Origin of the sequence: Streptomyces sp. MUSC 14, from assembly GCF_001866675.1 — a bacterium.
Taxonomy (GTDB): domain Bacteria; phylum Actinomycetota; class Actinomycetes; order Streptomycetales; family Streptomycetaceae; genus Streptomyces.
The window spans coordinates 1-57,671 of sequence record NZ_MLYN01000043.1; the positions used below are offsets into that span (position 1 = coordinate 1).

The window sequence follows — 57,671 nt, forward strand, 5'->3', positions numbered from 1 at the left end:
GCCCCCGCCGCCTCCGGCCCCGGTCCCGGTCCCGCCGGAGCCTGCACCGTCCCCGATCCCGCCGGGCCCGGAACCGGTCCCGAATCCCGAGCCCGGTCCGCCGCTCACGTGAGAACCCCGGGCGGGACGACCAAGGGGAGCTCCGCCGCGTGGGCGCGAGCGGTCACGACCCGACCGCGGCCGCGAACGCGCCACTTCCTCCCGCCCCCTCGGGCGCGCGACAACCTACGCCGGGACCTCGCTCCGGTCCCCGCCCCACAGCGTGTGGAACGCCCCCTCCCGGTCCACCCGCCGGTACGTGTGCGCCCCGAAGAAGTCCCGCTGCCCCTGCGTGAGCGCCGCGGGCAGCCGCTCCGCCCGCAACGCGTCGTAGTACGCCAGCGCCGCCGAGAAGCCGGGCGTCGGCACGCCCTCGCGCACCGCCGCGATCACCACGTCGCGCCAGTCGTCCTGCGCGCCGGCGATCTCGCGGGCGAACGTCTCGTCCGACAGCAGGCTCGGCAGGTCGGCGCGGGTGTCGTACGCCGCGCGGATGCGGTCCAGGAACGCCGCCCGGATGATGCAGCCGCCCCGCCAGATCGACGCGACCTTGCCGAGGTCGATGTCCCAGCCGTACTCCTCGCTGCCCGCGGTGATCTCGTGAAAGCCCTGCGTGTACGACACGATCTTGGACGCGTACAGCGCCTGCTCGACCTGGTCGGCGAAGGCGGCCGCCTCCGCCTTGCCCAGCGGCGCCGCCTTCGGGCCGGTCAGCCCCTGCGAGGCCGCGCGCAGCTTCGCGTGCCCGGACAGCGAGCGGGCGAAGACCGCCTCCGCGATGCCGGACACCGGCACGCCCAGGTCCAGCGCGATCTGCACCGTCCAGCGGCCGGTGCCCTTCTGCTCGGCCTGGTCGACCACGACGTCCACGAACGGCCTGCCGGTCGCCGCGTCCACGTGGGACAGCACCTCGGCCGTGATCTCGATCAGGTAGGAGTCGAGACGGCCCTGGTTCCAGGTGCGGAAGATGTCCGCGATCTCGGCGGGGGAGTACCCGGCGACATCGCGCAGCAGCTGGTACGCCTCGCCGATCAGCTGCATGTCGGCGTACTCGATGCCGTTGTGGACCATCTTCACGAAGTGCCCGGCGCCGTCGGGGCCCACATGCGTCACACAGGGCGCGCCGTCCTTCGCCGCCTTCGCGGAGATCTTCTCCAGCATCGGGCCGAGCGAGTCGTACGACTCCTTCGGGCCGCCCGGCATGATGCTCGGTCCGTGCAGCGCGCCCTCCTCGCCGCCGGAGACGCCCATGCCGACGAAGTGGATGCCCTGCTCGCGCAGCGCCTTCTCGCGGCGCCGGGTGTCCGCGAAGTGCGCGTTGCCACCGTCGATGATCATGTCGCCGGGCTCCAGCAGCGGCGCGAACTCCTCGATCACCGCGTCCGTCGGGCCGCCCGCCTTGACCATGATGACCAGGCGGCGCGGACGCTCCAGCGCCGCGACGAACTCCTCGGCGGTCTCGGCCGCGATGAAGTCGCCCTCGCCGCCGAACTCCTCCACCAGCGCCTTGGTCCGCGCCACCGTACGGTTGTGCACGGCGACGGTGTAGCCGTTGCGGGCGAAGTTCCGGGCGAGGTTGCGGCCCATGACCGCGAGGCCCGTGACACCGATCTGCGCTGAAGTGCTCATGCCGCCTGCTTCCTGGTTGCCTCGTGACTACGGCTCCGTCAGTACGGGTCCTCGCCCATCTTGACCTGCCGACCTGGCGAGCGCACATGAGACCCGCCAGGCGTGAGTACGCGGCGACGGGGCCGGAAGCCTCAGTCCTTCGCGGAACAGGCCAAGTGGGGCCGGTTCCCGGCCACTTGAGGGGCGGGAAAGGCCGGTTTTCCGTCTTGTCATGGCCTGTTCGCCGCGCTTAGTTTTGCCCCTCCTGACGCATGCCGAGGGGAATTCGGACATGGCCGTACGCGGCCGGCATCGCCGGTACCAGCCGAACAGGATCAACCGCGCCTCACTCACCGTCACGGCGGGCGGCGCCGGACTCGCGATCCCGCTGGTCGCCGCCGGCACCGCGGCCGCGGCCGACGCCTCCACCTGGAACAAGGTCGCCGCCTGCGAGTCCAGCGGCGACTGGAGCATCAACACCGGCAACGGCTTCTACGGCGGGCTCCAGTTCACCCGCTCCACCTGGGAGGCGTACGGCGGCACGCGGTACGCGCCGCGCGCCGACCTCGTGAGCCGCGAGCAGCAGATGGCCGTCGCCGAGCGGGTCCTCGACGCCCAGGGGCCCGGCGCCTGGCCGGTCTGCTCGGTGCGGGCCGGACTGGACCGCGCGGACGCCGAGCCCGGTGCCCACACGGACGGCGCCGCGACACGCCCGGTTCCCGCCGAGCAGAGGAGCACGGGGAAGAGCAGCGGGGAGGGCGCCGGGAGGAAGGCGTCCGTACGGGACGTGACGCCCCAGACCACCCCGCAGTCGCGGGCCGGCCGCGCCGAGATGTACACGGTGGTGCACGGCGACACGCTCTCCGGCATCGCGCGGGACCACCAGGTGCGCGGCGGCTGGCGCGGGCTCTACGCCGGCAACCGCCGGACCATCGGCGCCGACCCCGACCTGATCCTGCCGGGCCAGCGGCTCAGCCTGCACGGCACGGCCGCCCCCGGGACCAAGTCCCCGAAGCGGAAAGCCCCTTCGGAGCACACGAGCGCCCCGCACCGGACCACGCGCACGGGCCGTACGCTCGTCGCCCCGGTCGACGCCCCGATCGGCACCGGCTACCGGGTGGCCGGCGTGCACTGGTCGAAGGGCTACCACACCGGCGTCGACTTCCTCGTGCCGACCGGCACCTCCGTGAAGGCCGTGGAGGCCGGACAGGTGGTGGCCGCGGGCTGGGGCGGCTCCTACGGCTACCAGGTGGTGATCCGGCACGCCGACGGCCGCTACAGCCAGTACGGCCATCTGTCGGCGATCGCCGTGCGGATCGGGCAGAGCGTCACCGCCGGCCTGCGCATCGGCCGGTCGGGAGCGACCGGGAACGTCACCGGTCCGCACCTGCACTTCGAGATGCGGACCGGACCCGAATTCGGCACGGACATCGACCCGCTCGCCTATCTGCGGGCGGGCGGCGTCAGCATCTGAGCCCCGAACCGGTTCGGGTGGAGGACCGGCAGCGACACGTCGGTGGCGGCCGCGGCCGCCACCGACGCCGTGTACGTCACGGGGAACACGCGGCCAGCGGGCGGGCCGGGCGGCTCGCCGCTCTCGCTGTCCGCCCCGCCGCCCGCGGCCGGCTCCGCCCCGGGAGCCGGGTCGACGGGGCGGACCCGGGCCGGCACCAGCAGGTCGGGCCCGGCCGGCGCGTCGGGCCCGGCGCCGTCCTCGGCGGGCACGGGCGGCTCCGCCTCGCCCGGCACCGGCACGCGCTGCGGGGGCAGGCCCGCCGGCGCTTCCGCCGCCGCCTCCGGGCCCGCACCCGGCGTCGGGGTGTCCCCCGCCGCGGGCGGGCCCGTGCGCGCGATCCGCTCGGTCGTCAGCATGACCAGACCGCCCGCCGCGACCACGCCGCAGCTGATGGCGAGTCCGCTGCCCACACCGCCGTAGCGAAACGTCTCGCCGAACATCAGGATGCCGACGGCGGCCGCCAGCACCGGGTTGACCACGGTCAGCGTGGCCAGCGGGGCGGCGAGCCCGGCGCCCCGGTAGGAGGCCTGGGAGAGCACCACGCCCGCGCCGGCGAACACGACGATCACGGCGAGCGAGGGCAGGTCGTGGAGGTCGATGCCGCGGGTCCAGTCCTCGGCGACCGCCTTGGTGAACACCGACGACATGCCGAAGGCGATGCCGGACGCCGTGGCGAGCAGCACACTGCGCACCGCCGGGTGCCGATGGGCGGCGAGCCCCGCGAGCGTCAGCCCCGCGGTCGCGCCGCCGGTGACCAGCACCACCGTGATCCGCTGGGCCGTGTCGAGGGAGTGGGTGTCGGTGGAGCCGACGAGGGACAGCAGACCGGCGAGGCCCACCGTGGCCATGACGGCGCCGCGCCAGGCGGTCGCCCCGGCCCCGCGGCCGACGAACAGCGCCGCCATCGGCAGCGCGAAGACGATGGTCAGCGCGCCGAGCGGCTGGACGAGACTGAGCGGACCGTAGGCCAGCGCCACCACGTGCAGGACGCCGCCGAGACCGTTGAGTGCCAGCGCCCCCCACCAACTCGGGCGGCGCAGCGGCATGTACGCACTGTCCGGGCAGGAGACCGCCACCTGCTCCTGCACGATCGCGCCGCCCGCGTAGGCGAGGGCGGACACCACCGACAGCAGCACGGACAGCGCGAGGGCACTCATCGGCGTCTCCACTGCGGCAGGCGGGGGCCCGGAGCCCGGTGCGGCGTACGGTCGGCTTCCATGGCGAACACTCTGCCCGTCCGGGCCGTTCCCGTCGTCGTACCTGAGCACTCAATGCGTCCTACTGCCGATGGAGTACGGCCGTGACCTGATCATCCTTGGGACGGGTGTCCCTGGTACCACTGTCTGTCGTGGACCTCGACCCCGAACTCGCCGCCCTCCGCCCGCTCGGCGGCTTCTTCGTCCTGCGCACCGCCGCAGCGGCGCCGCCGACGACGCTCGCCGACGCGTACGCGACGCCACCCCCGGACGGTCACCGCGACCCCCTCGCCGCACGGATCGCCCTGGTCGCGGGGCGGTTGCGGGCCCCCGAACCGCGGGTCGCCGTGTCCGTCGCGCAGCAGGGCCTGGCCGCCCGGCTGTGGTCGACGGCCCTCGGCTGCGCCGCCCGGTACGGCAGGCTGCCCGACCTCGCCCCCCGCCTGCTGCACTGGGACCCCCTGGGATCCGCTCCCGACGACATGTGGCTGGCCGGGGTCCGTCCGCTGCCCGGGGACCCCGACCTCGTCACCGCCGTGCTGCACGGGCATCTGGAGCCCCTGGCGCGGACCCTGACCGCCCGCTACGGCATCGCGGCCGGGCTGCTGTGGGGCAACGCGGGCTCCGCGCTCGCGGGGGCGGCCCGGGAACTGGACCGCTGGGCCCGGGCGCACGGCCGCGCCGACGTGGCCGGGCGGACCCGCGCCCTGACCGACGAGCTCTTCGCCCACCCCCTGCTGCGCCCCACCGGCACCCGCACCGGTACCGCGTTCCGCCGCCGCAGCTGCTGCCTGTACTACCGCGTGCCCGGCGGCGGGGTCTGCGGCGACTGCTGCTTCACGCGGCCTCCGCGCTCTTCCCCGGGGGCCGCATCCGGGCGACCATGAGGGGAAGCTGCTGCCGGGACGAGGGGGTTGTCGGGTGCGAGTGGGACTGCTGACCCGGGAGTACCCCCCGGACGTGTACGGCGGCGCCGGTGTCCATGTGGAGTTCCTGGCACGGGAGTTGGCCTCCCTGGTGGACCTGGAGGTGCACTGCTGGGGCGAAGGCCGCGGGGTCGGTGTCGTACGCCACCGGTCCTGGTCCGCGCTCGACGGCGCCAACGACGCGCTGCGCACCCTCTCCGTGGACCTGTCGATGGCCGCCGCGCTTCAGGGCCGCGAACTGCTCCACTCCCACACCTGGTACGCGGGCCTCGCCGGCCATGTCGCGGGGCTGCTGCACGGCGTCCCGCACGTGGTCACCGCGCACTCCCTGGAGCCGCTGCGCCCCTGGAAAGCGGAGCAACTGGGCGGCGGTTACGCGCTGTCCGGCTGGGCCGAGCGCACCGCCGTCGAGGCCGCCGACGCGGTGATCGCCGTGTCCGGCGCCATGCGCGAGGACATCCTCGGCTGCTATCCGGCGCTGGACCCGGCGCGGGTCCACGTCGTGCACAACGGGATCGACACCCGCCTGTACCGCCCGGACCCCGGCACCGACGCCCTGCTGCGGCACGGCATCGACCCCACCCGGCCCTACGTCCTGTTCGTCGGCCGGATCACCCGCCAGAAGGGCGTGCCCCATCTGCTGCGCGCCGTACGGGACATCGATCCGGGTGCCCAGGTCGTGCTGTGCGCGGGAGCCCCCGACACCCCCGGGATCGACCGCGAGTTCCGGGAGCTGTTCGAGGCGGTGAGCCGGACCCGTGCGGGCGTGTTCTGGATCCCGCGAATGCTGCCGCGCACGGAAATCGTCCAACTCCTCAGCCACGCCGCCGTGTTCGTGTGCCCGTCGGTGTACGAGCCGCTCGGCATCGTCAACCTGGAGGCGATGGCGTGCGGCACGCCGGTCGTGGCCTCCCGGGTCGGGGGGATCCCCGAGGTGGTGGCGGACGGCGGTACCGGCCTGCTGGTGGACGTGGACGAGGGCTTCGAGGAGGGTCTGGCCCGCGCGCTGGACAGTGTGCTCGGCGATCCGGCGGCGGCCCGGCGGATGGGGGAGGCCGGACGGGTGCGCGCGGTGGGGGAGTTCGGCTGGGACGCGGTGGCCCGGCGCACCGCCGCGCTGTACGAGGAGATCCTCAAGGGGGCTTGAGCCCGCCGGGCTGCGGGCATCCATGGTTCTACCAGGGTGAGGGGAGCGGCGATGCGTCGTGGAGGGCCTTCCGTGCTCGGGATCGTGCTGGCGGGCGGGGAGGGCAAGCGACTGATGCCGCTCACCGCCGACCGCGCCAAACCCGCGGTCACCTTCGGCGGCACCTACCGCCTCGTCGACTTCGTGCTGTCCAACCTCGTCAACGCCGACGTGCTGCGCATCTGCGTGCTGACCCAGTACAAGTCGCACTCGCTGGACCGGCACATCACCACCACCTGGCGGATGTCCAGCCTGCTCGGCAACTACGTCACCCCGGTCCCGGCCCAGCAGCGCCTCGGCCCGCGCTGGTACCTGGGCAGCGCCGACGCGATCCTGCAGTCCCTGAACCTCGTGCACGACGAACAGCCCGAGTACGTCGCGGTGTTCGGCGCCGACCACGTGTACCGGATGGATCCGCGGCAGATGCTCGCGCAGCACATCGAGGGCGGCGCCGGGGTGACCGTGGCCGGCATCCGGGTGCCGCGCGCGCAGTCCCCGGCGTTCGGCGTCATCACGCCCGGCTCGGACGGCCGTACGATCCGCCGCTTCCTGGAGAAGCCGGCCGACCCTCCCGGCCTCCCGGACGCCCCGGACACGGTCTTCGCCTCGATGGGCAACTACGTCTTCACCACCAAGGTCCTCGTCGAGGCGCTGCACCGGGACGCCGAGGACGGGCAGTCCGTGCACGACATGGGCGGCTCGATCCTTCCCCGGCTCACCACGCGCGGCGAGGCACAGCTGTACGACTTCGGCGACAACCACGTGCCCGGCGAGACCACCCGCGACCAGGGCTACTGGCGGGACGTGGGCACCCTGGACGCCTACTACGAGGCGCACATGGACCTCATCGCCGAGCGCCCCGCCTTCAACCTCTACAACCGGCAGTGGCCGATCTACACCCACTCCGGCCAGCTCTCCCCGGCCCGCTTCAGCGCGGGCGGCATCGCGAGCGAGTCCATCATCAGCGCGGGCTGCCTGATCCGGGGCCAGGTCACCCGGTCCGTGCTGTCCCCGGGCGTCCGGGTCGATCCCGGGGCGGTGGTGCAGGGCTCGGTCCTGCACGACAACGTGCGCATCGGGCGGGGCGCGGTGGTGCGCGGCGCGGTCCTGGACAAGAACGTGGAGGTCCCGCCCGGCGCGACGATCGGCGTCAACCCGGACCGGGACGCGGAGCTGTACACGGTCTCGTCGGGCGGCGTGATCGCGCTGGGGAAGGGACAGCGGGTGTCCTGAGACCCCGTCGGGCTACGCCGCGCGCCATGCGATGCGCGATATGCGGTTCCGAGCGGCTGAGCCCGGTCGGGGAACTCGTCCTGGGCTCGGAACGGCCTGTGGACCGCCTGCGGTTGAGGTTCCGCCGCCCCGGCTTCCTCAAGCGCCGGCCCGCGTTCCAGGCCGACCTCGCGCGGGCCTGCCGTGACCGCGGCGCCCTGTTTCCCTTCCTGCGGGAGCTCGACCGGCGGGAACTGGACGCGACGGCCGCCGGTCTGCTGGAGATCGAGGACGCCGGACCGGATCCCGACGGGGCGAACGCGAACTGACCTTCCGTCACCACTCGTGCGTGTGACCCCGATCGCGACGCGACGGGCGTGACGTCCATGGAATGCCCGGGTTTGAGTCGTTCGCCCTTCAGGATGCAGGGAACGACGTCGAACCTGCGGAGGTCATGCGACATGAGAGGGACCCGGCGCACACGGCTGTGCCTGGCCGGGGTGATGGCAGCGTCCACGCTGATCGCCACCCCCGCCTCGGGCGCCGCCGGGCGGACCGACGGCCACCTCACCGATCTGGTCAACCCCTTCATCGGGAGCCAGGACGAGGGCAACACGTTCCCCGGTGCGGCCGTGCCCTTCGGCATGGTGCAGCTCTCCCCGGACACCGGGCACTTCTCCGGTTACGACTACACGCAGGCGCGCATCCGCGGCTTCTCGCTGGTTCATCTCTCGGGCGTCGGCTGCGGTATCGGCGGCGACCTGCCCGTGCTGCCGACCACCGGCGACGTGACGCAGACGGACTACACGACGTACGCGACCGGCTTCGCGCACCGCGACGAGACGGCGAGCCCCGGCTACTACCGCGTCGGCCTCTCCTCGGGCATCCGCGCCGAGCTGACCGCGACCCCGCGCACCGGGGTGCAGCGCTACACCTTCCCGGCCACCGACAAGGCCAACGTCCTGCTGAACGCGGCCCAGTCGCTGCACAAGGCGGTCTCCAGCACGGTCGAGATCCTGGACGACCACACCGTGCGCACCGCGATCACCGGCCGGGGCTTCTGCCGGGACACCCGCCCCTACACCGTCTACACCGTCACGCGCTTCAGCCGGCCCTTCACCGCCTACGGCACCTGGGACGGCAAGCAGGTCACCCCGGGCTCCCGCAGCGGCCCCGGCGGCGCCTACGTCCGTTTCGACACGAGAAAGGACCGTACGGTCGAGGCGACCACGGCCCTGTCGTACGTCGACGCGCGCGGCGCGGCCGGCAACCTCGCCGCGGAGGGCGGCCGGTCCTTCGGCGCCGTGCGCGAGGCGGCCCGCGCGGCATGGGAGAGGCGGCTCGCCGCCGTCCACGTCCGGGGCGGCACGGACACGCTGCGCCGCACCTTCTACTCCTCGCTGTACCGCTCGTTCCTCGCGCCCAACACCGGCAACGACACCGACGGCCGCTACACCGGCTGGGACGGCCGCATCCACCACGCCGACGGGTTCACGTACTACCAGAACTGGTCGCTGTGGGACACCTACCGCACCCAGGTGCAGCTGCTCGCCCTGCTCGCGCCGCGCGAGGCACGGGACATGGCCCGCTCGCTGGTCGCGGTCGACGAGGACGGCGGCTGGCTGCCCAAGTGGGGCTACGGACCGGTCGAGACGAACGTGATGAGCGGCGACCCGGTCACCCCGTTCCTGACCACGGCGTACCAGGCGGGGCTGCTCAGGGGCTTCGAGGAGCGGGCCTACCGGGCGCTGCGCAAGAACGCCGACGGCGTGCCGCCCGCCGCGTACCCGGGCATCGGCCGGGAGGCCAACGCCGACTACCTCGCGCACGGCTTCGCCCCCTACATCTGGAACCGCCCGCTGGCCAAGATGGGCGACTCGGACTACCACCACGGGGCCTCCGTCACCCTGGAGTACGCGCTCGCCGACGCCATGCTGGCGCAGATGGCGCGCGGTCTCGGGCACGGCGGGGACGCGGCCCGGTACGCCGCCCGCGGGCAGAACTACCGGAACATCTTCGACCCCTCGACCGGCTTCTTCCGCGCCCGCGACGGCTCCGGCGCCTTCTACGGTTCCGCCGACCCGGCCAAGGGCACCGGTTTCCACGAGGGCACCGCCTGGCAGTACCAGTGGCTCGTCCCGCAGGACGTGCCCGGCATGGTGAAGCTCATCGGCGGCGAGCACGCGGCCAACGACCGCCTCGACTCCTTCTTCGTCTACGACAAGCTGCTGGCCGACCCGGCGACGACCGCACGCGAGGGGTGGGTGCACGGGGACGCGTACGACTACTACAACGCCACCAAGTACAACCCGATGAACGAGCCCGACCTCACCGCGCCGTACATCTACCTCGCCACCGGCCAGCCCTGGAAGACGACCGACGTGGTGCACGCCGCCCTGACCCTGTTCACCGACGAGCCCGGCGGCATCGCCGGCAACGACGACCTGGGCACGATGTCCGCCTGGAACGTGCTGTCGTCCATCGGCCTGTTCCCCATCCAGCCCGGCTACGGCACCTGGGGCCTGTCCACCCCCGTCTTCGACCGCGTCGACCTCACCCTGGACCGGCGCTACTGGCCGAGCGGACACCTGACGATCACCGCGCCCGGCACCTCGGCGGCCGACCGCTACATCCAGTCCGTCCGCACCGACGGCCGCGCGCACGGGCGGACCTATGTGACGAACGACGCACTGCGTGCGATGCGCTCGCTCGCGTTCACGGTCGGCTCGCGCCCGTCTGAGTGGGGTACGTCACCCGGGGCGGCGCAGCCCGTCCTGAGGTGATCCGGCGTTGGCCATGGTCCCGCCCCCGATCGAGGGGCGGGACTTAACCTGTCGTTAACTGAGCGTAGCCCGATCGTACTTGACCGTAATCGGGTGACAGGGATTCACTGCGTTGACTGCGATTGATCGCAGGTCCCCCGTCGTCGATGCGTGAGGCAAGCCCTTGACTCCCGATCTGCTCGCTCCCCTCGACCTGGCGTTCTGGAACATCGAGTCCGACCGGCATCCCATGCACCTCGGCGCGCTCGGCGTCTTCGGCGCCCACTCACCCACCGCCGGCGCCCACGCGGCCGACCTGCTCGCCGCCCGCGCCGCCGCCGTCCCCGGACTCCGCCTGCGCATCCGCGACGTGTGGCAACCGCTCGCCTTCGGCGCCGCCGTCCGCGAGACCGACCCGGACTTCGACCCGCTGAACCACGTACGGCTGCACGCCCCGACCGCCGACTTCCACGCGGCCGCCGGCCGGCTGATGGAACGCCCGCTGGAGCGGGGCAGGCCGCCCTGGGAGGCGCATGTGCTGCCCGGCGAGGACGGCACGTCCTTCGCGGTGCTGTTCACGTTCCACCACGCCCTCGCCGACGGGCTGCGCGCGCTGGGGCTCGCCGCCGGTGTCCTCGACCCGGTGGACCTGCCCGCGCGGGCGCCGCGCGCCATCGAGCCGCCCCGCGGACTGCTGTCGGACGTCCGCCGGCTGCCGGGTCTGCTCCCCGGGCTGGTCCGGGGCGTCCTGTCCGACGCGGGCCGCGCCCTGGACATCGGCGCCTCCCTCGCCCGCTCCACGCTCGGCATGCGGCCCTCCTCGGCGCTGACCTCCACCCCGAGCGGCACGCGCCGCACCGCCGGGGTGGTCCTCGACATCGACGACGTGCACCGGGTGCGCAAGACCGTGGGCGGCACGGTCAACGACGTCCTCATCGCCGTCGTCGCCGGTGCCCTGCGCCGCTGGCTGGAGGAGCGCGGCGAGTCCACCCGGGGCGTGGCGCCCCGGGCCCTCATCCCCGTCTCGCGGCGCCGCCCGCGCACCGCCCACCCCCAGGGCAACCGGCTCTCCGGCTATCTGATACCGCTGCCTGTGGGGGAGTCCGACCCCCTCGGCCGCCTCGACACGGTGCGCACGGCGATGGTCCGCCACAAGGACGCGGGGCCCGACCGGGGCGCCGGCGCGGTCGCGCTGCTCGCCGACCACGTCCCCGCCCTCGGCCACCGCCTCGGCGGCCCGCTGGTCGGCCAGGCCGCCCGCCTCTGGTTCGACATCCTCGTCACCAGCGTGCCGATGCCGTCACTGGGCCTGCGCCTCGGCGGCCACGAACTGGCCGAGGTGTACCCCCTGGCTCCCCTCGCCCCCGGCCAGTCCCTCGCGGTGGCGATCTCGACGTACCGCGGCCGTGTGCACTACGGCCTGGTCGCCGACGCCCGCGCCGTCCCGGACCTGGACCGCTTCGCCCACGCGGTGTCGGCCGAACTGGAGACGCTGCTGATCGCCTGCGCGGCCTGAGGAGCCCCCCGCCCGCTCGCCCCTGCGACAGTCCCCGGTGCGGTGCCCCGGTGTCACTGTCCGTGCCGGGGCGACCGGGTTTGGCGGCGGGCCCTGCGCTCCGTAAAATTCCTCGTTCGACAGTGGGCGCGAGTCGGCGCGCCGTGCGGGTGATCAGGGAAGCGGCAGCGCGATGACGGTGACAGAGGACGGCTCCATGGCCTCCGCGGCCATGGACGAGGTGGTCTACGGGCCGGGTATCGACCCCGAGCGGCTGGCCGTCTGCCTGAGCGTGCTGGAGGAGCTCGACACCCTTGAGGTCGACCACCCCGACGCGATCACGGTGCGCCGGGCCACCTCGGCCATCTACCGCACGGTCAAGCAGCGCCGCCGCCAGGAGCGCCGCGCCGCCAAGACCGCGCACGACCGCGCCGTCACCGAGGCCACCGCGACCGGCTCCGCCGAGCGCATCGACGACGAGACCGAGGGCCTGCTGCCCTCCTCCAAGGTCGGGGAGGGCAGGATCGCGGGCATACTCCAGCGCCCGCGCTCCTGCTACACCTGCAAGAGCCGCTACGTCGAGGTCGACTACTTCTACCACCAGCTCTGTCCCGACTGCGCCCGCACCAACCGGGCCAAGCGCGACGCCCGCGCCGACCTCACCGGCAAGCGCGCCCTGCTCACCGGCGGCCGCGCCAAGATCGGCATGTACATCGCGCTGCGGCTGCTGCGCGACGGCGCCCACACCACCGTCACCACGCGCTTTCCCAAGGACGCCATCCGCCGGTTCAAGGCGATGGAGGACGCGGCGGACTGGATCCACCGCCTGGAGGTCGTCGGTATCGACCTGCGCGACCCGGCGCAGGCCGTCGCGCTGGCCGAGCGGGTCACCGAGGCCGGCCCGCTGGACATCCTGATCAACAACGCGACCCAGACCGTACGCCGGCTGCCCACCGCCTACGCCGCCCTGGTCGACGGCGAGAGCGCTCCGCTGCCCGCCGGCGAACTGCCGGCCCACTCCGTCATCGGCGCCTTCAACTCGGGCGCGGTCGACGGCATCGCCGCGCTGCCGATCGGCACCAGCGGCCTGGACGCACAGCAGGTCGCCGACCTCGCCCTCGTCGCGGGCAACGCCAGCATCGCCCGGCACGTCGAGGGCACCGCCATCGACGCCGGCGGCCTCGTCCCCGACGTCGTCGACAGCAACACCTGGGTGCAGACCATCGACCAGATCTCGCCGGTCGAACTGCTGGAGACCCAGCTGTGCAACTACACCTCGCCCTTCATCCTGATCAGCGCCCTGCGCCCGGCGATGGCCGAGGCCGCGAAGCAGGCCGCCAGCAGGCGCGCCTACGTCGTCAACGTCTCGGCGATGGAAGGCGTCTTCGGCCGCGGCTACAAGGGCGCCGGGCACCCGAACACCAACGCCGCCAAGGCGGCCATGAACATGGTCACGCGGACCAGCGCCCAGGAGATGTTCGACACCGACGGCATCCTCATGACGTCCGTCGACACCGGCTGGATCACCGACGAGCGTCCGCACTACGAGAAGCTGCGCCTCGCCGAGGAGGGCTTCCACGCCCCGCTCGACCTGATCGACGGCGCCGCTCGCGTCTACGACCCGGTCGTGCGCGGCGAGGCGGGCGAGGACGTGTACGGCGTCTTCCTGAAGGACTACGCGCCCGGCAAGTGGTGACCGACCCGTGGACCCGCGGCCCCTCCGGGGCCGGGCCGCGTCGCCGGCCAGAGGGTCGTCCGGCTCGGGCCGGCCGCGGGGGTGTCGGCGATCGGCGGCAACGCCGCTGAGGGTGCTCCTCCTGGGGAGCGCGTGCCGGACCTCGCGACGCCGGCGTGATCCCCACGGCATCCCCTAGGTCTCGGGCGTTCCGCGCAGCCGCCGGTGCACCGCGTACGGCGCTGCCGTGGACGCGGCGCGCACCCGGGTCCCGCCGTCCACCAGCAGGTCCGCGCCCGTGATCCACTCGGCCGCGTCGGACACCAGCCACAGCACCGCCCGTGCCACGTCCGCCGGCTCGCCGATCCGCCCGAGCGGCAGCCCCGCGGCCACGTCTGCCCCGCCCGGCTCCCCCTGCTCCCACACGAACCGCGCCATCTCGGTGCGCACCAGTCCGGGGGAGACGGAGTTGACCCGTACCCGGGGCGCGAGTTCGCCCGCGAGCTGCCCGGTGAGATGGAGCAGGGCCGCCTTGGTCGTGCCGTACGCCCCCACGCTCGGGCCCACGTGACCGGCGCCCTCGGTGCACACGTTGACGACCGACCCGCCGTGCTCGCGCATCCACCCCCGCCACGCGCACCGCACCAGCCGCAGCGGTGCCTCGACGTTCACGGCGAACGCCTGCCGCCAGGCGTCCGGGTCGGTGTCCATCAGCGGGCCGTACGGCCGGTTCGTCGCCGCGTTGTTGACGACGACGTCCAGCCGCCCGAACTCGCGCAGCACCAGCTCCGTCAGCGCCTCCGGGTGCCCCGGGGCGGACACGTCCCCGGCCAGCCCGATCCCGCCCAGCTCGGCGGCCGTGCGCCGCACCCCGGCCGGGTCCCGTGCGGTCACGCACACGTGCGCCCCGGCCGCCGCGAGTCCCTCGGCCACGGCCCGCCCGATGCCCCGCGTCCCGCCGGTGACGACGGCCGCCCTGCCCCTGAGCCCGTACGACGACGTCATCGCCGTACCGTCTCATGACGGGCCGTCAGCGGACAGGGGTGCGGCCGCCCGAGCGTCAGTCCACCGCGCCGAGCCGGGAGTGCCGGGCCGCCACCAGTTCCAGTACGGTGCGCCAGTCCTCCAGGACGCCCGCGTCGAACCCCGCCACGCGGCCCTCCTCGTCCGCGAGGCGCAGCCGCTGGACGTCGTCCTCGGCGACGCGGCCCGCATCCCCGCGCACCAGCCGGAACACCCGCTCCCCGAGCAGGGGGCGCACCGCCTCGGCCGCGCTGCGGGCCCGGCCCGCCTCGTCGGCCGGGGACAGCACCGGCCCGATCCCGTGCACCAGCCCCGCCACCTGGAGCTCCTTGTCGGCGGGGCGGCTGCGGCGCAGCAGCGCCGCGGTCCGCAGCGCGTGCTGGTGCCGGCCGGCGTACAGCAGATCCATCAGCTCCTCGACGCTGCGCAGCTCCATGCGTCAGTCCTTCCGCGAGACAGCCGTTGCCCGCAGGTCAGCAGATCATGGCGAGCTTGCGCCCCGGCCAACGGCACTTGAACCGTGCAGCGTCGTGAAGTAGCCCATGTGGGTGAACGGCGATGCCGGGCCGGTGATGCACGTTCCGATAAATACAGGCATATTGGGGGGTGTTGAAGTGCTGTACGAAGCAGAGCCGTTACAGCTTGTTTGCACTCCCTATCGAGCGGAGGTCCGCTCATTTGGTTAATCTGGAGGGGACGGACAGCAGCACTGGGTTCCACCCACACCCACCCGTCCGTACGCACCGACGCCACCGCGTCCGAACTGGCCTTCCATCCAGACCTGAGCGGGCGTCGAGCGCCGGAGCGCAAGCTGTGCGGCAGGCCCCCGAGGGTGACCCGACACATAAGGAGTGCGCGGTGACACCGGAGAAGACGAATCGCGAACAGCGCCCCGAGGAACGTACGCAGCGCGGGGGCCGGCGCCCCGGCGAACTCGGCAGCCTCGACGTGTGGGCCCGCTCGGCCCCGATCCGCCTCGCGGGCTACGAGGACGACCTCGCCGAGCCGCACATCCTGCCCAGCGTCGACTGAGCCGGACGGTCCGTTCCCGATCGTCGCACGCATGGGCGTGGCCGCCGGTGCCGACCCGGCCGACGCGCGCCCATGCCGCCCGGACTAGAAACCCGCCACTGTCGCCGTACGCCGCCACGGCCGTCGCCGTTCCAGCTCCTCGGCCAGCCCCAGCAGCACGTCCTCCGCGCCCGGCCGTCCCACGAGCTGGACGGCGCAGGGGGCGCCCGAGGGCAGGGTGCCGCACGGGACCGACATCGCGGGCCACCCGGTCAGGTTCCAGGGCGGGGTGAACGGCGTGTACGTGTTCGCGACGATGTTGCGCAGCCAGCCGCGCTCGTGCCACGGGCCCGCCGCGGGAGAGCGCCGGGCGAGGGCCGGGGTGAGCAGCACGTCGTGCGCGGTGAAGAACGGGGTCATCCGGGCGCGCAGCCGCTCGCGGCCGTCGCCGCCGCGCACGGAGGCGACGAACCGCCGGCCCACCGCGGCGTGCACCCGGGTCCGTCGGCTCAGCCGCGCCGGGTCCAGGCCCTCGGCGTCCACGGCCGTGCCCGCCGTCCAGTGCCGGATCGCGGTCACGCCGAGGGACGGCGGATACGGCGGATCGGCCCGCCGCACCTGGTGCCCGCCGCGCGCCAGCACCCCCGCCGCCTCGCGGACCGCGTTCGTGTACGACCGGTGCACGCTCACCCCGGGCAGCGGACTGCGCAGGGACACGGCGACCCGCAGCGACTCCGGCTCCCCGGTCCGGGGCAGGGCGCCGTCCGCGAGGACGTCCAGCATCAGCCGCAGATCCTCGACCGTGGTGGCCAGCGGTCCGTTCTCGGACATGCCGAACCAGTCGCCGTTGCCGATCCCGGCCGGCACCACCCCGTAACCCGGCTTCAGTGTCACCAGACCGCAGTTCGCCGCGGGGATGCGCAGCGAGCCCATGCCGTCGTTGCCGAGCGCGAGCGGCACCAGCCCGGCGGCCACGGCGGCCGCGCTGCCGCCGGAGGAGCCGCCCGCCGTGCGGGAGAGGTCCCACGGATTGCGGCTGGTGCCGAACACGCCCTCCGTCGTGCCGAAGACACACAGCTCGGGCACGTTGGTCAGACCCACGACCACCGCCCCGGCCGCGCGCAGCCGGGCCACCGTGACGTGATCCTCGGCGGCCGGGGTGTCGTGCGTCGCGGCCGAGCCGTCACGGTGCGACTCGCCGCGCACCGCCAGGTTGTCCTTCACGGCCAACGGCACGCCCGCGAGGGGAAGTTCGGACAGCCCGGCCCGTGCGCCGACGGCGTCGGCCTCGGCGAGCGCCGCCTCGGCCCGCACCGTGCGGAACGCCCCGATCCGCCCGTCGAGCCCTTCGATGCGTGCGAGGTGCTCCGCCACCACCTCGCGGGGCGTGACCTCCTTCGCGCGTACGGCGGCGGCGATCTCCGCGGCCGTCCGGCCGACCCATTCGGTCACGGGCACTCCCTGGCTACTCGTCGGTATCGGTCGAGCGTGTAGGGAGAACTGTGCACGGTCGGGCGGGACACGTCGAGAGGCCGATCTGTCATCCGATCAATGGCTCAAAATCTGTGCAGCGCAGGCCCGTTGACAGTCCACTGACGCCCACACAATCATCAGACGTCCGATGAATCGGAAGTGTATGGGAGCCGCTCATGAGCACGTATCCCAGACGAACGATCCTCGCCGCGGCCGCCGCGGGAGCGGCGGCCGCGACCGCCCTCCCGCTCGCCGCCACGGCCGCCGCCGTCACCCCCGCCGGCGCCGCCGACGGCCACGGGCCCTGGGCCGCGGTCCCCGCCCCGGTGCCCGTCCCGCTGGACGCCCGCTACGACAGCGACGGCATCGACACCGCCTCCGCGCGCGGCGGCGACTTCGACGGGTCCGGTTACACCTTCCCCGGCGAGGAACTCCCGGCCGGCCGCGTCGAGGTGGACGGCGTCCCCTTCCTCTTCCCCGCCTCGACCGCGGGCGCCAGGAACAATCTGGTCGCCCTCGGCCAGCGCCTCGACCTCCCCCGGGGCCGCTACCTGTCGGCCTTCTTCCTCACCGCCGCCAGCTACGGCGACGCCTCCGGAACGGCCACCGTCCACTACGCCGACGGCACGACCACCACCGCCGGCCTCGGCGGCGCCGACTGGTACGCGACGGGCGGCCCGCTGTCGGCGCCGTACCGCTACCGGCCGGACGGCGGCAAGGACGAGCACGCCGTCGGCATCGGGGTGTCGGAGGTGTGGCTCGATCCACGCCGCGAGGCGGTCGCCGTCACCCTGCCCGTGACCCACGCCGCGGCGCCGAACCAGACGTCCCTGCACGTCTTCGCCCTCACCCTCCAACCGGTCGCCGACGGGCGGGCGTTGGCCCTGCGCGGGCCGCACTCCACGCCCTCCCTCCTCGAACCCTCCGGCGCGCAGGGCGTCGAGGCGACCGTCGTCAACGCGGGCACCGTCGCCGTCCTCGCCGCCGACGACGTCGCGGTGGCCGTCGACGTCCCCGGCGCCCGCACCGTCCGGCCCGCCCGGGTGCGCCGCCTCGACCCCGGCGAACAGGCCCGGGTCCGTATCGGCATCCGCAACCGCCCGGGCACGGCGCCCGGCACCCGGCAGGACGGCACGGTCACCGTCACCGGCCGGGGCACCCAAGTGGCCGCGGGCAAGGCCTCGTTGACGCTCGGCACCGCCGACTACGCCCCCACCGAGGCCTCCCTCGCCGCCCACCAGGCGCCGTACTGGTTCCAGGGCGCCAAGTTCGGCATCTTCATCCACTGGGGCGTCTACTCCGTGCCCGCCTGGTCGCCGGTCGGCAAGGAGTACGCCGAGTGGTACTGGGACCACATGCAGGACCCGGCCGACGCCGTGTACGCCTACCACCGGGACACCTACGGCGAGGACTTCGCCTACGACGACTTCATCCCCCGCTTCACCGCCGAGAAGTTCGACCCGCGCGCCTGGGTGGAGCTCTTCCGCGACGCCGGCGCCCAGTACCACGTGCTGACCTCCAAGCACCATGAGGGCTTCGCCCTGTGGGACACCAAGGTCTCGGACCGCAACGCCGTGAAGATGGGCCCCGGGCGGGACCTGGTCGGGGAACTCTTCGAGGCGAGCCGCCGCTACGCCCCCGAGCTGCACCGGGGCCTGTACTTCTCGATGCCGGAGTGGTTCAACCCCGACAACCCCTGGATGGGCCACGCCCCGCGCAACCCGTACACGCTCGCCCCGGTGCCGTACACCGGCTACACCGCCGGCAAGGACTACGTCCACGACTACCAGGCCCCGCAGATGCTGGAGCTGATCCACGGCTACGACCCCGAGATCATCTGGTGCGACATCGGCGGAGCCAACGACAGCCTGCACGTCCTCGCCGAGTACTTCAACCACGCCAAGAACCGGGCCCGTCCGGTCGACGTGACCGTCAACAACCGCTCGGGCATCGCCTTCCACGACTTCACGACCCCCGAGTACACCACGTACGCCGACACCGTCGTCGCCAAGTGGGAGGCCAGCAGGGGCCTGGACCCCTTCAGCTACGGCTACAACCGGGCGACGCCCGACTCCGCGTACATGAGCGCCGAGGAGGTCGTGCACAGCCTGGTCGACATCGTCTCCAAGAACGGCAACTTCCTCCTCGACATCGGCCCGCGCGCGGACGGCACGATCCCCGAGATCATGCAGACCCGGCTGCGCGAGACCGGACAGTGGCTGAAGGTGAACGGGGAGGCGGTGTACGACACCACGTACTGGTCGCGCATGGCCCAGCTCGGCGACGACCTGCGCTTCACGGTCCGCCCGGACGACGCCTTCTACATCCACTCCCTCGCCGAGCCCGGCGCGAAGCTGACCGTCGGGGCACCGGTGCCCGTCCGGCCCGGTGACAAGGTGACGATGCTCGGCCACGACCGGCCCCTGACCTGGACCGTCACGGGCGGGTCGCTGGTGGTCGACGTACCGGCGGCGGCCCGCAGGGCGGGGCGGTACGTGTGGGTGTTCAAGGTGGAGTGGCATGGCTGAGCCCCGGCAAAGACCGTAGCGGCTGCCGCTCGTGATCGCCCCCGCCGTGAAGGCGCGCGACAGCGCCGACCACCTCCCGTGGTGGCCCGCCGAGTGCGACGTCTCCATCCGGGACGGCTGGTTCTGCCGTCCTGGCCAACCAACAGCCCAAGTCCGTCGACCAGTTGACCCCCGGCGCCCGGACCACCGCCACGCCGGGACGGCTGACGGCCGGCTTCGGCGCGGAGCGGGAGGTGGACCGGATCCGGCCGGCGGAGGACATCCGGCACGGACGGCCGATCGAGGCCTTCGTGGTCAAGGCCTGGACGGACCGCGGCTGGTCGCGGGTGGCCACCGCCGTAGCAGTGGGGGCGAGCCGGATCCTGCTGCTCGCGGCGCCGGTACGGGCCCGGAGGTGGCGAGTACGGGTCACGGCGGCCCGGGCGGCCGTACGGACCGCGGAGTTCGGGCTGTACCGGTCACGTACCTGACCGGCCCGGACCTTGAGGCCGCCGCCCCGTGCTGCCCCGTCCCGTCAGCCGCGGCACCGGCACCCCCGCCGAGCGGGCCGGGCCGCCGTCCAGGAGGGACAGCAGTTCGCGGGCGGCCGTGCGGCCGAACTCGGCGCTGTCGCGGGACAGGGCGGACAGCCGGGGAGTGACCATGCGGCACAGGGCCGAGTCCTCCCAGGAGACCACCGACACGTCCTGCGGGACGCGGAAGCCGAGGTCGGCCGCCGCCGAGAGGCCTGCGACGGCCATCACGTCGTTGTCGTAGATGAGCGCCGTGGGGGCCGGGGAGGCGGCGAGCACCCGGCGGGTCACGGCCGCGCCCTGGGTGTCGGAGTAGTCGGTGGTCACCGACCGGACCTCGGTCAGGCCCCGGCGCTCCGCCTCGGCGCGCAGCGTGGCGGTACGGCGCTGGGTGTGCGCCAGGTCCGGCAGGCCGGCGATGTGCACGATCCGGCGGTGGCCGAGCGCCGTGAGCTCGTCCACCACGGAGGCCATCGCGCCCGCGTCGTCCGCCCAGACCGTGGACAGTCCAGGGTGGCACCCGTCGGGCTCGCCGCCGATCACCACGGCGGGCAGGCCCAGTTCGTCCAGCAGGGCGGGGCGCGGGTCCGTCGCCCGCGGGTCGGCCACCAGCACGCCGTCCACCCGGTGCTCCGCCCACCAGCGCCGGTAGACCGCGCACTCGTCGGCCACGTCCTCGGCCACCTGGAAGAGGAGGCCCAGGTGGCGTTCGGCGAGCACCTCCTGGATGCCGGAGACGAGCTGGAGGAAGAACGAGTCGACGCCGAGGGTGTGCGCGGGGCGGGCCAGCACGAAGCCGACCGTCGCCGCGCCCTCGCCGGACAGCGCGCGGGCGGCCGTGCTGGGCCGCCAGCCCAGCTGCTCGGCGACCCGGCGGACCCGCGCGCGGGTGGCCTCGGAGACGCCGGGGCGGTCGTTCAGCGCGAAGGAGACGGCGCTCTCGGAGACCCCGGCCCGCCGCGCGATGTCCTTCATCGTGGGCCGGCGTGCGGGTGACCGTCTGGTCGGCGGCACGTTTCCCCTCCCTCCCGGGCGAGTTGGCTAATGCGCTTGAGCGTCAAGACCCTAAAGCGCATTAGCCAACTACGGCAAGCTTTCCGCGGAACTCCTTTGACCTGCACTGATGAAGCGTGGATTTCTTTAGTTCGGATGACTGCATTGACTTTCTCCGAACGGCCCGTGCATGGTCTCTCACGCCGCCAACAGCCCGACACAGCAAGGGAGCCGTGTCACCGTGCCCACACCTCGCAGAGCCCTGTTCGCCGCCGCCGTCGCCCTCGTCCTGCCGCTGAGCGCCTGCGGTTCCGGCGGTGACAGCGGCGGCTCCACCGACGCCTCCGGAAGGGCCGAGGGGAACATCACCTTCGAGACCTGGAACCTGCGCGCCAACTTCACGCCGTACTTCCAGGGCCTGATCGCCGACTTCGAGAAGAAGTACCCGGGCACGCATGTGAAGTGGATCGACCAGCCCGCCGAGGGCTACGCCGACAAGCTGAGCGCCGACGCCGCCGGCGGCACCCTGCCCGACGTCGTCAACGTCTCCCCGGACCTGGTCGCCCCCCTCGCCAAGGCGGGCCTCGCCATGGACCTCGACAAGGCCGCGGCGAAGTACAGGCCCGAGTATCTGCCCGGCGCGTGGGCCAGTCATCAGATCCCGGGCATGAGCGGCACGTACGCCTTCCCCTGGTACCTGAACACCGGCCCGCTCTTCTACAACAAATCCCTGTTCACCAAGGCAGGACTGAACCCCGGCCGGCCGCCGAGGACGTACGACGAACTCTTCGCCGACGCCCTGCGGATGGCGAGGAGGAGCGACGGCAAGGTCGCCACCCTCGCGAACGTCCCCACCATCGAGGACTTCGGCCGCTACGGCGTCCCGCTGATGAACCAGCAGGGCACCGCCTTCGCCTTCAACAACGCGAAGGCCGTCGAACTCCTCACCAAGTACAAGGAGTTGTACGACGCCAAGGCCCTCGATCCGCAGGCACTCACCGCCACCCCCGAGTCCGCCGGCAAGAAGTTCCTCACCGGTGCCGTCGCCATGAACCCCGGCAGCGCCCTCGACCTCGACAACTTCAAGAAGAACGCGCCCGGCCTCTACCGGAACATCGGCATCACCGACCAGATCACCAGCACCGGGCACGTCAACATGTACGTGATGGGGGTGATGGTCAACTCCCGCACCAAGCACACCCCGGCCGCCGTCGCCTTCGCCCACTTCGTCACCGACGCGCAGAACCAGATGTCCTTCGCGAAGAAGGTCGCCATCTTCCCCAGCACCGCCGGTTCCCTGAACGACCCGTACTTCACCAAGGAGGACGGCACCGACGAGACCCGGGTGCGCATCGCCGCGGCCACGTCCCTGAAGGGCGCGGTCAACTACACGCCCGTGCTGTTCAGCGACCAGATGAAGACCGCGCTGGGCAACGAGGTCGCCAAGGCGCTCCAGGGCAGGGAGAGCCCGAAGGAAGCCCTCGACAACGCTGTCAAGGCCGCCGACCGGCTGCTCCGGCAGGGCTGACCCGCCATGGCCGCCACCCCCGTCCGCCTCAAGGGCCCCGCGCCGGCCGGGACCAGGATCCGGCGACAACTGCCGGTCAGTCCCTGGCTGTTCGCCGCCCCCGGGCTGCTCGTCACCGGCGCGTTCGTGCTCTACCCGTTCTTCTCCACCCTGGTGAACTCCTTCACCGACCGCCGCACCCTGCTCCCGGGCCGTTTCGTGGGCCTCGCCAACTTCCGCGAGCTGCTCCACGACGACATGTTCTGGACCGGCCTGCGCAACAGCACGCTCTACGTCCTCGTGGTCGTCCCCGCCCTGGTCGTCCTGCCGCTGCTGCTCGCCCTGCTCGTGCAGAAGAACATCCCCGGCATCACCTTCTTCCGCGCCGCCTTCTACACCCCGGTCGTCGCCTCGATCGTGGTCGTCGGGCTGATCTGGGTGTGGCTGCTGGACGAACGCGGACTGGTCAACTCGCTGCTGGAGACGGTAGGGATCGGCCGGGTCGGCTTCCTCAGCGACCAGTGGCTGCTCCTGCTGAGCGCGATGGCGGTCACAGTGTGGAAGGGCCTCGGCTACTACATGATCATTTATCTGGCGGCGCTCGCGAACGTGCCCCGCGAACTGCACGAGGCCGCCGCCGTCGACGGCGCGGGACCGGTGCGCCGCTTCCTCACGGTCACCGTGCCCGCCGTGCGCTCCACCATGGTGCTGGTCGCCGCGCTCTCCTCGGTCGCCGCCTTCAAGGTGTTCTCCGAGGTGTACCTGATGGCCGGACCCGACGGCGGCCCGGCCGGCGAGGACACCACCCTCGTCATGCTCGTCCAGCGCACCGGCACCGGCCTGACCGGCCGCGTCGGCTACGCCTCCGCCCTCTCCGTCGTCGTCTTCGTCGTCACCGTCGCGCTCATGCTGCTCGTGCTGCGCGCCGACCGCCGGGAGGAGTCGTGAGCGTCCTGGAGAAGGTACGGCCCGAGCAGCCCGTCACCTCGCGCGGCAGGCCGCCGCGCGTCACCGACGAGCACGGCCGCCGGATCCGCGTCGGTGAACTGGCCCTGCGCTACCTGCTGTTGCTCGCCGTCCTCGCCCTGACCGTCGGCCCGTTCGTGTGGCAGCTGTCCACCTCCCTCAAGGGCACCACCGAGGACATCTACAGCTCCCCGCCGCGCTTCCTGCCGGCCCACCCCACCCTGCACAACTACACACGGGTCGCCGACACCATCCCCGTCTGGGACTACGCCCTGAACTCCCTGAAGGTCGCCGCCGCCAACGTCGTGACCAACTGCGTCGGTTCGGCACTCGCCGGATACGCCCTGGCCCGGCTGCGCTTTCGCGGCCGGCGCGTGACCACGCTCGTGTTCGTGCTGGCGATGCTCGTGCCCGTCGAGGGCATCGTCATCGCCCAGTTCACCACCATGCGCGAACTCGGCCTGAACAACACCCTCGTCGGCGTCGTCCTGCCCGGCGCGATCGGCGCCATGAACGTCCTGCTGATGCGCAACGCGTTCCGCGGTCTCCCCTACGAGATCGAGGAGGCGGCCTACGTCGACGGCGCCGACGTCTGGCAGCGGTTCCTGCGCGTCGCGCTGCCCTCGGTCAGGGGGACACTCGCCGTCGTCGCGATCTTCGCCTTCATGGGTGCCTGGGACGACTTCCTGTGGCCGCTCATCGTCCTCAGCGACCCCTCCAAGTTCACCCTCACCATCGGCCTCAACTATCTGCACGGCACCTTCGCCAACGACGAACGGCTCGTCGCCGCGGGCACCGTGATCGCCGTGGCCCCGCTCATCGCCCTCTTCGCCTGCCTCCAGCGGTACTTCTTCCGCGGCGTCGGCGAGGGCGCCGTCAAGGGCTGAACACCCGTATGCCACAAGGACCTCCATGCCTCCTGCCGTCCGCTTCGGCGTCAACTACACCCCGAGCGAGGGGTGGTTCCATCACTGGCTCGACTTCGACCTCGACTCCGTGCGCGCCGACCTCGACGCGATCGCCGCGCTGGGCCTCGACCACATCCGTGTCTTCCCGCTGTGGCCGTACTTCCAGCCCAACCGCACCCTGATCCGCCCCCGCGCCGTCGAACAGCTCGTGGCCCTCGCCGACGCGGCCGCCGAACGCGGCCTGGACGTCAACGTGGACGGCCTGCAAGGGCACCTGAGCAGCTTCGACTTCCTGCCCGCCTGGACCCGCACCTGGCACCGGCGCAACCTCTTCACCGACCCGGACGTGGTGGCCGGCCAGGCCGCCTATCTGCGCACCCTCGCCGCCGCCCTCGCCGACCGCCCGGGCTTCCTCGGCATGACCGTCGGCAACGAGGTCAACCAGTTCGCCGCCGGCCCTCACCCCGACCCCGACCGCATCACGCCGGACGAGGCCGAGCGCTGGCTCGTGCGGATGCTGGCCGCCTGCGCCGAAGGCGCCCCGGACCGGCTCCATCTGCACGCCTCCTACGACGCCGCCTGGTACCAGGACGACCAGCCCTTCACCCCCGGCCACTCGGCCCGCCTCGGCGACGTCACGGCCGTGCACTCCTGGGTGTTCAACGGCACCGCCCAGCGCCACGGCCGTACCTCCGTGCCCAGCGAGCACCACGCCGCCTACCTGGTCGAGCTGAGCAAGGCCTGGGCCGAGGCGCCGCACCGGCCGGTGTGGCTCCAGGAGGTCGGCGCGCCCGCACCGCTCGTGCCCCCCGAACACGCCGCCGCCTTCGCCGAGGCCACGATCACCCACGCCCTCGACTGCCCCGACCTGTGGGGCATCACCTGGTGGTGCTCGTACGACGTCTCGCGCGACCTCGCCGACTTCCCCCGGCTCGAATACGGACTCGGCCTGTTCACCGACGACCGCAGGCCCAAGGACATCGCCCGCGTGCTGGCCGACGCCGCACGCGACACCGGCCGGGCCCCCGCGCCGCGCACCACCGCCCTCGTCGTCCCCGACGATCCGGCCCTGCGTTCCCGCTGCGGCCCCGGCGGCCCCGTCTTCGACGCCTTCTTCCGGCTCGTCGCCGACGGCGCCCGCCCCACCACCGTCCTGGACACCCGCGCGGACGACACCGACCACCTCGCCGCGCGCGGCATCACCGACGTCGTCACTCCCGGCCAGGTACTGCCCACTCCGCACGCGGGCACCGGCTCGTGAACCCCACACGAGGCACGGTTCGGACCGCGCGCGGAGGGGGAGCTGTAGAACGGCCCGAACCCGTGACCGTGCCCCACCCCTGACAACCCACCCGGAACCCGAACCCGGAACCCGCACCGGACCCCCGCAGGGAGCACCCCGTATGCATGACGACCGCACGCTGGTGGAAGCCCGCCTCAGGCGGGTCCTCGACGAGCGCATCCGTCCCGCCGTGTACCCCGAGTCCGTGCCGCTGCAGGTCGCGGTGTGGCACGCCCCCGGCGAACCCGTACCGGTCGAGGAGGGACTCGCCGCCGAGCCCGGGCCGATCGAGGTGGGCGCACGGTGGGGCGCTCCCTGGGGCACGAGCTGGTTCCGGGTGACCGGGACCGTGCCCGAGGCGTGGGCCGGGCGGACCGTCGAGGCCCTGCTCGACCTCGGCTTCGACGAGAACATGCCCGGCTTCCAGTGCGAGGGCCTGGTCTACCGGCCCGACGGCACGCCGGTGAAGGGCCTCAATCCGCGCAACCAGTGGGTGCGGATCGGCGCCCCGGCGACCGGCGGGGAAGAGGTGGTCCTGCACATCGAGGCCGCCTCCAACCCGGTCGTCCTCGACTACCACCCCTTCCTGCCGACCCGGCTCGGCGACAAGGAGACCGCCGGCAGCGAGCCGCAGTACACGCTCGCCCGCATGGACCTCGCCGTCTTCGACGAGACCGTGTGGCAGCTGGTCATGGACCTGGAGGTGCTCGGCGAGCTGATGGCCGAGCTGCCGGGTGACTCCGCGCGCCGCTACGACCTCGTGCGTGCCGTCGAGCGGGCCCTGGACGCCGTCGACCTCCAGGACGTGGGCGGCACGGCGGCCCGGGCCCGGCAGCAGCTCACGGCGGTCCTCGCGGCACCCGCCGTACCGTCCGCGCACCGCATCAGCGCCGTCGGACACGCCCACATCGACTCGGCGTGGCTGTGGCCGCTGCGCGAGACGGTCCGCAAGGTGGCCCGTACGACGTCCAACATGACCGCGCTGATCGAGGACGAGCCCGACTTCGTGTTCGCCATGTCCCAGGCGCAGCAGTGGGCGTGGGTGAAGGAGCACCGGCCCGAGGTGTGGGCGCGGGTGAAGAAGGCCGTGGCCGACGGGCGGTTCGTGCCGGCCGGCGGGATGTGGGTGGAGTCGGACACCAACATGCCGGGCTCGGAGGCGATGGCCCGTCAGTTCGTGCACGGCAAGCGGTTCTTCCTCGACGAGTTCGGCATCGAGAACGAGGAGGCCTGGCTGCCCGACACCTTCGGCTTCGCCGCCGGCCTGCCGCAGATCATCAGGGCGGCGGGCAGCAAGTGGCTGCTCACACAGAAGATCTCGTGGTCACGGACGAACACGTTCCCGCACCACACCTTCCAGTGGGAGGGCATCGACGGCACCCGGATCTTCACCCACTTCCCGCCCGTCGACACCTACAACTGCTCCATGAAGGGCAGCGAAATCGCCCACGCGGCACGGAACTTCAAGGACAAGGGCCGCGCCCGGCACTCCCTCGCGCCCACCGGCTGGGGCGACGGAGGCGGCGGCACGACCCGCGAGATGGTCGCCAAGGCGGCCCGGCTGCGCGACCTGGAGGGCTCGGCGACCGTCGCCTGGGAGGCACCCCGCGCCTTCTTCGAGAAGGCCGAGGCCGAGTACCCCGAGCCGCCCGTCTGGGTCGGCGAGCTGTACCTCGAACTGCACCGCGCGACCCTCACCAGCCAGGCGCAGACCAAGCAGGGCAACCGGCGCAGCGAGCACCTGCTGCGCGAGGCGGAACTGTGGGCGGCGACGGCCGCCGTCCGCACCGGATTCCCCTACCCCCACGAGGACTTGGACCGGATCTGGAAGACGGTCCTGCTGCACCAGTTCCACGACATCCTGCCCGGCTCGTCCATCGCCTGGGTGCACCGGGAGGCCCGGGCGACCTACGCGCGGATCGCCGGGGAGCTGAACGTCGTCATCGACGCGGCCCAGCGGGCCCTGGCGGGGGAGGGAACCCGGGAGCTGCTCTTCAACTCGGCACCGCACGGCCGCGGCGGCGTTCCCGCCGGAGGCGCCGGGGCGGCCCGCCCGTCGCAGGGCACGACGCCGGCGCCGCGCGCCGGGGGCGGGTACGTCCTGGACAACGGTCTGCTCCGCGTCGAGATCGACGCCCGCGGCCTCGTCGTCTCCGCGTACGACGTCGAGGCCGGCCGTGAGACCGTCGCCCCCGGCGGGGCCGCGGGACTCCTCCAGCTCCACCCGGACTTCCCGAACATGTGGGACGCCTGGGACGTGGACGAGTTCTACCGGAACACCGTCACGGACCTCACGGACGCGGAGTCGGTCCAGGCCGACGGGCCCGGCGAGTCCGGCGGGGGCGGTGCATCGGTGCGGGTCACCCGTGCCTTCGGCGCCTCCCGCGTCACCCAGGTGCTGTCCCTGTCGCCCGGCGAGCGGCGGCTGGTGATCGACACCGAGGTCGACTGGCACGAGACCGAGAAGTTCCTCAAACTGGCCTTCCCGCTCGACATGCACGCCGAACGGTACGCGTCGGAGACTCAGTTCGGGCACGTGCACCGGCCGACCCACACCAACACCTCCTGGGAGGCCGCCAAGTTCGAGGCGTGCAACCACCGCTTCGTCCACCTGGCGGAACCCGGCTGGGGCGTCGCCATCGTCAACGACTCGACGTACGGCCACGACGTGACCCGCACGGTGCGCGGCGACGGCGACCGGGGTACGACGACCACGGTGCGTGTGTCTCTCCTGCGCGCCCCGCGCTTCCCCGACCCGGAGACCGACCAGGGCGTTCACCGATTCCGGCACGCGCTCGTGCCCGGCGCGGGGATCGGGGACGCGGTCCGCGAGGGCTGGCGGCTCAACCTGCCGGAGCGCTGGGTCACCGGCGCGCACGAGGTCGCTCCGCTGGTCACGGTCGACGAGGACGCCGTGGTCGTCACGGCGGTGAAGCTGGCCGACGACGGCAGCGGCGACGTGGTCGTCCGCTTCCACGAGGCGCACGGCGGCCGGGCCCGCGCGAGCCTCACGGCGGGCTTCGAGGTCGCGGACGTGACGGTGACGGACCTGCTGGAGAGGCCGCTCGCCGACAGCGAGCCGCCCGCGCGCGAGGGCGGGCGCGTCACCGTACGGCTGCGCCCGTTCGAACTCGTGACGCTCCGGCTCCGCCGGTCGTGATCCGGTACCAGGGGGTGTCGTCCGGATCAGGTCGGCCGTGCGGAACGGCGCCTTCCGGCGGACCCGAGAGGGGGGTGCCCCCTCTGGGGGAGTGCGTGCCGGCGCCCGCGACGCCGGGATGATCCGAACGACACCCCCTACGGCCCGAGCTGGGCCCGCAGCCACTCCTCCACCTCACCGACATGTGAGGCCGCCGCAGCCCTTGCCGCCTCCGGATCCCGGGCGACGAGGGCGCGGTGGATCGCCGCATGTTCGCGCCGCGTGCGCGCGAACGCGCCCTCCTCCTGGTAGCCCCGCCACACCCGGGCCCGGAAGGTGCGCGAGGACAGCCCTTCCAGGATCGCGGCCATCGTCTCGTTGCCCGCCGCCGCGGCGATCTCGCGGTGGAAGGCGAGGTCGTGGGCGAGGATCTCCTCGGGGTCGTCGGTGGCGTTCATCGCCGTCACGTGCTCCTCGACGGCGGCCAGTTGGCTGTCGCTGATGCGCGCGGCCGCGAGTGCCGTCGCCGTCGACTCCAGGATCCGCCGCACCTCCAGCAGTTCCACCAGCCGCGGCCCCCGGGACAGGTCGGCGACCACCCCGAAGGTCTCCAGCAGATCGCCTGCCTCCAGCGCGGTGACGTAGATGCCGGAGCCGTGCCGGGCCTCCAGGACGCCCAGCACCGTCAGCGCGCGGATCGCCTCCCGCATCGAGCTGCGCGAGATCCCCAGCCGGGCCGCGAGGTCCCGCTCGGTGGGCAGCCGCTGGCCCGGTTCCAGCCGGCCCTCGGCGATCATCGCCTTGATCGCCTCGATGGCGCGCTGGGTCACCGTGCCCTTCTGCGGCACCACTTCCTCGTCCACGCCGCTCCTCCTTCCCCCCGGTGCGCCGCAGTCTAACCAGCCGAGTGGTCCGACCACTACGACCAGAATCCTCGAATTCTCCGTGCAGAAGGGTGTTGACTCGGCTCATTGGTCTGATAAGTATGCGGCGTCTGCTCGAACACCCTCAACGAGGAGCCGCGAGATGCCCGCCAGCACAGTGAGGAAGCGCAAGCGGTCACGGATCATCGGCGTGGCGGCCCTGGCCGCCGGCGCCTCGCTCATGCTCGCCGCCTGCGGCAGCACCAAGGACACCGCGAGCGCGGGCGGCGGGGGCACCGGCGAGGTCGGTGTGATCCTGCCGCTGCTGACCTCGCCGTTCTGGCAGTCTTACAACGACTACGTGCCCACGATGGCGAAGTCCGAGGGCGTCCAGGTGCTGAAGACCGTCAACTCCAACAGCGACCCCTCGCAGCAGATCACCGACATCGACAACGAACTCACCCAGGGCGTCAAGGGACTGGTGGTCGCCCCGCTGGACAGCGCCGCCGTCCAGGCCGGGCTCGACCAGGCCGCACGCAAGGGCGTCCCCGTGGTCGCCGTGGACGTCGCGCCCGACAAGGGCAAGGTGGCCATGGTGGTGCGCGCCGACAACGTGGCGTACGGCACCAAGGCCTGTGACTACCTCGGACAGCACATCACCAGCGGCAAGGTCGTCCAGATCATGGGCGACCTCGCCTCGGTCAACGGCCGCGACCGCTCCGAGGCCTTCCGGTCCTGTGTGAAGAAGAAGTACCCGAAGCTCACGGTGCTGGAGATCCCCGCCAAGTGGGAGTCGGACACCGCCGCCGCCAAGCTGGACACCCTGCTCAACGCCAACCCCGACATCAAGGGCATCTACCTCCAGGCCGGCGGCGTCTACCTCGCGCCGACGCTGCAGACCCTGAAGTCCAAGGGCATGCTCAAGACCGCCGGGCAGCAGGGCCACATCACCATCGTCTCCAACGACGGCATCCCGCAGGAGTTCGACGCCATCCGCAAGGGCCAGATCGACGCCACGGTCTCCCAGCCCGCCGACGCCTACGCCCGCTACGGCCTGTACTACATCAAGGCGGCCATGGCCGGGAAGACGTTCAAGCCCGGCCCCACCGACCACGGCTCCACGATCGTCCGGCTGCCCAGCGGCATCCTGGAGGACCAGCTGCCCGCGCCGCTGGTCACCAAGGCGAACGTCGACGACCCCAAGCTGTGGGGCAACACGGTCAAATGAGTACACCGCTCGTGGAAGCCCGGGGCGTCGTCAAACGGTACGGCCCCACCGTCGCCCTCGCCGACGGCCGGCTCACCGTCCTCGCGGGCGAGTCCCACGCCCTGGTCGGCCGCAACGGCGCCGGCAAGTCCACCCTGGTCAACGTGCTCACCGGGCTCCAGGCCCCGGACGAGGGCACCGTCCGCTTCGACGGTGGACCCGCGCCCGCGCTCGCCGACCGGGACGCCTGGCGCCGCAAGGTCGCCTGCGTCTACCAGAAGCCGACGGTCGTCCCGGAACTGACCGTCGCCGAGAACCTGTTCCTCAACCGGCAGCCCACCGGCCGCGGCCTCATCAGCTGGCGCCGGCTGCGCCGCGAGGCCGCCGGGCTGCTCGGTACCTGGGACGTGCACGTCGACCCGGAGGCCCGCACCGCCGACCTCCGGGTCGAGGACCGCCAGATGGTCGAGATCGCACGGGCGCTGAGCCTCGGCGCCCGGTTCATCGTGCTGGACGAGCCCACCGCCCAGCTCGACAACCGGGAGATCGAGCGCCTCTTCACCCGTATGCGCTCCCTCCAGGACTCCGGTGTCACCTTCCTGTTCATCTCGCACCACCTCCAGGAGGTCTACGAGGTCTGCCAGACCGTCACCGTGCTGCGCGACGCCCGCTGGATCACCACCGCCCCGGTCGCCGACCTGCCCAAGGCGGCCCTGGTGGAGGCCATGGCGGGGGAGTCCGTCGCCGAACCGGCCGTATCGCGGCAGCAGGCCGGGGAGAGCGCCCCGGTCCTGCTGGAGGCGCACGGACTCACCTCACCGGCGTACGACGACGTCGACCTCACCGTGCGGCGCGGCGAGGTCGTCGGACTCGCCGGCTCCAGCGCCAGCGGCAAGACCGAACTCGCCGAGTCCTTCGCCGGACTGCACACCCCGACCGGCGGCACCGCCCGACTGGACGGCGAGCGGCTGCCGTTCGGCGACGTACGGGCCGCCCTGCGGGCCGGCGTCGGCTGCGTCCCGCGCGACCGGCACGAGCAGGGACTGGTGTCCGGCATGAGCATCGGCGACAACGCCACGCTCGGCGTGCTGGACCGGCTCGGCCGGGCCGGGTTCGTCGCCACCGACCGGCGGCGCCGCTTCGCCGCCGACCTGATCGACCGCCTCGACATCCACGCCGAAGGCCCCGACCAGCCGGTCTCCGACCTCTCCGGCGGCAACGCGCAGAAGGTCGTCATGGCCCGCGCCCTCGCCTGTGACCCCCGCCTGCTGGTCCTGATCAACCCCACCGCCGGCGTCGACGTGAAGTCCAAGGAGTCGCTGCTCGCGCGCATGGACGACGCCCGCGACGACGGCACCGCCGTCCTCGTCGTCTCCGACGAACTCGACGACCTGCGCCGCTGCGACCGCGTCCTCGTCCTCTTCCACGGCCGCGTCGTCGCCGAGCACCCGGCCGGCTGGCGCGACCACGAGCTGATCGCCTCCATCGAAGGAGTTGACCATGGCTGAGACCCGGGCGGCCCCGCCGCTCGCGCCGACGAAGACCCCGGACGCGCGGTCGGCCCGGACCGTGCTGCTGCGCCGGGCCCGCGAACTCGCCCTCGTCCCCGCGCTGTTGCTGCTCATGGTGCTCGGCGCCGTGGTCAACGACTCCTTCCTGACCGAGCGCAACCTGATCTCGATCCTCGGCGCCTCCGCCGCGCTCGCGATGGTCGTGCTCGCCGAGTCCCTCGTCCTCATCACCGGCAAGTTCGACCTGTCGCTGGAGTCGGTGGTCGGCATCGCCCCGGCCATCGGCGCCCTGCTGGTCCTGCCCGCCGCCCAGTCCGGCTGGGGCACCACCTGGCCGACCGCGCTCGCCCTGCTCGCGATCCCCGTGGTCGGCGCGGCCATCGGAGCCTTCAACGGCGTCCTCGTCGTGAAGTTCCGGCTCAACGCCTTCATCGTCACCCTCGCGATGCTCATCGTGCTGCGCGGCCTGCTCGTCGGCGCCACCAAGGGCAAGACCCTGTTCGGCATGCCCGACAGCTTCTCCTCGCTCGCCACCACCACCTTCCTCAACGTCCCGCTGTCCGTGTGGCTCGCCGCGGCCGCCTTCGCCGTCACCGGGTTCCTGCTCAAGTACCACCGCACCGGCCGCGCCCTCTACGCGATCGGCGGCAACGCGGACGCCGCCCGCGCCGCCGGTGTCCGCGTGGACCGCGTCATGCTCGGCGTGTACGTCGTCGCCGGCGTCCTCGCCTCGATCGGGGGCCTGCTCCAGACCGGCTACGTCGGCGCGATCAGCGCCAACCAGGGCCAGAACATGATCTTCACCGTGTTCGCGGCCGCGGTGATCGGCGGCATCAGCCTGGACGGCGGCAAGGGCACCATGTTCGGCGCCCTGAGCGGCGTCCTGCTGCTGGGCGTCGTACAGAACCTGCTCACGCTCGCCCAGGTCCCCTCGTTCTGGATCCAGGCCATCTACGGCGGCATCATCCTCGTCGCCCTCATGATCGCCCGGGTGACGACGGGCCGCGCCCAGGACTGATCACCCGTCAGACGCCCCCCGACCGAAAGGACTTCAGTGTCCCAGGCCCCCGCTCGCGTCACCGCGGTCGACACCCACGACATCCGCTTCCCCACCTCGCGCGAACTGGACGGTTCCGACGCGATGAACCCCGACCCCGACTACTCGGCGGCCTACGTCGTGCTGCGCACCGACGCCGCCGACGGGATCGAGGGGCACGGATTCGTCTTCACCATCGGGCGGGGCAACGACGTCCAGGTCGCCGCGATCGACGCGCTGCGCGACCATGTGCTCGGCCGCGACGTGGCGGAGCTGTGCGCCGACCCCGGCGCGCTCTTCCGGGACCTGATCGGCGACAGCCAGCTGCGCTGGCTCGGCCCCGAGAAGGGCGTGATGCACATGGCGGTCGGGGCCGTCGTCAACGCCGTCTGGGACCTCGCCGCCCGCCGGGCCGGCAAACCGCTGTGGCAGCTGCTCGCCGACGCCGACCCCGAGTGGCTGGTCGCCCAGGTCGACTTCCGCTACCTCACCGACGCCCTCACCCCCGACCAGGCCCTCGACCTGCTCAGAAGGGGGAGGGAAGGCGCCGAGGAGCGCCGGGCGCGGCTGCTGGAGCGCGGCTTTCCCGCCTACACCACCTCCCCGGGCTGGCTCGGCTACGACGACGACAAGCTCGGCCGGCTCGCCGCGCAGGCCGTCGCCGACGGCTTCACCCAGATCAAGCTGAAGGTCGGCGCCGACCTCGACGACGACATCCGGCGCTGCCGGGTCGCCCGTGCCGTGATCGGCCCCGACATCCGGCTCGCCGTCGACGCCAACCAGCGCTGGAACGTGGACGAGGCGATCCGCTGGACCCAGGCCCTCGCCGAGTTCCGCCCGTACTGGATCGAGGAGCCCACCAGCCCGGACGACGTCCTCGGCCACGCCGCGATCCGCCGCGCGGTGGCGCCGGTGAAGGTCGCCACCGGCGAACACGTCCACAACCGGATCATGTTCAAGCAGCTGCTCCAGGCCGGCGCCCTCGACATCGTCCAGATCGACGCGGCGCGCGTCGCCGGTGTCAACGAGAACCTCGCCGTCCTGCTGCTCGCCGCCCGGTTCGGCGTGCCCGTCTGCCCGCACGCGGGCGGCGTCGGCCTGTGCGAACTCGTCCAGCACCTCTCGATGTTCGACTACCTTGCCCTCTCGGGCACCACCGAGGACCGGGTCGTCGAGTACGTCGACCATCTGCACGAGCACTTCGTCACCCCGGTCGTCATCCGCGACGGCCACTACACGGCCCCCACCGAGCCCGGCTTCTCGGCCGCCCTGCGCCCGGAGTCCGTCGCGCGCTACACGTTCCCCGGCGGCGCGTACTGGGCCGCCGACCCCGACACGCAGGCCACCACACAGACCAACACGCAGAAGGGACGCGCCGCATGAGCGACTTCGCGGGTCTGAAGGCCCTGGTCACCGGCGGCGCCTCCGGCATCGGCCGGGCCACCGCCGACCTCCTCGCCGCCCGCGGCGCCCGGGTCGCCGTCCTCGACCGGGACGTCACCGGCGTCGACAAGCCGCTCCTCGCGTACCGCGCCGACGTCACCGACGACACCTCGGTGCGTACGGCGGTCGAGCGCGCCGCCGAGGACCTCGGCGGGCTGGACATCCTCGTCAACAACGCCGGGATCGGCGCCCAGGGCACCGTCGAGGACAACGACGACACCGAGTGGCACCGCGTCTTCGACGTCAACGTCCTCGGCATGGTGCGCACCGCCCGCGCCGCCCTGCCGCAGCTGCGCCGCTCCTCCCACGCCGCGATCGTCAACACCTGTTCCGTCGCGGCCACCGCCGGACTCCCCAGGCGCGCTCTCTACAGCGCCACCAAGGGCGCCGTGTACTCCCTGACCCTCGCCATGGCCGCCGACCACGTCCGCGAGGGCATCCGCGTCAACTGCGTCAACCCCGGTACGGTGGACACCCCCTGGGTCGGCCGGCTGCTGGACGCCGCCCCGGACCCGGCCGCCGAACGCGCCGCCCTGGCGGCCCGCCAGCCCACCGGGCGTCTCGTGACCGCCGCCGAAGTCGCGGGCGCCGTCGCCTACTTGGCGGGCCCCCTGTCCGGTGCCACCACCGGCACCGCGCTCGCCGTCGACGGCGGCATGCAGGGCCTGCGGCTGCGCCCGGCGGGACAGTGAGCACGCTGGGCCGCAGCGGCGTCGAGGTCACCCGGCTCGGCTTCGGTGCCGCACCGCTCGGCAACCTCTTCGCCCCGCTGGACGACGAGCGGGCGGGCGAGGCCGTGGCGGCCGCCTGGCAGCGGGGCATCCGGTACTTCGACACGGCCCCGCACTACGGCCTCGGCCTGTCGGAACGCCGCCTCGGCGCGGCCCTGCGGGCGTACGACCGCGCCCACTACACCCTCTCCACCAAGGTGGGCCGCCGCCTCGAACCCGCCGACGGCACCGGCGACGACCTGGCGAACGGCTTCGCCGTCCCGGCGAACCACCGCCGTGTGTGGGACTTCAGCGCCGACGGAGTCCGCCGCTCCCTGGAGGCGAGCCTCACCCGCCTCGGCCTGGACCGCGTCGACGTCGTCTACCTGCACGACCCCGACGACCACGCCGAGCAGGCCTTCCGCGAGGGCTATCCGGCCCTGGAGAAGCTGCGCGCCGAGGGCGTGGTGGGCGCGATCGGCGCGGGCATGAACCAGACGGAGATGCTCACCCGGTTCGTCCGCGACACCGACGTGGACGTGCTCCTGTGCGCGGGCCGTTACACCCTGCTCGACCCGAGCGCCGGCACCGGATTCCTCCCGCTGGCCGCCGAGCGCGGGGTCTCGGTCGTCCTCGGCGGTGTCTTCAACTCGGGCCTGCTGGCGGACCCGGAGCCGACCGCCACGTACAACTACGCACAATCTTCGGGAGAGTTGCTGGCGCGCGCCCTGCGCCTCAAGGCGATCGCCGAGCGGCACGGCACCACGCTGCGGGCCGCCGCGCTTGCCTTCTCCGGCGCCCACCCGGCCGTCGCCTCCCTCCTGGTCGGCGTCCGCTCGGCGGCCGAAGTGCACGACTGCGCCGACCAGTTCACGGCCGGCGTGCCCGCCGCGCTCTGGGCGGAGCTGCGCGAGTCCGGCATGCTGCCCCGCGAGGAGGGCCCGTCATGAGAGTCGCCCTGCACACCACGGTCCGCGGCGACCGGATCGCCGAGTACGAGGCCGCCCACCGCGAGGTCCCGGAGGAACTCACCGCCGCCATCCGCGCCGCCGGTGCCACCTCGTGGACCATCTGGCGCAGCGGGACGGACCTGTTCCATCTGCTCGACTGCGAGGACTACGGCCGGCTGCTCGCCGCACTGGAGCAGCTGCCCGTCAACGTGGCCTGGCAGGCCCGCATGGCCGAACTGCTCGACGTCGTGCACGACTACTCCCGGGGCGGCGCCGCCGCCGGGCTGCCCGTCGTCTGGGAGCTGCCGTGACCGTCGACGCCCACCACCACGTCTGGGACCTCTCGGTACGGGACCAGGACTGGATCCCCGAACACAGCCCGCTGCGGCGGGACTTCGCCCTCGCCGACCTCGAACCGCAGGCGCGCGCGGCCGGGGTCACCCGCACCGTGCTCGTCCAGACGGTCACCGTGCCCGAGGAGACCCCCGAGTTCCTGGCCCTGGCCGACGGCCACGAACTGATCGCCGGCGTCGTCGGCTGGACCGACCTGACCCGCCCGGACATCGCCGAGGAACTGGCCCGGCTGCGCCGGCTCCCGGGCGGCGCCCGCCTGAAGGGCATCCGGCACCAGGTCCAGGGCGAACCCGACCCGCGGTGGCTGCTGCGCCCGGACGTACTGCGGGGCCTGACCGCGCTCGCGGACGCCGGACTCGTCTACGACCTCGTCGTCCAGCCCCACCAGCTCCCGGCCTGCGCCGAGGCCGCCCGGTCGGTCCCGGAACTCACCTTCGTCCTCGATCACCTGGGCAAGCCGCCCGTCGCCGCCGGAGTCCTCGAACCCTGGGCCACGCACCTGCGCACGCTGGCCGCACTGCCCAACACGTTCGGCAAACTCTCCGGCCTGGTCACGGAGGCCGACCCCGCCTCCTGGACCGTGGCCGACCTGCGCCCGTACGCCGAGACCGCCCTCGCGGCCTTCGGCCCGGACCGCCTGATGTTCGGTTCGGACTGGCCGGTGTGCACGACGGCCGGGACGTACCGCGACGTCCTCGACGCGACCACCCGGTTGCTCGGCCCCGCCGAGCGCACCCGCGTGCTGGAGACCACCGCGACCCGCGTCTACGACCTCTGAGACCTCTGAGCCACCCCGGCCAGCCGCGTCGGCGGCAGATACGCGCGGACGTAGATCCGCTCCCAGCACGCGCCCGTCTCCCGCATCTCCCGCCACGAGGTGTACCGGTAGCGGAAGAGGCGGGCCCGCACGAAGCGGGGCGGGGTGTCCGGCGGGAACGGGGAGCGGCGCAGCAGGCGCAGGGTGTCGCGGTCGTTCTCCAGCAGCCGCTCCACCAGGCCGCCGAACCAGTCGCCCGCATAGGCGGGGGACAGCGCCGCGAACCACATCAGCCAGTCCAGCCGCAGATGGTACGGCGCGAACTGGCGCGGCCAGTGCCGCACGTCCCCGGGCTTGCCCCGGAACTCGTACTCCCGCCAGTCCGCGTCCTCGCGCGGTACGTCGTCCAGCGTGCCCTCGACCACCACCTCGTAGCGGATCCGGCTGACGCTGCCGAACGCGCCGTAGGTGTTCACCAGGTGCAGCGGGTCGAAGGAGCGGTTCATGACCTGGCGGCGCGAGATCATGTTCGTCACCGGGTGGTAGCTCAGGAAGAGCAGCAGCGCTGCGAGCGCCAGCACCAGGATCTCGTACCAGAGCGGCGCCGACGGCACGGACGGCGGGGAGCCGGGGAGCCGGAGCGCCGACAGGGCCAGCACGATGGTGATCCAGTTCAGCCAGGAGAAGTTGCCGGACAGCACCAGCCACAGCTGGGTGACGATCATCAGCGCGGCGGCGGCCGAGGCGACCGGCTGCGGGGTGAACAGCAGGACCGGGACGACCAGTTGGGTGACGTGGTTCGCGGCGACCTCGGCCCGGTGCAGGGGCCTCGGCAGGTGATGGAAGAACCAGCTCAGCGGGCCCGGCATCGGCTGGGTCTCGTGGTGGTAGTAGAGGCAGGTCAGCTTCCGCCAGCAGGCGTCGCCCCGCATCTTGATCAGCCCGGCGCCGAACTCCACCCGGAACAGGATCCAGCGCAGCAGGAACAGCACCACGGCCGGCGGCGCCACCGCGCCGTTGCCGAGGAACGCGGCCAGGAACCCCGTCTCCAGCAGCAGCGACTCCCAGCCGAACGCGTACCAGGTCTGGCCGACGTTGACGATCGACAGGTACAGCGCCCAGGGCACCAGCCACAGCAGGATCCCGGCCCAGAGCGGCAGCAGGGAGTCCGCCCCGGCCAGCAGGGCCGCGGACACGGCACAGCCCGTCCAGGCGCAGCCCGCGAAGAAGCGGTCGGAGTAGTGCAGTTGGAACAGACTGGGCGCCTGCCGGAAGGGTGCCCGCGCCACGAAACGGGGGACCGGCAGCATGCCGCGCTCGCCCAGCAGGGCGCGGAACTGCCGGGCCGCCGTCAGGAAGGCGACCAGGTACAGCCCGGCCAGGGCCCGCTGGAGGACCAGCCGGCTCAGCCAGTAGTCGGGAGCGGTGAACCAGTTCACGGCTGCGCGCCCTTCGTCGCGGCCACACCGCGGGGGTCGTCTCCATCATGACCGCCCCCGAGTTGCCAGCCAAACGGGTGCAAGGCAGACAATAGAGCGAAGTCACCCACAGTGATGCGGAGTGTACGGTGCGGATACCCACCGGATCCATCGTCACGGCCCTGGCGCTCTCGGCCCTGCTCCTCGTGGCGGGCTGCGTCCGCCCGGGCGACAAGGTGGCCCAGCTGGGCGTGGAGGTCTACCTCCAGCCCGCCGCCGCCCAGGGGCCCGATCCCTTCACCGCCTCCACGGTCACCGAACCGGTCCCGCCGGCCCGCCCGGGCACCACCGGCCCGGCCACGTCCCCCGGCGCGGGCGCTGCCGACCCGGGGGCGAGCGCCGGCTCCGCCACGCCCACCGCCTCGGCCTTCCTCGGCGCGGGCGTCATCGGACCGGACGCCTCCGTGATCCCCCAGCCGGTGCTGCCCGCCGGGCTGGCCGTCCTGCCCCTGCGGGCGGTGCGCTCGCTGTCCGGGGCGACCCCCGGTCTCTACGCCGGCGCCGCACACGTCTCCGGCTGCGACGTCGAACGGCAGATCGCCTATCTGAGGGCCGACCGGGACCGCGCCGGCGCCTTCGCCCACGCGCAGGGGATCTCCGCGGCGGCCCTCCCCGGCTATCTGCGCGGCCTCGCCCCGGTCCTGCTGCGCGCCGACACCCGGGTCACCGGCCACGGCTACCGCGACGGGCAGGACGCCGCCTACCAGGCCGTGCTCCAGGCCGGCACGGCAGTCCTCGTGGACGACCGGGGCATGCCCCGGTCGCGCTGCGCCTGCGGCAACCCGCTGGGGCCGCCCGCCCCGGGCCGCGGCGGTCTCGGCGCCCGTGGCCTCGCCTGGCCCGCATACCGGCCGGACCAGGTCGTCGCGGTGACCGCGGCCCCTCGCGCGGTCGCCAGCCTCACGATCGTCGACGTCCGCACCCGTACCTGGATCGAACGGCGGATCGGCCACGACGTCCGCCACGACCAGGTCGTCCCCGCCCCGGCCTCCTCGGCCACCGCGCTGCCCCCGGCCGACCCCGACCACGCCGGTGCCACCGCGACGGCCGGGGTACCGTCGTACAGCCTGCTGCCCAGTGCCCTGTCGAGCGCCGCGGCGCCCACCGGCCCGGCCGCGCCCGGCCGCCCCAGCGCGCCGGCGGGCCGTACCGCCCCGGCCCCCACGCTGGTCAGCCCGCCGTCGTCGCCGTCCCTCGGGCTCATCCTGGACACGCCCCACGCCCCCGACCCGCGGTACGGCGACGGCCCGCCCGGCGGCCTGGGCGGCCCGGGCGCCTGAGCGGTGGCGCCCGCTGCCCGAACAGGTCCCGGAAAGCTTCCCGATCAGGTCGAAGAATCCGGTAAATGCTGGCAAGGTGGCTCCATGGCTGATCGGGGAGCGCGTGCCCTGTCACTCCCGGAGGACCGGCCCGCCCACCCGGACCCGATTCTCGCGCTCAACCGCATGGGGACGTTCGACTGGGACCTGGACACGGGCCTGTTCCACATGGACGCCCAGGCCCACGAGGTGTTCGACCTGCTGCCCGAGGAGTACGACGGGCGCCCCGAGTCCCTCGCCGTCCGGGTGCCGCCGCCGGAGGCCGCCCGGCTGGACGCGGTGGTCGCCCGGGCCATCAAGGACGGCAGCGAGAACTACGGCGCCTACTTCCGTATCCGCCGCCGGGACGGCACCACGCGCTGGACCCGCACCCAGGGCTACATCCGCCGCGACGCCACCGGCCGCCCGCGCCGGGTCATCGGCATCGTCCGCGACGCCACCGACGAACTCGCCGACAGCGGCGCCCGCAGCCTGCGCGCCGCCCAGGACGAGGCGTTCCGCCAGCAGGCCGGCGTCGTCCAGGCCGTCTCCGCCGCCCTCGCCCACGCCCGCACCGTCCAGGACGTCATCGACGTCCTCAAGGACACCCACGGCATCCGCCGGCTCGGCGCGGCCAGCATGGTGATGGGGCTGGTGGAGGCGGGCCGGATACGGCTCGTCGCCGAGGCTCCCGTCGGCAGTTTCATCCCGGCCGGCCAGGTGAACCGCATCGACGAGCCGTACCCGATGAGCGAGGTCGTGCGCACGCTGCAGCCGCGGTTCATCGAGTCCCCCGAGGAGTTCGCCGAGGGCTACCCGATCCTCTGGCCGCACCTCACCGACCTGCACATCACCTCGGCCGCCTATCTGCCGCTGATCGCCCAGGCCCGCCCCATCGGCGCGATGGGACTGCTCTACGACGACCGGCGCGGCTTCTCCACGGAGGAGCGCGCCGTCCTGGTCGCCCTCGGCAGCAGCATCGCGCAGAGCCTCCAGCGGGCCATGCTCTACGAACAGCAGAAGGACCTCGCCCAGGGCCTCCAGCAGGCCATGCTGCCGCGCACGATCCCCAGCGTGCGCGGCGCCGACATCGCCGTGCGCTACCGTGCCGCCACCGTCGGGGGCACCGTGGGCCGGGACATCGGCGGCGACTGGTACGACCTGATCCCGCTGCCCGGCGGCAGGGTCGGCGCGGTCATCGGCGACGTCCAGGGGCACGACACGCACGCGGCGGCCGTCATGGGCCAGCTGCGGATCGTGCTGCGCGCCTACGCCGCCGAGGGACACACCCCGGCCACCGTGATGGCCCGCGCCTCCGTCTTCCTGCACGAACTCGACACCGACCGCTTCGCCACCTGCCTGTACGCCGAGGCCGACCTCGCCACCGGGGTCGTCCAGGCCGTCCGTGCCGGGCACATCGACCCGCTGATCCGGGACGGCGACGGCAACTGCCGCCGGGCCCCGGTCCAGGGCGGGCTGCCGCTCGGCCTGTCCGCCGAGTTCGGCCGGCTGGAGTATCCCGTCACCACCCTCGAACTCGACCCCGGGCACACCCTGCTGCTGTGCACCGACGGCCTCGTCGAGCGGCCCGGCGCCGACCTCGACGACGGCATGCGCGGCCTCGCCCGGCTCGTCGGCGAGGGCCCGGACGACGTGCGGGACCTCGCCGACCGGCTGATCCAGCTGGCCGAGGAGCGCGGCGGCGACGACGACGTGGCGCTGCTCCTGCTGCGCCGCCGTGTCCCGGAGACGCCCAGGGCCGGCGGGCGGCTCCAGCAGCACGTCGCCCCCGGCGACCCGGAGGCCCTGGCCCAGGCACGGCACATGGTCCGTGCCGCGGTCCGCGCCTGGGGCGCCCGGGACCGGGCCGACGAGATCGAGCTGGCCGCCGACGAGCTGGTCACCAACGCCCTGCTGCACACCGAGGGCTCCGCGATCGTCACCCTGCGGGCACTGGACGGCGGCGACCACCGGCTGCGCGTCGAGGTCGAGGACTCCTCCAGCGCCCTGCCGCGGCGCCGCGACGCGGGCGAGGACAGCGTCTGCGGCCGCGGCCTGCTCCTCGTGGACCGGCTCGCCGACGGCTGGGGCGTGGAGGCCCGCGGCGGCGGCAAGGCGGTGTGGTGCGAGTTCCGGATGCCCGGGCACGCCTAGGGGGTGTCGTTCGGCTCATGCCGGCGTCGCGGAGTCCGGTGCGCACCCCCCGGAGGGGGCACCCCGGCCTCGTTGCCGTCGATCGCCGACTCCCCCATGACCCCGCCCGGGTCAGCCGGCAGGCACCGCTCGTCACGGCCGGCCTCAGCCGAACGGCACCCCCTGACCCCACCGGCCCCGGATGGCACTCTGGACGTATGCCGGAACTTCCCGAAGTGGAAGCGCTCAGGGACCTCCTTTCCGAGCGCCTGGTCGGTCGTGAGGTCGTGCGGGTGCTGCCCGTCGCCGTGAGTGTGCTGAAGACGTACGACCCGCCGGCCGGCGCGTTCGAGGGGAGCCGGATCACCGGCGTGCACCGGCACGGGAAGTTCCTCGACATCGCGGGGGACTCCGGCCTGCACCTCGTCACCCATCTGGCCCGCGCGGGCTGGCTCCAGTGGAAGGACCGGCTGCCGGACGGCCCGCCCAAGCCGGGCAAGGGCCCGCTCGCGCTGCGCGTCGCGCTGGAGACCGGCGAGGGCTTCGACCTCACCGAGGCCGGCACCCAAAAGCGCCTCGCGGTGTACGTCGTGCGCGACCCGCACGAGGTCGAGGGCATCGCCCGGCTCGGCCCGGATCCACTCGCCGACGACTTCGACGAGCAGCGTTTCGCCGCCCTGCTCACGGGTGAACGGCGGCAGCTGAAGGGCGCCCTGCGCGACCAGTCCCTGATCGCCGGCGTCGGCAACGCCTACAGCGACGAGATCCTGCACGCCGCGAAGATGTCCCCGTTCAAGCTCGCCTCCTCCCTCACCCCGGCGGAGACCCGGCACCTCTACGAGGCGCTGCGCACCACGCTGACCGAGGCGGTCGAGCGGTCCCGGGGTCTTGCCGCCGGGCGGCTGAAGGCCGAGAAGAAGAGCGGGCTGCGCGTCCACGGCCGCACCGGCGAGCCCTGCCCGGTGTGCGGGGACATCATCCGCGAGGTGTCCTTCAGCGACTCCTCGCTCCAGTACTGCCCGACCTGCCAGACGGGCGGCAAGCCGCTGGCGGACCGCAGGCTGTCCCGGTTGCTGAAGTGAGCCCCGCGGCGCCCCGGTCCCGAAGTGCCTCAGTCCTGCGGTGCCTTGAGGCTCACCAGGGGCCGGCCGTCGGTGGTGCGGACGTCGTAGCGGGCGATCTGGTCCGGGTGCAGCGGTGAGGCCCCGAGCGCCGTGAAGGTGCCGGCGGCCCGGCCGGACTGGGTCCAGGTGCCGGCGACCTGTTCGGAGCCGTCCCGGCCGACGATCACGAACCGGCAGGTGTGCGGGCCGGTGCGGTCCTTGACCTTCAGCAGCAGCCGGCTGCCGGAGTCCCCGTCGTCGGCCGTGACCTCGGCCCACACCCCGGTGTGCGGATCGGTCGCCTCGGTGACGTGGGCGGCCGGCTCGTCCTGGCCGGTGAAGGCCACGAGCCCGGAACCGGCCGCGGCCAGCACCACCGAGGCGGCCAGGCCGTACAGGAAACGGCGGCGGCGTGCCTGCCGCCGGCGTACGACCTCGCCGAGCAGCCGCTCCAGCAGCCGGGGTCCGGGCTGCGTCATGGGGTGCACAAAGCGCGGTGTCGCCCGGCGGTACAGCATCAACTGCCGTGCGGCAGGGCCGAATTCGGTCACCTGTGCCGCGCACTGAGGGCACTCCATGAGGTGGTCCTCGAAGCGGAAGGCGTCCGCCTCGTTCAGCACGCCGAGCGCGTACGCGCCGACGTCGCGATGCCTTTCCTGGGACCTCATGCCGAATCCTCGTGCCGATGGGTGCGGGTGGGGTTACTCCTTGTTGCTCCCACCCGTACGCAGCCGACAGCCGAATCACTCAAGCCACCCGCAGAATCCCGGACAGGAGATTCGGAGCGGCCGGGTCCCCGGATTGGTCCGTTTTCCAAAAAAGTCAGAACAGATGGATCGCCAGGTGCCCGAGCGGCAGCCCGAGCCGCCAGGCCGCGGTCCACACCTTCGGTCCGTCGTCCTCGCCGAGCACCCCCGGGCCGCCCGGCACCGCGTCCAGGTCCGGTGCGAGCAGCTCGGTCTCCTCCAGCCAGCGCCAGGCCTGGGCCGCGAGGGCGAGGTCGGGCGAGCGGGTGCCGGCCGCCCTGGCCTGCACGGTCAGCTCGGCCATGCGGGTGCGCACCCACTCCTGCCACTGCTGGTCGTACGCCGTCAGCGACAGCCAGGTCTCCAGCTGGGAGATCACGCGGATGCCGGACAGCTCCCCGTCGGTGTCGGAGAGGAAGACGGTCAGCGCCAGCGCGTCCCGGCCGGCCCGGAACTCGAAGGACGTCGGCGGCATGAGGTCGCCGGTGCGCAGCAGCTCGTCGGCGATGTACTCGGCGTACAACCAGGCCATGGGGACGGCCAGTTCACCGCCGTCGGTGCCGTCCGTGCTCTCGTGTCCTCTGTGCAGCATCCCTTCCCGCCCTTCCTCCGGTGCGTGCGCGTGGCCCGGCTCCGTCGGGACGAAGGCCCCGGCCCGCCCGGAAACGCGGATGAGGACAGCCCATTGCCCAGACGGGGGCCTCAGCAAGGCGCTTTGCCGAGGTTTGACCCGGCCTCCGGTTTCAGAGCAGGCCGGCCGAGTAACCCGGCAGGACCCGGCGCAGCGCACGCAGCGCGTAGAACGCGCGAGATTTCACGGTACCGGGTGGTACGCCCAGGGTCTGCGCCGCTTCCGCCACACTGGCCCCGAGGAAATACACCAGTACAAGGACGTCACGGTGCTCCGGCGTGAGTGTCTTCACAGCCTCGCGCACGTCGAGCATCTGCGCGGCCCGTTCGGCGTGATCGGCGCTCACCCGGGCGCTCTCCGGGATGTCGCCGCCGGCCTCGGGGGGCCGTGCCCGCCTGGCCCGCCGGGCGTCGATCGCGAGCCGCCGGGCGACGGTCAGCAGCCAGGGCCGTACCGAGTCGAAGTCGTCGGCGTGCAGGGCCTCCGGATGCTGCCAGGCGCGCACCAGGGTCTCCTGGGCGAGGTCCTCGGCGCGCTGGCGGTCCCCGTCGCAGAGCCGGAGCAGAAGGGCGAACAGGGGCCCGCCGTGCTCGCGCTGGAGCGCGGCCAGTTCGTGTTCGGCGGTCGTCGTCCCACGGGCCGGTGCGGCCGGCCGGTGGGTGAGCGGGGATGCGGCCGTCATGGCCGTATGGCAGCGCGGCGCGCGGCCGGGGGACAGGGGGCGGGCGCGACCGTGCGACGGGCGGTCGATCGCGTCGGCGAACGGTCGCACGAGCGGCCTTCGAGGGGAACCGGACGGGCTAAGGAGGCGCTCGGTCCGTTTATCCGCGGAGCCGACTCCGTACCCATGTGAAGGTGATGGATAGTCAGTAAATACGATTTTATGAGGTGAGCTGATGTTCGGACGCAGACACCTGGTGGCCCTGGCCGTCACCGCCGCCCTCACGGCCGCGGCCGCCGGCGCCAACCACGTACGGCAGGAGTCCGGGCACCGCGCCCCGGCCGGTGCCGTCCGTTCCCTCGGCCGCGGCTTCACGCTCGTCGCCTCCGGGGACGTCCTGCCGCACACCTCCGTCATCGACCGGGCGGCCTACTACGCCGGCGGGCGCGGCTACTCCTTCGGGCCCATGCTCACCGAGATCGAACCCGTCCTCTCCCACGCGGATCTGGCGCTGTGTCACATGGACACCGCCTTCGGCGCCGACGGCCACTACTCCGGCTACCCCGTCTTCACGTCGCCGCCGCAGATCGCCCGAAGCCTCGCCGACGCGGGCTACACCGGCTGCGCCACCGCCTCCAGCCACGCTCTGGACGACGGTGCCGCCGGCGTCCGGCGCACCCTGGACGCCATGGACGAGGCCGGGCTGAAACACACCGGCACCGCCCGCAGCGCGGCCGAGGCCCGCTCGGTCACGATCCTCAGGGCCGGACCGGCCAGGGTCGCGCACCTCTCGTACACCGTCGGCACCGGCGGCCGCCCGCTGCCGGCCGGCAAGCCCTGGGCGGTCGACGTGATCGACGAGCGGCGGGTGATCGCCGACGCCCGCGCCGCCCGGCGGGCCGGCGCCGACGTGGTCGTGGTCTCGGTGCACTGGGGCACCGAGTGGCAGCGCGAACCGAGCGAGCAGCAGCGCGCCCTCGCCCGGCGGCTCACCGCCTCCGCCACCGCCGGCCGCCCGGACATCGACCTGATCCTCGGCACCCACCCCCACGACCCGCAGGCCTACGAGAAGGTCAACGGCACCTGGGTGGTCTACGGCCTCGGCGAACAGATCGCCGGCGAGGTGGCCGACCGCCGGGGGATCACGAGCCCGCGCGGCAACGCCTCCACCCTCGGCCGGTTCACCTTCGCCCCGCCCGCCGCGCCGGGCGGTCGCTGGCGCGTCACCAGAGCCGAGTTCCTGCCGCAGTGGTACGACCTCGACTCCGGGCGCGTGCTCGACGTGAACCGGGCCATCGCCCACGGCGCCCGGCTGGAGGCGGTGCGCGACCGCATCCGGGAGGTGGTGCTCAGCCGAGGCGCCGACCAGGACGGCCTGGCCATGGGGAAGTGATCAGCGCGCCGATCCCCCGGCGGACGGCTGCCCGGCCAGCGCCGAGCGCTTGTAGGAGTAGCCGAAGTAGACGACGCACCCGATCACGAACCACACCGCGAACCGCACCCAGGTCTCCCACTGCAGATACGTGATCAGCCAGATCGAGAAGAGCACGCCCAGCGCGGGCACCACCGGCATCCCCGGGGTGCGGAAGGTGCGCGGCAGCTCCGGCTGACGGTAGCGCAGCACGATCACGGCCGCGCACACGACCACGAACGCCAGCAGGATGCCGATGTTGGTCAGTTCGGCCGCCGAGCCGATCGGCACGAACCCGGCGATGGCCGCCGAGCCCGCCCCGACGATCCAGGTCACCCGGGTCGGCACATGCCGGGTCGGGTGGGTCTTGGCGAACCACTTCGGCAGCAGCCCGTCGCGGGACATGGAGAACCAGACCCGGGTCACGCCCAGCATGAACGTGAACATCACGGTGAGGATGCCGATGATGGCGCCCACCGCGATCACGTCCGCCAGCCGGTCCAGACCCACCGACTTGAACGCGGTCGCGAAGCCGCTCTCCTTGTTGATGTGCCGGTAGTTCTGCATGCCGGTCAGCACCAGGCAGGCCGCCACGTACAGCACCATCGAGATCGCCAGCGAGTAGAGGATCGCCTTCGGCATGTGCCGCTGCGCGTCCTGCGACTCCTCGGCCGCCGTCGACATGGCGTCGTAGCCGAACACCGCGAAGAACACCGTGGCCGCGCCGGTGAAGGCGCCGCCGATGCCGTACGGGAAGAACGGGTGGTAGTTCGCGGTGTCGATGTGGAAGAGGCCCACCCCGATCACCAACAGCACCACCAGTACCTTCAGCCCGACCACGAGGGTCTCGAAGCGGGCCGCGCTGCGGATGCCCAGGTTCAGCAGCCAGGCGATCAGCAGGCACAGGATCGCGGCGAACAGGTCGACCCGGTGCCCGTCCCCGGTGCCGGGCGCGCCCAGCATCCAGTGCGGCAGGTGCGCGCCCGTCTCCCCGACCAGGAAGCTGAAATAGCCCGAGATGCCGATCGCCACGACCGCCACGATCGCGGTGTACTCCAGCAGCAGGTCCCAGCCGATGAACCAGCCCGCGAACTCGCCGAGCACCGCGTAGCCGTAGGTGTACGCCGAGCCCGCCTTCGGGATCAGCCCGGCGAACTCGGCGTACGACAGCGCCGCGCACGCGCTGGCCGCACCGGCGATCAGGAACGACACCAGCACCGCGGGGCCGGCCGTGCCGTTGGCCACCGTGCCGGCCAGGGTGAAGATGCCGGCGCCGATGATGCCGCCCACGCCGATGGCGGTGAGCTGCCACAGGCCCAGCGACCGGTCCAGCCGCGGGCCCTCGCGGACCTCCGTGTCCTCGATGTGCTCGATGGGTTTGCGGCGGAGAATTCCTTCACCCGCGCGGAGCCTGTCCATGAGCCTCACCTCTTCGCCGACGGCAAACGGCTGACGGCGGATCATGATGACTCAGCCACGACCCGTACGGAAGACGCCACGCACGACCCCGCCCGGCGGGACGGACCCACGACTGCGCCGTGCGGCGGCGGACAGCACCCCACCGGGACTCACCCGCGTGCGCTTCGCCTTGCCGGCCCGTGTGCGGGGAGGGTGGCGGTGGCTTGCCTGATTGTTTCCAGGCCGTGGGGCCGCTGGTGTGCTCTTCGCCTTCGGCCGGGCGGGGCTCGCTCGTGTGTGCTTCGCCTTGCCGGCCCGTGTGTGGGGAGGGCGGCGGTGGCTTGCCCGATCGCCTCCCGGCCGCGCCACCGTCGGATCCCATCCGCCCCCCTGCGTGCCCCGTGTTCCCGGTTCGCCGGGACTCACCCGTGTGCGCCTGGACCGGCCTGTCCGGGGGGACGGTGGCAGCGGCCGCCCGGTCGGCCGGCCACGGGTGTCGCCGGACCCCGTCCCCCGGTCCGCCCCGCGCTGTCCGCCCGGTCGGGGGACGGCGGGGGGCCGCCCGGTCGCCCACCCCGCGTGTTCGCGCCAGCCGGCCATGCGGCCCCTGCGCGTGTCCCCGGCCCGGCACCGTCCCACAGGAGCCGCCGGCTGCACAGGGATGCTTCTCGTCGGTGTTCGGCGTGGTCTACGGGACGACCGTCACCGGCCAGCGGCCGGACTTGACCAGGCGTACCGCCACCGAGCCGATGATCCGGTGTCCGGCCTGTTCCGAGGCGCCGACGACCACGGCGTCCGCCTTCAGCTCGTCGGCCGCCTTCACCAGGCCGGTGTAGGGGTCGCCGCGGAAGGTGTGGAACTCCCAGCGCACCTCGAATATCCCCTTGACCCGCTCCGCCGCCTCCCGGATCTGCGTCACCAGGTCCTCGGCGATCTCGTCCGTCGTCTCCGCCACCGGCGCCCCCAGCGCCGCCCCGGCCGCGAGCACCGGCTGCACGTACACCACGGCCAGCAGCGCGTGCTGACGCCGGGCGAGCCCGCCCGCGTACGAGGCGGCGCGCATCGAGGAGTCGGAGCCGTCGACGCCGACCACGATGACCTTGGGCCCGTCCGTGCCACGCTCGAACTGGTGCGCATGCGAATGCGAGTGCTGCCCCTGCTGTTCCGTCACGGTCCGAGGCTATCGGAACCGGTCCTTCCCGCCCGGACTCGGGCGCGCTCTCGACGGGCGGTCCGCCCCGGCCCTTCCTACAGTCGGAACCATGACCGCGAGCGCGCAGCCCGCCGCACAGAGGGACCCCACGGCGCCGGTACGCCCGCCCGCAGGCGGGCGCCTCGGCTGGGTGCCCGAGGCCTTCGCGACCCTCTTCGGCGCCGTCGGCCTGCTGTGCGCCCTGCTGGCGCTCATCGAGCCCCTGCGGCGCCTGTTCCGCCCGGTCGCCGAGGCCCTCGAAGTGCTCCTGGTGCCCATCAGCGCCAACCTCGCCTACGCCGTCTTCCTCTTCCTGCTGGCCGGCGCCACCGCCGCCCGCAAGAAGGTCGCCTGGTGGCTGGTCGTCGTCTACCTCGGCCTGCTCATCCTCACCGACGCGCTCGCCGTGGGCGTCGGCATGTACACCGACGCACTGCTGTCGCTGGTGGTGTCCGCCCTGCTGCTGGTCCTGCTCGTCGTGGCCCGCAGCGAGTTCTACGCCGCCTCCCGCCGCGCCGCCGTACGCCGGGCCCTCGGCGTGCTCGTGGCGGGCCTCGTCGTCGCGACCCTGCTCGGCTGGGGCCTCGTCCTGCTCTTCCCGGGCACGCTCCCGGCGAGCGAGCACCTGGCCTGGGCGGCCGACCGGGTGTGCGGCGGGCTGGTCTCCGAGGGCACCTTCACCGGCCGCCCGCCCCGCCAGGTCAGCTTCGTGCTCGGCCTGCTCGGCGCCCTCGCCCTGCTCAACGCCGCCGCCGCGCTGTTCCGCTCCCAGCGCCTGGAGGCCGCCCTGCACGACGACGAGGAGGCCCGCATCCGGGCCCTCCTCGCGCTCTACGGCGAGCGGGACTCCCTCGGCTACTTCGCCACCCGCCGGGACAAGGCCGTTGTCTTCTCCACCAGCGGCAAGGCCGCCGTCACCTACCGGGTCGAGGCCGGGGTGTGCCTGGCCAGCGGCGACCCCGTCGGCGACATGGAGGCCTGGCCGCACGCCATCGCCGCCTGGCTCGACCTGGCCCGCCGCTACGCCTGGGCGCCCGCCGTGATGGGCGCCTCCGAGGACGGCGCCCGCGCCTACGCCCGCGCCGGGCTCGGCGCCCTCCAGCTCGGCGACGAGGCGATCGTGCAGGTCTCCTCCTTCGACCTGGACGGCCGCGACATGCGGGTCACCCGGCAGGCCGCGCACCGCGTCGCCCGCACCGGCGCGACCTGCCGCATCCGGCGCCACTCCAGCCTCGGCGAGCGGGAGATGGAGGAGGTCGTCGACAAGGCCGACGCCTGGCGCGACACCGAGACCGAACGCGGCTTCTCGATGGCCCTGGACCGGCTCGGCGACCCCGCCGACGGCGACTGCCTGCTCGTGGAGGCCCTGTGCGAGGACGGCCGGCTCCTCGCCCTGCTCTCCTTCGTGCCCTGGGGACGCGACGGCATCTCCCTGGACCTGATGCGCCGCGACCGCGCCGCCCCCAACGGGGTCATGGAGTTCATGGTCGCCGAACTGTGCGCCGCCGCCCCCAAGCTCGGTGTCCACCGGATCTCGCTGAACTTCGCCGTCTTCCGCTCCGTCTTCGAGGAGGGCGCCCGCATCGGCGCCGGACCCGTCCTGCGGCTCTGGCGCCGCCTGCTGCTGTTCTTCTCCCGCTGGTGGCAGCTGGAGGCCCTGTACCGCTCCAACGCCAAGTACCACCCCGAGTGGTACCCGCGCTTCATCTGCTACGGCGACACCGCCGCCCTCGCCCGCATCGGCCTCGCCTCCGGCATCGCCGAGGGGTTCGTCTCCGTACCGTCGCTGCGCAAACTCTGGGGGAAAGGGCACCCGAGGGCCGGGCAGCGGCCCGCCACCACCGCGGGGCTGCCGCCCCTGACGGTGCTCGGCCTCGACGAAGGGGACCGCGCCGGGGCCCTGGCCGCGGGCGCGGGCCTGCCCGAACAGGTCCGCGTCCGCCATCGCACCCTCGACCGGCTGCGCGCCGCCGGCACCGATCCCTACCCGGTCGGCGTCCCGGCCCCCACCCATGCCCTCGCCGACGTCCCCGAGGGCCTGGACGTCACCGTCGCCGGCCGGATCATGCTGGTCCGCGACTTCGGCGGCATCGTCTTCGCGGTGCTGCGCGACTGGACCGGCGACCACCAGATCGCCCTCACCCGCAGTGCGGCGGGCCCCGAGCTGGACCGTTTCACCGCCGACACCGACATCGGCGACCACGTCACCGTCACCGGCCGGGCCGGCCGCAGCGACAAGGGCGAGCCCACCGTCTTCGTCACCTCCTGGCAGCTCACCGGCAAGTGCCTGCGCCCGCTGCCCGACAAACGCCGCGGCCTCGCCGACCCCGAGGCCAAGGTCCGCCGCCGCTATCTCGACCTCGCCACCAGCCCCGCCGCCCGCACGGTGCTCAGGGTGCGCTCCGCCGCCGTGCAGGCGCTGCGCCAGGGCCTGCTGGACCGCGGCTACGTCGAGGTCGAGACGCCGATGCTCCAGCAGATCCACGGCGGCGCCAACGCCCGCCCCTTCACCACGCACATCAACGCCTACGACCTCGACCTCTACCTGCGCATCGCCCCCGAGCTGTATCTGAAACGGCTGTGCGTCGGCGGCCTGGAGAAGGTCTTCGAACTGGGCCGCACCTTCCGCAACGAGGGCGTCTCGCACAAACACAACCCCGAGTTCACGATGCTGGAGGCCTACCAGGCGCACGCCGACTACACCGTGATGCTCGACCTCACCCGCGAGCTGATCCAGAGCGCGGCGAGCGCCGCCCTCGGCTCCCCGGTGGCCCGCAAGGACGGCCGGGAGTACGACATCTCCGGCGTCTGGCCGGTCAAGACCGTGTACGGGGCGCTCTCCGAGGCGCTGGGCGAGGAGATCGGTCCCGGCACCGAGCTGCTGCGGCTGCACCGGCTGTGCGACCGCAGCGGGGTGCCGTACACCGCCGACGACACCCCCGCCGACGTCGTGCTGGAGATGTACGAGCGGCTCGTCGAGGAACACACCCGGCTGCCCACCTTCTACAAGGACTTCCCGACCGAGGTCTCCCCGCTGACCCGCCGGCACCGTGGCGACCCGCGGCTCGCCGAGCGCTGGGACCTCGTCGCCTTCGGCACCGAACTGGGTACCGCCTACTCGGAGTTGACCGACCCTGTCGAGCAGCGCCGGCGGCTCACCGAGCAGTCGCTGCGGGCGGCCGGCGGCGATCCGGAGGCGATGGAGCTGGACGAGGACTTCCTGGAGGCCCTGGAGTACGCGATGCCGCCGACGGGCGGCCTCGGCCTCGGTGTCGACCGGCTCGTCATGTTCCTCACGGGGCTGACGATCCGGGAGACCCTGCCGTTCCCGCTGGTGCGCCGCCGCTGAGGCCCGGCTCCGGGCCCGTCGTCCGGGTGGTGCGCAAGGGCAGGGCCAGCAGCGCGACCAGCGCGGCGGCCAGACACAGCGCCGTACCGAGGTCGAAGCAGTGCCGGACCTCGGTCGCGAGGACGGCCTTGTACTGCGCCGGACCGTGGAGCGCGGTGGTGCTCGTGTGCTGCTCGGTGACCGTCATGACGCCGACGAACAGGGACGTGCCCAGACCGGCGCCGAACTGCCGGGCGGAGTTCAGGAGCTGGGGGAGCGCACCGCTGCCCGACCGGGCGAAGCCGGCCGGCAAAGCGAGGACACCGCAGCCGAAGGCGATCAGCAGCAGCGGCAGCTGCACCGCGCCGAAGCCGTAGCCCGCGCCCGGCAGACTCAGCAGCACGAACCCGCCGGCCGCCACCACGCAGGCCCCGGCCACCGTGCCCGCGAGACCGGCGCGGGCGGCCAGGCGGGGCAGGACCGCGCAGCCCGCGACCACCCCGGCCACCGCGGGCAGCAGCGCCCAGCCGACCTGCATCGGGGAGAGACCGCCGAGCAGTTGGAGGACGAAGGTGAGGACGAGCACGACCCCGGCCAGGCCCGCCGCCAGCAGCGCTACCACGGTGTAGGCACCGAACGCGGCCCGGTCCCGGGACAGCAGGGCCGGCATCCGCCCGCCGCGCCACGCGAGGCCCAGCACGGAGGGCAGCACCGCGGCGCCCACGGCGATGACGACGACCGTCGTCACGGACACGCTCCGGTCGCCGAGCCAGTCCGCGAACCAGGCCAGGAAGCCCAGCGGCACGACGGCCAGCGCGGCACCGGACAGCCGGGCCCGGGCGGCCGGCACGGGCGGCGTCTCGGCCAGCGCCACCGGGGTCAGCGCCAGCAGCACCAGCCCTGCCACGGCCTGGACCCAGAAGACCGTGTTCTCCGTGTCGACGGTGTCCAGCAGCAGGGTGCACGGCAGCAGGACGGCCGGGGTGGCGCAGGCGACGACAGCGAAATGCACGTTCAGCGCCCGGTCCCGGCTGCGGCCCGCGGGATGCGTGGCGTCGATCAGCGCGAGCGCGCCCGCCGTGATCACCGCCGCCGCGACACCCTGCACCGCCCGGGCGGCGAGCAGCACCGAGGCGTCGGACGACAGTGCGGGCGCCGCCGCGGCGAGGCTCGACAGCGCGAACCCGCCCATCAGCACCCGCCGGTGCCCGAACGCCCGGCCGAGCGCCCCCGCGAGCACCGGCAGCGCGGCGAAGCACACGCTGTACGCGGACAGCAGCCAGGTCAGCCCGGAGAAGGACAGCTCCCGGTCGTGCTGGATCAGCGGCAGCCCCACCGCGAAGACCGTGGTGTCGAAGACGACCAGGATCTGCGCGACGGCCAGCAGCACCACGGCCAAGGCCCCGCGTGCTCCCCGGTCCGACGCCCCGTTCGTTCCCCCGGTACGTCCCGCGGTCGTTCCCCCGTGCGCGGCCAACTCGGCTCGCCCCCCGTGTGTGTCATGGCAGTTGCTGTGGACTGATTGCTTATCAGACGTTTACGCGAGGGGCCACAGCAGCTCCCGTGCTCGGCCGACCGGGTGCTTTCCCGCCGCCGCACCAGTGTCGTTGGGGTGCGCCGGAGGCCGGTGGGGCGACTGATGAGTCATGCAGAAGGATCAGTTGCTCACGCGGCGTCGGATGCTCCTCGCCGGGGCGGCGCTGGGGGCCGCGGGTGCCGCCGGGGCCGTCCTCGCGGGCGGCGACGAGGAGAGCGCCCCGCCGGTCGCCGCCCCCGGCCCGCAGGCCCGTCAGGCGCCCAAGTCCTCCGCCTTCCGGCTCCAGCCGCTCACCGGCGACGGCCCGCCGCGCGCCGCACCGCGCCGGCTGAAGGTCCGCACCGAGCCTTTCCTGCGGATCTCCGGGCGTGGCCGGCGCATGATGCTGACCTTCGACGACGGACCCAATCCGGAATACACCCCGCACATCCTGGACACCCTCGCCAAGTACGACGTGCGGGCCATGTTCTTCCTGTGCGGCGAGTGCGTCGTCCGGAACAAGGAGTTGGTGGCCCGGATGGCCGAGGAGGGCCATGTCGTCGGCAACCACACCTGGACCCATCCGCTGCTGACCTCCCTCAGGCGCAAGGAGATCCGCGACGAGATGGTGAGCACCAGCGACGCCATCGAGGACAGCTACGGCGAGCGCCCCCAGTGGTTCCGTGCCCCCTACGGCGCCTGGAACCGGGCCGCGTTCCAGCTCGGCGCCGCGATGGGCATGGAGCCGATGGCCTGGACCGTGGACACCACGGACTGGACGACGCCGGGCGTCTCCACCATCGTCGACCGGGTGGAGAGCGGCGCCGCTCCCGGTGTCGTGGTGCTCTCCCACGACGCCGGGGGCGACCGGTCGCAGACCGTCCGCGCCATCCGGGAATGGCTGCCCCATCTCCTCGACTCCGGATATCACCTGACCGTGCCGCCCAGACGCGTGTGAGGGGCGAACGGCGCGTTCCCGGGGATTCGCCGGCCCGGCCGTGGCGGAGGTCAGTCCACCGCGACCAGGCGGGCGAAGACGACGAGGTTCCCGTCGTAACCGTGCTGCTTCGAGAAACCGCCGCCGCAGGTGATGAGCCGCAGTTCCGCGGTGCCCTTCGAGCCGTACACCCGGTCACCGGGGAAATGGGCCTTCGAGAACACCTCGGTGCCGTAGACCTCGAACACCGCGGTCCTTCCGTCCTTGCGCAGGACGTCGATCCGGTTTCCCTTCCGCAGGGTTCCGAGTCCGTAGAACACGGCGGGGCCCCGCCGGTTGTCGACGTGTCCGACGATGACGGACGTGCCCTTCTCGCCGGGGGAGACGGCACCGGTGAACCAGCCCGCGAGGCCGGCGTCCTCGGACGGGGGCGCGCCGATCCAGCCGTCGGCGTCCAGGCCGACCGGCATCACCGGCGCGTCCACCCGGATCGAGGGGATCCGCACGCGGTCCGCCCCGGAGAACGCAAGCGACGGCGCATGCGCGGCCGGGGCACCCGTGCCGGTGCCGGTACGGGTGTCCGGGGCGGCTGCCGAGGCGGGCTGCGGCGGACCGGCGTCGAAATCTCCGGAACCATTGCGGATGAGTGCCAGCCCGGTCAGCAGAACAAGCGCCATCACGCCCCACGGGGTGCGCTGACGCCGCCGTTCCTCCTCCTCGGCAGGCTCGGACCAACCGGACGCAGACATGCGCCTTCCCTTCTCGCCGCGGCCGTCGCCGTATGCGTCGCGTACGGGAAAACGCTAAGTCCCGCACGGGGCCGTGCGTGACGGGGCGAGCGGCGAACGGGTGGCCCGTCGCGGCTTCGGTGCGCCATCCGAGTTGCCGTTTCCGGGACTTTTCTGATGGTCCGTGACCTGCGGGAATATCGGATTGTGTGCTTTTGGTCCGGCGTGTTGTCTCACCAGGACGGACGATTCTCGGCCTGCGGGCGTGTTCCGGGGGTCCGAGGGTCCCCTCCGGGAGGTGTCTTCCCGCCCGTCGGCCGGGTCTCTCCCGCGGAGGCGTGCACGCGAAGGCCGGTGCGGGCAGCGGTTGTCGCTGCTCGCACCGGCCTTGCGCTGGTCCGGCTCCGGGCTCAGTACGCGGAGTTGACGTTGTCGATGGAGCCGTAGCGGTGGGCGGCGTAGTTGGCGGCCGCGGTGATGTTGGCGACCGGGTCCGTGACGCTCTGGGCGGTGCCGGAGACGTGGTAGGCGTTGAAGGTGGGGTCGATGACCTGGAGCAGACCCTTGGAGGGGGTGCCCTTCTGCGCGTTCACGTCCCAGTTGTTCTGGGCGGAGGGGTTGCCGCCGGACTCGCGCATGATGTTGCGCTTGAGGCCGTCGTAGCTGCCCGGGATGCCCTTGGCCTTCATGATGCCGAGGGCCTGCTTGATCCAGCCGTCGAGGTTGCCGGTGGTGCCGTGGTTGCCGGAGGTGGACGTGACCGCCCGGGTGGGTGCCTTCGTCATGTCGGCGGCGTGCGCGTTGGTGGGCATCAGGGTGACGGCGGCGGCCGCGATGCCGGTGGCGGTGATGCCGGTGAGGGCGAGGGTGCGCAGGCGGGTGGTGAAGGCGGTGTTGGTGATCATGTGGAAGGAACTCTCCAGTGGGGGTCGTCGTCGGAGGGGCGGGGCCCCGCGCTGTGGGCCGGGCCGGGGCGGGAGTGGTGTGTCTCCGTCCGGCCCGTTTCGTGGCTTCCAGCAACGACAGCAATGGTTAGCGGGGGGCGGGCCGGAGCGCAATGATGTGACGTACTAACCCACTTCGGAGTTATGTCCGTTATTCATGGCTTTGGGGGCTTTATATGCTGTTCGGGAGGGTGCGGCTCTACGATGCGCGGTAGGACGTGATCTGCGTCCTATGGGTGCCGTCACAGGCACAGGCCCCGCGGGGCCTGTCGACTCCTAGGGAAATACAGGGTTTCGAGGAGGTTCGGCGGCAGGGCTCTCGACCTCGCATACGGGGCTTCGTAGCGTGCCTCCCCTGAGGATGCGGGCGGACCGTCCG

Annotated in this window: 46 protein-coding genes; 30 read left to right on the forward strand and 16 right to left on the reverse strand. The window is 73.0% G+C overall.

All coding sequences use genetic code 11. The features are described 5' to 3' along the window. Positions 1-225: 225 nt before the first annotated feature. Positions 226-1,668 (reverse strand): NADP-dependent phosphogluconate dehydrogenase, encoded by a 1,443-nt coding sequence (gene gndA, locus BIV25_RS26810; protein WP_071375000.1) that lies wholly within the window; start codon positions 1,666-1,668, stop codon positions 226-228. A gap of 271 nt (positions 1,669-1,939) precedes the next feature. Here gndA and BIV25_RS26815 point away from each other — a divergent pair, with 271 nt between their 5' ends. Next, positions 1,940-3,121 carry a transglycosylase family protein gene (locus tag BIV25_RS26815; protein WP_071375001.1) on the forward strand — a complete coding sequence of 394 codons (1,182 nt, stop codon included), beginning with the start codon at positions 1,940-1,942 and terminating at the stop codon, positions 3,119-3,121. Here BIV25_RS26815 and BIV25_RS26820 read toward each other — a convergent pair. After that, complete coding sequence (locus BIV25_RS26820) at positions 3,091-4,320, reverse strand: DMT family transporter (RefSeq protein WP_079176910.1); 1,230 nt, start codon at positions 4,318-4,320, stop codon at positions 3,091-3,093. The two genes, BIV25_RS26815 and BIV25_RS26820, sit on opposite strands and share 31 nt — an antisense overlap. Before the next feature lie 173 nt (positions 4,321-4,493). Between BIV25_RS26820 and BIV25_RS26825 the strand changes: the two genes are divergently transcribed. From BIV25_RS26825 to BIV25_RS26855, 7 genes are all read left to right on the forward strand, one after another. Further along, a complete protein-coding gene (locus BIV25_RS26825) occupies positions 4,494-5,246 on the forward strand; it encodes a (2Fe-2S)-binding protein (RefSeq protein ID WP_256256100.1) in 753 nt (250 codons plus the stop codon). 34 nt (positions 5,247-5,280) lie between these two features. Next, the gene (glgA, locus tag BIV25_RS26830) at positions 5,281-6,432 is read left to right on the forward strand and encodes a glycogen synthase (RefSeq protein WP_071375003.1); all 1,152 of its coding nucleotides are present in this window, start codon (positions 5,281-5,283) and stop codon (positions 6,430-6,432) included. A gap of 51 nt (positions 6,433-6,483) precedes the next feature. Beyond that, positions 6,484-7,704, forward strand: coding sequence for a glucose-1-phosphate adenylyltransferase (gene glgC, locus BIV25_RS26835; RefSeq protein ID WP_071375004.1), 1,221 nt, complete (start codon positions 6,484-6,486; stop codon positions 7,702-7,704). A 26-nt stretch (positions 7,705-7,730) separates the two neighbouring features. Further along, a complete protein-coding gene (locus BIV25_RS26840) occupies positions 7,731-8,012 on the forward strand; it encodes a hypothetical protein (protein WP_143076707.1) in 282 nt (93 codons plus the stop codon). Positions 8,013-8,144: 132 nt separating this feature from the next. Next, positions 8,145-10,466, forward strand: a complete 2,322-nt coding sequence (locus BIV25_RS26845; protein WP_071375006.1) for a GH92 family glycosyl hydrolase — start codon at positions 8,145-8,147, stop codon at positions 10,464-10,466. A gap of 163 nt (positions 10,467-10,629) precedes the next feature. Beyond that, entirely contained in the window at positions 10,630-11,961 is a 1,332-nt protein-coding gene (locus BIV25_RS26850) for a wax ester/triacylglycerol synthase family O-acyltransferase (RefSeq protein ID WP_071375007.1), read from the forward strand. Positions 11,962-12,133: 172 nt separating this feature from the next. Then, a complete protein-coding gene (locus tag BIV25_RS26855; protein ID WP_071375008.1) occupies positions 12,134-13,636 on the forward strand; it encodes an SDR family NAD(P)-dependent oxidoreductase in 1,503 nt (500 codons plus the stop codon). Positions 13,637-13,810: 174 nt separating this feature from the next. Here BIV25_RS26855 and BIV25_RS26860 read toward each other — a convergent pair whose 3' ends face one another. Both BIV25_RS26860 and BIV25_RS26865 read right to left on the reverse strand, forming a co-directional pair. Continuing rightward, positions 13,811-14,620 (reverse strand): SDR family oxidoreductase, encoded by an 810-nt coding sequence (locus BIV25_RS26860; RefSeq protein WP_071375009.1) that lies wholly within the window; start codon positions 14,618-14,620, stop codon positions 13,811-13,813. Positions 14,621-14,675: 55 nt separating this feature from the next. Further along, positions 14,676-15,074, reverse strand: a complete 399-nt coding sequence (locus tag BIV25_RS26865; RefSeq protein ID WP_071375010.1) for a hypothetical protein — start codon at positions 15,072-15,074, stop codon at positions 14,676-14,678. 422 nt (positions 15,075-15,496) lie between these two features. On the opposite strand from BIV25_RS26865, the gene BIV25_RS49550 reads away from it, so the two are divergent. After that, a complete protein-coding gene (locus BIV25_RS49550) occupies positions 15,497-15,670 on the forward strand; it encodes a hypothetical protein (RefSeq protein WP_107486348.1) in 174 nt (57 codons plus the stop codon). Between the two features lie 84 nt (positions 15,671-15,754). Here BIV25_RS49550 and BIV25_RS26870 read toward each other — a convergent pair whose 3' ends face one another. Beyond that, the gene (locus tag BIV25_RS26870) at positions 15,755-17,101 is read right to left on the reverse strand and encodes an amidase (protein WP_071375011.1); all 1,347 of its coding nucleotides are present in this window, start codon (positions 17,099-17,101) and stop codon (positions 15,755-15,757) included. A 197-nt stretch (positions 17,102-17,298) separates the two neighbouring features. Here BIV25_RS26870 and BIV25_RS26875 point away from each other — a divergent pair, with 197 nt between their 5' ends. Next, positions 17,299-19,650, forward strand: coding sequence for an alpha-L-fucosidase (locus BIV25_RS26875; RefSeq protein WP_071375012.1), 2,352 nt, complete (start codon positions 17,299-17,301; stop codon positions 19,648-19,650). Between the two features lie 164 nt (positions 19,651-19,814). After that, a complete protein-coding gene (locus BIV25_RS26880) occupies positions 19,815-20,120 on the forward strand; it encodes a hypothetical protein (protein ID WP_071375013.1) in 306 nt (101 codons plus the stop codon). Here BIV25_RS26880 and BIV25_RS26885 read toward each other — a convergent pair. Continuing rightward, positions 20,109-21,137 (reverse strand): LacI family DNA-binding transcriptional regulator, encoded by a 1,029-nt coding sequence (locus BIV25_RS26885; RefSeq protein WP_071375014.1) that lies wholly within the window; start codon positions 21,135-21,137, stop codon positions 20,109-20,111. The two genes, BIV25_RS26880 and BIV25_RS26885, sit on opposite strands and share 12 nt — an antisense overlap. Positions 21,138-21,396: 259 nt before the next feature. Here BIV25_RS26885 and BIV25_RS26890 point away from each other — a divergent pair, with 259 nt between their 5' ends. The 5 genes from BIV25_RS26890 (at position 21,397) to BIV25_RS26910 (ending at position 28,978) form a co-directional block, all read left to right on the forward strand. Further along, on the forward strand, positions 21,397-22,683 hold the full coding sequence (locus tag BIV25_RS26890) for an ABC transporter substrate-binding protein (protein WP_071375015.1): 1,287 nt from the start codon (positions 21,397-21,399) through the stop codon (positions 22,681-22,683). A 6-nt stretch (positions 22,684-22,689) separates the two neighbouring features. Continuing rightward, a complete protein-coding gene (locus BIV25_RS26895) occupies positions 22,690-23,610 on the forward strand; it encodes a carbohydrate ABC transporter permease (protein WP_071375016.1) in 921 nt (306 codons plus the stop codon). Beyond that, positions 23,607-24,515, forward strand: a complete 909-nt coding sequence (locus BIV25_RS26900) for a carbohydrate ABC transporter permease (protein WP_071375017.1) — start codon at positions 23,607-23,609, stop codon at positions 24,513-24,515. The genes BIV25_RS26895 and BIV25_RS26900 overlap by 4 nt, the downstream gene beginning before the upstream one ends. Before the next feature lie 25 nt (positions 24,516-24,540). Beyond that, positions 24,541-25,797: a glycosyl hydrolase gene (locus BIV25_RS26905; RefSeq protein ID WP_071375018.1), complete on the forward strand. Its 1,257-nt coding sequence runs from the start codon at positions 24,541-24,543 to the stop codon at positions 25,795-25,797. 142 nt (positions 25,798-25,939) lie between these two features. Further along, positions 25,940-28,978 carry a glycoside hydrolase family 38 C-terminal domain-containing protein gene (locus BIV25_RS26910; protein WP_071375019.1) on the forward strand — a complete coding sequence of 1,013 codons (3,039 nt, stop codon included), beginning with the start codon at positions 25,940-25,942 and terminating at the stop codon, positions 28,976-28,978. 137 nt (positions 28,979-29,115) lie between these two features. Here BIV25_RS26910 and BIV25_RS26915 read toward each other — a convergent pair whose 3' ends face one another. Next, the gene (locus BIV25_RS26915) at positions 29,116-29,820 is read right to left on the reverse strand and encodes a FadR/GntR family transcriptional regulator (protein WP_071375020.1); all 705 of its coding nucleotides are present in this window, start codon (positions 29,818-29,820) and stop codon (positions 29,116-29,118) included. Positions 29,821-29,983: 163 nt separating this feature from the next. On the opposite strand from BIV25_RS26915, the gene BIV25_RS26920 reads away from it, so the two are divergent. Genes BIV25_RS26920 through BIV25_RS26955 form a run of 8 tightly spaced genes read left to right on the forward strand, consistent with a single transcriptional unit; the run spans position 29,984 to position 37,809 of the window. Next, on the forward strand, positions 29,984-31,048 hold the full coding sequence (locus BIV25_RS26920) for a sugar ABC transporter substrate-binding protein (RefSeq protein ID WP_071375021.1): 1,065 nt from the start codon (positions 29,984-29,986) through the stop codon (positions 31,046-31,048). Further along, the gene (locus BIV25_RS26925) at positions 31,045-32,535 is read left to right on the forward strand and encodes a sugar ABC transporter ATP-binding protein (protein WP_071375022.1); all 1,491 of its coding nucleotides are present in this window, start codon (positions 31,045-31,047) and stop codon (positions 32,533-32,535) included. The genes BIV25_RS26920 and BIV25_RS26925 overlap by 4 nt, the downstream gene beginning before the upstream one ends. Then, positions 32,528-33,556 carry an ABC transporter permease gene (locus BIV25_RS26930; RefSeq protein ID WP_071375023.1) on the forward strand — a complete coding sequence of 343 codons (1,029 nt, stop codon included), beginning with the start codon at positions 32,528-32,530 and terminating at the stop codon, positions 33,554-33,556. Before BIV25_RS26925 ends, BIV25_RS26930 begins: the two co-directional genes overlap by 8 nt. A gap of 36 nt (positions 33,557-33,592) precedes the next feature. Continuing rightward, complete coding sequence (locus BIV25_RS26935) at positions 33,593-34,957, forward strand: L-fuconate dehydratase (protein WP_071375024.1); 1,365 nt, start codon at positions 33,593-33,595, stop codon at positions 34,955-34,957. Beyond that, the gene (locus tag BIV25_RS26940; protein ID WP_071375025.1) at positions 34,954-35,709 is read left to right on the forward strand and encodes an SDR family NAD(P)-dependent oxidoreductase; all 756 of its coding nucleotides are present in this window, start codon (positions 34,954-34,956) and stop codon (positions 35,707-35,709) included. Before BIV25_RS26935 ends, BIV25_RS26940 begins: the two co-directional genes overlap by 4 nt. Continuing rightward, the gene (locus tag BIV25_RS26945) at positions 35,706-36,677 is read left to right on the forward strand and encodes an aldo/keto reductase (protein WP_071375026.1); all 972 of its coding nucleotides are present in this window, start codon (positions 35,706-35,708) and stop codon (positions 36,675-36,677) included. Before BIV25_RS26940 ends, BIV25_RS26945 begins: the two co-directional genes overlap by 4 nt. Continuing rightward, complete coding sequence (locus BIV25_RS26950) at positions 36,674-36,988, forward strand: L-rhamnose mutarotase (RefSeq protein WP_071375027.1); 315 nt, start codon at positions 36,674-36,676, stop codon at positions 36,986-36,988. The genes BIV25_RS26945 and BIV25_RS26950 overlap by 4 nt, the downstream gene beginning before the upstream one ends. Continuing rightward, positions 36,985-37,809: an amidohydrolase gene (locus BIV25_RS26955; RefSeq protein ID WP_071375028.1), complete on the forward strand. Its 825-nt coding sequence runs from the start codon at positions 36,985-36,987 to the stop codon at positions 37,807-37,809. Before BIV25_RS26950 ends, BIV25_RS26955 begins: the two co-directional genes overlap by 4 nt. Here BIV25_RS26955 and BIV25_RS26960 read toward each other — a convergent pair. Beyond that, complete coding sequence (locus tag BIV25_RS26960) at positions 37,797-39,227, reverse strand: lipase maturation factor family protein (RefSeq protein ID WP_071375029.1); 1,431 nt, start codon at positions 39,225-39,227, stop codon at positions 37,797-37,799. The genes BIV25_RS26955 and BIV25_RS26960 overlap by 13 nt on opposite strands. 128 nt (positions 39,228-39,355) lie before the next feature. Here BIV25_RS26960 and BIV25_RS26965 point away from each other — a divergent pair, with 128 nt between their 5' ends. From BIV25_RS26965 to BIV25_RS26975, 3 genes are all read left to right on the forward strand, one after another. Then, positions 39,356-40,546 carry a DUF6777 domain-containing protein gene (locus tag BIV25_RS26965; RefSeq protein ID WP_071375030.1) on the forward strand — a complete coding sequence of 397 codons (1,191 nt, stop codon included), beginning with the start codon at positions 39,356-39,358 and terminating at the stop codon, positions 40,544-40,546. 84 nt (positions 40,547-40,630) lie between these two features. Next, positions 40,631-42,718 (forward strand): SpoIIE family protein phosphatase, encoded by a 2,088-nt coding sequence (locus tag BIV25_RS26970; RefSeq protein ID WP_071375031.1) that lies wholly within the window; start codon positions 40,631-40,633, stop codon positions 42,716-42,718. Between the two features lie 197 nt (positions 42,719-42,915). Then, the gene (locus tag BIV25_RS26975) at positions 42,916-43,779 is read left to right on the forward strand and encodes an Fpg/Nei family DNA glycosylase (RefSeq protein WP_071375032.1); all 864 of its coding nucleotides are present in this window, start codon (positions 42,916-42,918) and stop codon (positions 43,777-43,779) included. A gap of 29 nt (positions 43,780-43,808) precedes the next feature. On the opposite strand, the gene BIV25_RS26980 is transcribed toward BIV25_RS26975, so the two are convergent. From BIV25_RS26980 to BIV25_RS26990, 3 genes are all read right to left on the reverse strand, one after another. After that, entirely contained in the window at positions 43,809-44,468 is a 660-nt protein-coding gene (locus BIV25_RS26980) for a zf-HC2 domain-containing protein (protein ID WP_071375033.1), read from the reverse strand. A 154-nt stretch (positions 44,469-44,622) separates the two neighbouring features. Then, complete coding sequence (locus tag BIV25_RS26985) at positions 44,623-45,138, reverse strand: hypothetical protein (protein WP_071375034.1); 516 nt, start codon at positions 45,136-45,138, stop codon at positions 44,623-44,625. A 151-nt stretch (positions 45,139-45,289) separates the two neighbouring features. Continuing rightward, the gene (locus tag BIV25_RS26990) at positions 45,290-45,859 is read right to left on the reverse strand and encodes a sigma-70 family RNA polymerase sigma factor (protein WP_071375049.1); all 570 of its coding nucleotides are present in this window, start codon (positions 45,857-45,859) and stop codon (positions 45,290-45,292) included. 214 nt (positions 45,860-46,073) lie between these two features. Between BIV25_RS26990 and BIV25_RS26995 the strand changes: the two genes are divergently transcribed. Continuing rightward, positions 46,074-47,231 (forward strand): CapA family protein, encoded by a 1,158-nt coding sequence (locus tag BIV25_RS26995; protein ID WP_071375035.1) that lies wholly within the window; start codon positions 46,074-46,076, stop codon positions 47,229-47,231. Here BIV25_RS26995 and BIV25_RS27000 read toward each other — a convergent pair whose 3' ends face one another. Together BIV25_RS27000 and BIV25_RS27005 are read right to left on the reverse strand one after the other, a co-directional pair. Next, positions 47,232-48,668 carry an amino acid permease gene (locus BIV25_RS27000; protein WP_071375036.1) on the reverse strand — a complete coding sequence of 479 codons (1,437 nt, stop codon included), beginning with the start codon at positions 48,666-48,668 and terminating at the stop codon, positions 47,232-47,234. Positions 48,669-49,335: 667 nt separating this feature from the next. Then, entirely contained in the window at positions 49,336-49,818 is a 483-nt protein-coding gene (locus BIV25_RS27005; protein ID WP_071375037.1) for a universal stress protein, read from the reverse strand. A 91-nt stretch (positions 49,819-49,909) separates the two neighbouring features. On the opposite strand from BIV25_RS27005, the gene lysX reads away from it, so the two are divergent. Then, positions 49,910-53,188 carry a bifunctional lysylphosphatidylglycerol synthetase/lysine--tRNA ligase LysX gene (gene lysX, locus BIV25_RS27010; RefSeq protein WP_079176913.1) on the forward strand — a complete coding sequence of 1,093 codons (3,279 nt, stop codon included), beginning with the start codon at positions 49,910-49,912 and terminating at the stop codon, positions 53,186-53,188. Here lysX and BIV25_RS27015 read toward each other — a convergent pair. Then, positions 53,133-54,560: an MFS transporter gene (locus BIV25_RS27015; RefSeq protein WP_256256101.1), complete on the reverse strand. Its 1,428-nt coding sequence runs from the start codon at positions 54,558-54,560 to the stop codon at positions 53,133-53,135. The genes lysX and BIV25_RS27015 overlap by 56 nt on opposite strands. A 253-nt stretch (positions 54,561-54,813) precedes the next feature. On the opposite strand from BIV25_RS27015, the gene BIV25_RS27020 reads away from it, so the two are divergent. Then, positions 54,814-55,641, forward strand: coding sequence for a polysaccharide deacetylase family protein (locus BIV25_RS27020; RefSeq protein ID WP_071375039.1), 828 nt, complete (start codon positions 54,814-54,816; stop codon positions 55,639-55,641). 50 nt (positions 55,642-55,691) lie between these two features. On the opposite strand, the gene BIV25_RS27025 is transcribed toward BIV25_RS27020, so the two are convergent. Together BIV25_RS27025 and BIV25_RS27030 are read right to left on the reverse strand one after the other, a co-directional pair. Continuing rightward, the gene (locus BIV25_RS27025) at positions 55,692-56,369 is read right to left on the reverse strand and encodes a class F sortase (RefSeq protein WP_071375040.1); all 678 of its coding nucleotides are present in this window, start codon (positions 56,367-56,369) and stop codon (positions 55,692-55,694) included. Between the two features lie 389 nt (positions 56,370-56,758). Continuing rightward, positions 56,759-57,253 (reverse strand): transglycosylase SLT domain-containing protein, encoded by a 495-nt coding sequence (locus BIV25_RS27030; protein ID WP_071375041.1) that lies wholly within the window; start codon positions 57,251-57,253, stop codon positions 56,759-56,761. Between the last annotated feature and the right edge of the window lie 418 nt (positions 57,254-57,671).

Coding starts and splice junctions, on each gene's coding strand:
- BIV25_RS26930 (WP_071375023.1), top strand. CDS start 32,528: ATGGCTGAGACCCGGGCGGCCCCGCCGCTCGCGCCGACGAAGACCCCG.
- BIV25_RS26905 (WP_071375018.1), top strand. CDS start 24,541: ATGCCTCCTGCCGTCCGCTTCGGCGTCAACTACACCCCGAGCGAGGGG.
- BIV25_RS26940 (WP_071375025.1), top strand. CDS start 34,954: ATGAGCGACTTCGCGGGTCTGAAGGCCCTGGTCACCGGCGGCGCCTCC.
- BIV25_RS26845 (WP_071375006.1), top strand. CDS start 8,145: ATGAGAGGGACCCGGCGCACACGGCTGTGCCTGGCCGGGGTGATGGCA.
- BIV25_RS27030 (WP_071375041.1), bottom strand. CDS start 57,253: ATGATCACCAACACCGCCTTCACCACCCGCCTGCGCACCCTCGCCCTC.
- BIV25_RS27000 (WP_071375036.1), bottom strand. CDS start 48,668: ATGGACAGGCTCCGCGCGGGTGAAGGAATTCTCCGCCGCAAACCCATC.
- BIV25_RS26815 (WP_071375001.1), top strand. CDS start 1,940: ATGGCCGTACGCGGCCGGCATCGCCGGTACCAGCCGAACAGGATCAAC.
- BIV25_RS27025 (WP_071375040.1), bottom strand. CDS start 56,369: ATGTCTGCGTCCGGTTGGTCCGAGCCTGCCGAGGAGGAGGAACGGCGG.
- BIV25_RS26820 (WP_079176910.1), bottom strand. CDS start 4,320: ATGAGTGCCCTCGCGCTGTCCGTGCTGCTGTCGGTGGTGTCCGCCCTC.
- BIV25_RS26970 (WP_071375031.1), top strand. CDS start 40,631: ATGGCTGATCGGGGAGCGCGTGCCCTGTCACTCCCGGAGGACCGGCCC.
- BIV25_RS26950 (WP_071375027.1), top strand. CDS start 36,674: ATGAGAGTCGCCCTGCACACCACGGTCCGCGGCGACCGGATCGCCGAG.
- BIV25_RS26985 (WP_071375034.1), bottom strand. CDS start 45,138: ATGCTGCACAGAGGACACGAGAGCACGGACGGCACCGACGGCGGTGAA.
- lysX (WP_079176913.1), top strand. CDS start 49,910: ATGACCGCGAGCGCGCAGCCCGCCGCACAGAGGGACCCCACGGCGCCG.
- BIV25_RS27020 (WP_071375039.1), top strand. CDS start 54,814: ATGCAGAAGGATCAGTTGCTCACGCGGCGTCGGATGCTCCTCGCCGGG.
- glgC (WP_071375004.1), top strand. CDS start 6,484: ATGCGTCGTGGAGGGCCTTCCGTGCTCGGGATCGTGCTGGCGGGCGGG.
- BIV25_RS26910 (WP_071375019.1), top strand. CDS start 25,940: ATGCATGACGACCGCACGCTGGTGGAAGCCCGCCTCAGGCGGGTCCTC.
- BIV25_RS26875 (WP_071375012.1), top strand. CDS start 17,299: ATGAGCACGTATCCCAGACGAACGATCCTCGCCGCGGCCGCCGCGGGA.
- BIV25_RS26860 (WP_071375009.1), bottom strand. CDS start 14,620: ATGACGTCGTCGTACGGGCTCAGGGGCAGGGCGGCCGTCGTCACCGGC.
- BIV25_RS26980 (WP_071375033.1), bottom strand. CDS start 44,468: ATGAGGTCCCAGGAAAGGCATCGCGACGTCGGCGCGTACGCGCTCGGC.
- BIV25_RS26975 (WP_071375032.1), top strand. CDS start 42,916: ATGCCGGAACTTCCCGAAGTGGAAGCGCTCAGGGACCTCCTTTCCGAG.
- BIV25_RS26895 (WP_071375016.1), top strand. CDS start 22,690: ATGGCCGCCACCCCCGTCCGCCTCAAGGGCCCCGCGCCGGCCGGGACC.
- BIV25_RS26865 (WP_071375010.1), bottom strand. CDS start 15,074: ATGGAGCTGCGCAGCGTCGAGGAGCTGATGGATCTGCTGTACGCCGGC.
- BIV25_RS26920 (WP_071375021.1), top strand. CDS start 29,984: ATGCCCGCCAGCACAGTGAGGAAGCGCAAGCGGTCACGGATCATCGGC.
- BIV25_RS26990 (WP_071375049.1), bottom strand. CDS start 45,859: ATGACGGCCGCATCCCCGCTCACCCACCGGCCGGCCGCACCGGCCCGT.
- BIV25_RS26855 (WP_071375008.1), top strand. CDS start 12,134: ATGACGGTGACAGAGGACGGCTCCATGGCCTCCGCGGCCATGGACGAG.
- BIV25_RS26840 (WP_143076707.1), top strand. CDS start 7,731: ATGCGATGCGCGATATGCGGTTCCGAGCGGCTGAGCCCGGTCGGGGAA.
- BIV25_RS26925 (WP_071375022.1), top strand. CDS start 31,045: ATGAGTACACCGCTCGTGGAAGCCCGGGGCGTCGTCAAACGGTACGGC.
- BIV25_RS26995 (WP_071375035.1), top strand. CDS start 46,074: ATGTTCGGACGCAGACACCTGGTGGCCCTGGCCGTCACCGCCGCCCTC.
- BIV25_RS26885 (WP_071375014.1), bottom strand. CDS start 21,137: ATGAAGGACATCGCGCGGCGGGCCGGGGTCTCCGAGAGCGCCGTCTCC.
- gndA (WP_071375000.1), bottom strand. CDS start 1,668: ATGAGCACTTCAGCGCAGATCGGTGTCACGGGCCTCGCGGTCATGGGC.